Origin of the sequence: Paenibacillus tundrae, assembly GCF_036884255.1 — a bacterium.
Classification (GTDB): Bacteria; Bacillota; Bacilli; order Paenibacillales; family Paenibacillaceae; genus Paenibacillus.
On the sequence record NZ_CP145605.1, the window covers coordinates 310,001 to 367,671 of the forward strand.

General features: G+C 46.3%; 42 protein-coding genes, 33 tRNA genes and 3 rRNA genes (2 of these 78 running past the window's edge). 62 read left to right on the forward strand and 16 right to left on the reverse strand.

The window, feature by feature from the left end:
- The 23 genes from V6W81_RS01330 to V6W81_RS01440 all read left to right on the forward strand — a co-directional run.
- Positions 1–74, forward strand: a tRNA-Ile gene (locus tag V6W81_RS01330); it begins 3 nt to the left of the window's first position.
- Positions 75–100: 26 nt separating this feature from the next.
- Positions 101–176: transfer RNA gene (locus V6W81_RS01335), tRNA-Ala, on the forward strand.
- Positions 177–180: 4 nt separating this feature from the next.
- Positions 181–256, forward strand: a tRNA-Asn gene (locus V6W81_RS01340).
- Positions 257–260: 4 nt separating this feature from the next.
- Positions 261–332, forward strand: a tRNA-Glu gene (locus V6W81_RS01345).
- A 43-nt stretch (positions 333–375) separates the two neighbouring features.
- Positions 376–451 (forward strand) — tRNA-Val (locus tag V6W81_RS01350).
- 5 nt (positions 452–456) lie between these two features.
- A tRNA-Thr gene (locus V6W81_RS01355) sits at positions 457–532 on the forward strand.
- Positions 533–541: 9 nt separating this feature from the next.
- Positions 542–619, forward strand: a tRNA-Asp gene (locus tag V6W81_RS01360).
- Positions 620–639: 20 nt separating this feature from the next.
- A tRNA-Phe gene (locus tag V6W81_RS01365) sits at positions 640–715 on the forward strand.
- 9 nt (positions 716–724) lie between these two features.
- Positions 725–810 (forward strand) — tRNA-Tyr (locus V6W81_RS01370).
- 10 nt (positions 811–820) lie between these two features.
- A tRNA-Lys gene (locus tag V6W81_RS01375) sits at positions 821–896 on the forward strand.
- 6 nt (positions 897–902) lie between these two features.
- Positions 903–983 (forward strand) — tRNA-Leu (locus V6W81_RS01380).
- A gap of 10 nt (positions 984–993) precedes the next feature.
- Positions 994–1,065: transfer RNA gene (locus tag V6W81_RS01385), tRNA-Gly, on the forward strand.
- 9 nt (positions 1,066–1,074) lie between these two features.
- Positions 1,075–1,151, forward strand: a tRNA-Arg gene (locus V6W81_RS01390).
- A gap of 14 nt (positions 1,152–1,165) precedes the next feature.
- Positions 1,166–1,244: transfer RNA gene (locus tag V6W81_RS01395), tRNA-Leu, on the forward strand.
- Positions 1,245–1,250: 6 nt separating this feature from the next.
- Positions 1,251–1,324, forward strand: a tRNA-Pro gene (locus tag V6W81_RS01400).
- An 11-nt stretch (positions 1,325–1,335) separates the two neighbouring features.
- A tRNA-Gly gene (locus V6W81_RS01405) sits at positions 1,336–1,406 on the forward strand.
- Positions 1,407–1,690: 284 nt separating this feature from the next.
- Entirely contained in the window at positions 1,691–3,556 is a 1,866-nt protein-coding gene (gene iolD / locus V6W81_RS01410; RefSeq protein WP_338541323.1) for a 3D-(3,5/4)-trihydroxycyclohexane-1,2-dione acylhydrolase (decyclizing), read from the forward strand.
- 57 nt (positions 3,557–3,613) lie between these two features.
- Entirely contained in the window at positions 3,614–4,510 is an 897-nt protein-coding gene (gene iolE / locus V6W81_RS01415; protein WP_338541324.1) for a myo-inosose-2 dehydratase, read from the forward strand.
- 267 nt (positions 4,511–4,777) lie between these two features.
- Positions 4,778–5,785, forward strand: a complete 1,008-nt coding sequence (iolC, locus tag V6W81_RS01420; protein ID WP_338541325.1) for a 5-dehydro-2-deoxygluconokinase — start codon at positions 4,778–4,780, stop codon at positions 5,783–5,785.
- A 194-nt stretch (positions 5,786–5,979) separates the two neighbouring features.
- Positions 5,980–7,455 carry a CoA-acylating methylmalonate-semialdehyde dehydrogenase gene (locus tag V6W81_RS01425; RefSeq protein ID WP_338541326.1) on the forward strand — a complete coding sequence of 492 codons (1,476 nt, stop codon included), beginning with the start codon at positions 5,980–5,982 and terminating at the stop codon, positions 7,453–7,455.
- Positions 7,456–7,533: 78 nt separating this feature from the next.
- Positions 7,534–8,589 carry an inositol 2-dehydrogenase gene (iolG, locus tag V6W81_RS01430; protein WP_145053561.1) on the forward strand — a complete coding sequence of 352 codons (1,056 nt, stop codon included), beginning with the start codon at positions 7,534–7,536 and terminating at the stop codon, positions 8,587–8,589.
- Positions 8,590–8,655: 66 nt separating this feature from the next.
- A complete protein-coding gene (iolB, locus tag V6W81_RS01435; protein WP_145053563.1) occupies positions 8,656–9,465 on the forward strand; it encodes a 5-deoxy-glucuronate isomerase in 810 nt (269 codons plus the stop codon).
- 151 nt (positions 9,466–9,616) lie between these two features.
- Positions 9,617–10,627, forward strand: a complete 1,011-nt coding sequence (locus V6W81_RS01440; protein WP_056697097.1) for a LacI family DNA-binding transcriptional regulator — start codon at positions 9,617–9,619, stop codon at positions 10,625–10,627.
- A gap of 175 nt (positions 10,628–10,802) precedes the next feature.
- Here V6W81_RS01440 and V6W81_RS01445 read toward each other — a convergent pair whose 3' ends face one another.
- Both V6W81_RS01445 and V6W81_RS01450 read right to left on the reverse strand, forming a co-directional pair.
- Positions 10,803–12,782 (reverse strand): methyl-accepting chemotaxis protein, encoded by a 1,980-nt coding sequence (locus tag V6W81_RS01445; protein ID WP_338541327.1) that lies wholly within the window; start codon positions 12,780–12,782, stop codon positions 10,803–10,805.
- A 113-nt stretch (positions 12,783–12,895) separates the two neighbouring features.
- Entirely contained in the window at positions 12,896–14,872 is a 1,977-nt protein-coding gene (locus V6W81_RS01450) for a methyl-accepting chemotaxis protein (protein ID WP_338541328.1), read from the reverse strand.
- A gap of 218 nt (positions 14,873–15,090) precedes the next feature.
- Here V6W81_RS01450 and V6W81_RS01455 point away from each other — a divergent pair, with 218 nt between their 5' ends.
- Both V6W81_RS01455 and V6W81_RS01460 read left to right on the forward strand, forming a co-directional pair.
- On the forward strand, positions 15,091–15,588 hold the full coding sequence (locus V6W81_RS01455; protein ID WP_338541329.1) for a hypothetical protein: 498 nt from the start codon (positions 15,091–15,093) through the stop codon (positions 15,586–15,588).
- Positions 15,585–16,085: a GNAT family N-acetyltransferase gene (locus V6W81_RS01460; RefSeq protein WP_338541330.1), complete on the forward strand. Its 501-nt coding sequence runs from the start codon at positions 15,585–15,587 to the stop codon at positions 16,083–16,085. The genes V6W81_RS01455 and V6W81_RS01460 overlap by 4 nt, the downstream gene beginning before the upstream one ends.
- A 213-nt stretch (positions 16,086–16,298) precedes the next feature.
- On the opposite strand, the gene V6W81_RS01465 is transcribed toward V6W81_RS01460, so the two are convergent.
- From V6W81_RS01465 to V6W81_RS01480, 4 genes are all read right to left on the reverse strand, one after another.
- On the reverse strand, positions 16,299–16,658 hold the full coding sequence (locus V6W81_RS01465) for an STAS/SEC14 domain-containing protein (protein ID WP_145053576.1): 360 nt from the start codon (positions 16,656–16,658) through the stop codon (positions 16,299–16,301).
- Positions 16,659–16,925: 267 nt separating this feature from the next.
- Positions 16,926–17,726: a DUF4261 domain-containing protein gene (locus tag V6W81_RS01470; RefSeq protein WP_338541331.1), complete on the reverse strand. Its 801-nt coding sequence runs from the start codon at positions 17,724–17,726 to the stop codon at positions 16,926–16,928.
- A 111-nt stretch (positions 17,727–17,837) separates the two neighbouring features.
- Positions 17,838–18,194, reverse strand: coding sequence for a DUF1304 domain-containing protein (locus V6W81_RS01475; RefSeq protein ID WP_145053580.1), 357 nt, complete (start codon positions 18,192–18,194; stop codon positions 17,838–17,840).
- A 166-nt stretch (positions 18,195–18,360) separates the two neighbouring features.
- Positions 18,361–19,176, reverse strand: coding sequence for an AraC family transcriptional regulator (locus V6W81_RS01480; RefSeq protein WP_338541332.1), 816 nt, complete (start codon positions 19,174–19,176; stop codon positions 18,361–18,363).
- 562 nt (positions 19,177–19,738) lie between these two features.
- Between V6W81_RS01480 and V6W81_RS01485 the strand changes: the two genes are divergently transcribed.
- Both V6W81_RS01485 and V6W81_RS01490 read left to right on the forward strand, forming a co-directional pair.
- Positions 19,739–20,188, forward strand: a complete 450-nt coding sequence (locus V6W81_RS01485) for an SRPBCC family protein (protein WP_145053584.1) — start codon at positions 19,739–19,741, stop codon at positions 20,186–20,188.
- A gap of 172 nt (positions 20,189–20,360) precedes the next feature.
- Positions 20,361–21,884 (forward strand): methyl-accepting chemotaxis protein, encoded by a 1,524-nt coding sequence (locus V6W81_RS01490; protein ID WP_338541333.1) that lies wholly within the window; start codon positions 20,361–20,363, stop codon positions 21,882–21,884.
- Between the two features lie 139 nt (positions 21,885–22,023).
- Here V6W81_RS01490 and pyk read toward each other — a convergent pair whose 3' ends face one another.
- A complete protein-coding gene (pyk, locus tag V6W81_RS01495; protein WP_145053588.1) occupies positions 22,024–23,439 on the reverse strand; it encodes a pyruvate kinase in 1,416 nt (471 codons plus the stop codon).
- 110 nt (positions 23,440–23,549) lie between these two features.
- On the opposite strand from pyk, the gene V6W81_RS01500 reads away from it, so the two are divergent.
- Positions 23,550–24,329, forward strand: a complete 780-nt coding sequence (locus tag V6W81_RS01500) for a helix-turn-helix transcriptional regulator (RefSeq protein ID WP_145053590.1) — start codon at positions 23,550–23,552, stop codon at positions 24,327–24,329.
- A gap of 213 nt (positions 24,330–24,542) precedes the next feature.
- On the opposite strand, the gene V6W81_RS01505 is transcribed toward V6W81_RS01500, so the two are convergent.
- Positions 24,543–25,214 (reverse strand): phosphatase PAP2 family protein, encoded by a 672-nt coding sequence (locus V6W81_RS01505; protein ID WP_338541334.1) that lies wholly within the window; start codon positions 25,212–25,214, stop codon positions 24,543–24,545.
- Positions 25,215–25,526: 312 nt separating this feature from the next.
- Between V6W81_RS01505 and V6W81_RS01510 the strand changes: the two genes are divergently transcribed.
- The 4 genes from V6W81_RS01510 (at position 25,527) to V6W81_RS01525 (ending at position 27,673) form a co-directional block, all read left to right on the forward strand.
- Complete coding sequence (locus V6W81_RS01510) at positions 25,527–26,309, forward strand: CPBP family intramembrane glutamic endopeptidase (RefSeq protein ID WP_338541335.1); 783 nt, start codon at positions 25,527–25,529, stop codon at positions 26,307–26,309.
- 128 nt (positions 26,310–26,437) lie between these two features.
- On the forward strand, positions 26,438–26,674 hold the full coding sequence (locus V6W81_RS01515) for a DUF6953 family protein (protein ID WP_056697132.1): 237 nt from the start codon (positions 26,438–26,440) through the stop codon (positions 26,672–26,674).
- 385 nt (positions 26,675–27,059) lie between these two features.
- Positions 27,060–27,260 carry a cold-shock protein gene (locus V6W81_RS01520; RefSeq protein WP_024633772.1) on the forward strand — a complete coding sequence of 67 codons (201 nt, stop codon included), beginning with the start codon at positions 27,060–27,062 and terminating at the stop codon, positions 27,258–27,260.
- 185 nt (positions 27,261–27,445) lie between these two features.
- Positions 27,446–27,673, forward strand: a complete 228-nt coding sequence (locus tag V6W81_RS01525; protein ID WP_056697134.1) for a cold-shock protein — start codon at positions 27,446–27,448, stop codon at positions 27,671–27,673.
- 236 nt (positions 27,674–27,909) lie between these two features.
- Here the strand turns inward: V6W81_RS01525 and V6W81_RS01530 are convergent, their stop codons facing one another.
- Entirely contained in the window at positions 27,910–28,260 is a 351-nt protein-coding gene (locus V6W81_RS01530) for a hypothetical protein (protein WP_145053596.1), read from the reverse strand.
- A gap of 163 nt (positions 28,261–28,423) precedes the next feature.
- Between V6W81_RS01530 and V6W81_RS01535 the strand changes: the two genes are divergently transcribed.
- Complete coding sequence (locus V6W81_RS01535; protein ID WP_338541336.1) at positions 28,424–29,149, forward strand: class I SAM-dependent methyltransferase; 726 nt, start codon at positions 28,424–28,426, stop codon at positions 29,147–29,149.
- Between the two features lie 142 nt (positions 29,150–29,291).
- Here V6W81_RS01535 and V6W81_RS01540 read toward each other — a convergent pair whose 3' ends face one another.
- A complete protein-coding gene (locus V6W81_RS01540; RefSeq protein WP_145053600.1) occupies positions 29,292–29,936 on the reverse strand; it encodes a GntR family transcriptional regulator in 645 nt (214 codons plus the stop codon).
- Between the two features lie 450 nt (positions 29,937–30,386).
- On the opposite strand from V6W81_RS01540, the gene V6W81_RS01545 reads away from it, so the two are divergent.
- The 23 genes from V6W81_RS01545 (at position 30,387) to V6W81_RS01655 (ending at position 40,806) form a co-directional block, all read left to right on the forward strand.
- Positions 30,387–31,580 carry an ornithine--oxo-acid transaminase gene (locus tag V6W81_RS01545; RefSeq protein WP_338541337.1) on the forward strand — a complete coding sequence of 398 codons (1,194 nt, stop codon included), beginning with the start codon at positions 30,387–30,389 and terminating at the stop codon, positions 31,578–31,580.
- 56 nt (positions 31,581–31,636) lie between these two features.
- Positions 31,637–32,605, forward strand: a complete 969-nt coding sequence (gene rocF, locus V6W81_RS01550) for an arginase (protein WP_338541338.1) — start codon at positions 31,637–31,639, stop codon at positions 32,603–32,605.
- A 625-nt stretch (positions 32,606–33,230) separates the two neighbouring features.
- Positions 33,231–34,783, forward strand: a 16S ribosomal RNA gene (locus V6W81_RS01555).
- Positions 34,784–35,088: 305 nt separating this feature from the next.
- Positions 35,089–38,014 (forward strand): 23S ribosomal RNA (locus V6W81_RS01560).
- Positions 38,015–38,096: 82 nt separating this feature from the next.
- Positions 38,097–38,213, forward strand: a 5S ribosomal RNA gene (rrf, locus tag V6W81_RS01565).
- The 16S, 23S and 5S rRNA genes sit together here with 17 tRNA genes alongside, the layout of an rRNA operon.
- A gap of 59 nt (positions 38,214–38,272) precedes the next feature.
- A tRNA-Ile gene (locus V6W81_RS01570) sits at positions 38,273–38,349 on the forward strand.
- A gap of 26 nt (positions 38,350–38,375) precedes the next feature.
- A tRNA-Ala gene (locus V6W81_RS01575) sits at positions 38,376–38,451 on the forward strand.
- Between the two features lies 1 nt (position 38,452).
- Positions 38,453–38,528: transfer RNA gene (locus V6W81_RS01580), tRNA-Asn, on the forward strand.
- A gap of 3 nt (positions 38,529–38,531) precedes the next feature.
- Positions 38,532–38,623 (forward strand) — tRNA-Ser (locus V6W81_RS01585).
- A gap of 16 nt (positions 38,624–38,639) precedes the next feature.
- A tRNA-Glu gene (locus V6W81_RS01590) sits at positions 38,640–38,711 on the forward strand.
- Positions 38,712–38,752: 41 nt separating this feature from the next.
- A tRNA-Val gene (locus V6W81_RS01595) sits at positions 38,753–38,828 on the forward strand.
- A gap of 19 nt (positions 38,829–38,847) precedes the next feature.
- A tRNA-Met gene (locus tag V6W81_RS01600) sits at positions 38,848–38,921 on the forward strand.
- A 25-nt stretch (positions 38,922–38,946) separates the two neighbouring features.
- A tRNA-Asp gene (locus V6W81_RS01605) sits at positions 38,947–39,024 on the forward strand.
- Between the two features lie 25 nt (positions 39,025–39,049).
- Positions 39,050–39,125: transfer RNA gene (locus V6W81_RS01610), tRNA-Thr, on the forward strand.
- 96 nt (positions 39,126–39,221) lie between these two features.
- Positions 39,222–39,297, forward strand: a tRNA-His gene (locus tag V6W81_RS01615).
- Between the two features lie 9 nt (positions 39,298–39,306).
- A tRNA-Gln gene (locus tag V6W81_RS01620) sits at positions 39,307–39,381 on the forward strand.
- A gap of 7 nt (positions 39,382–39,388) precedes the next feature.
- Positions 39,389–39,461 (forward strand) — tRNA-Lys (locus tag V6W81_RS01625).
- Positions 39,462–39,473: 12 nt separating this feature from the next.
- Positions 39,474–39,561, forward strand: a tRNA-Leu gene (locus tag V6W81_RS01630).
- 8 nt (positions 39,562–39,569) lie between these two features.
- Positions 39,570–39,644, forward strand: a tRNA-Gly gene (locus V6W81_RS01635).
- A 5-nt stretch (positions 39,645–39,649) separates the two neighbouring features.
- Positions 39,650–39,726 (forward strand) — tRNA-Arg (locus V6W81_RS01640).
- Between the two features lie 16 nt (positions 39,727–39,742).
- Positions 39,743–39,816 (forward strand) — tRNA-Pro (locus V6W81_RS01645).
- 10 nt (positions 39,817–39,826) lie between these two features.
- Positions 39,827–39,897, forward strand: a tRNA-Gly gene (locus tag V6W81_RS01650).
- A 303-nt stretch (positions 39,898–40,200) separates the two neighbouring features.
- Entirely contained in the window at positions 40,201–40,806 is a 606-nt protein-coding gene (locus V6W81_RS01655; RefSeq protein ID WP_338541339.1) for a short chain dehydrogenase, read from the forward strand.
- Positions 40,807–41,181: 375 nt separating this feature from the next.
- Here the strand turns inward: V6W81_RS01655 and V6W81_RS01660 are convergent, their stop codons facing one another.
- Positions 41,182–42,045, reverse strand: a complete 864-nt coding sequence (locus V6W81_RS01660) for a CYTH domain-containing protein (protein ID WP_338541340.1) — start codon at positions 42,043–42,045, stop codon at positions 41,182–41,184.
- A 213-nt stretch (positions 42,046–42,258) separates the two neighbouring features.
- Positions 42,259–43,161 (reverse strand): LysR family transcriptional regulator, encoded by a 903-nt coding sequence (locus V6W81_RS01665; protein WP_338541341.1) that lies wholly within the window; start codon positions 43,159–43,161, stop codon positions 42,259–42,261.
- Between the two features lie 215 nt (positions 43,162–43,376).
- On the opposite strand from V6W81_RS01665, the gene V6W81_RS01670 reads away from it, so the two are divergent.
- From V6W81_RS01670 to V6W81_RS01685, 4 genes are all read left to right on the forward strand, one after another.
- Entirely contained in the window at positions 43,377–44,393 is a 1,017-nt protein-coding gene (locus V6W81_RS01670) for an ABC transporter ATP-binding protein (RefSeq protein ID WP_338541342.1), read from the forward strand.
- Between the two features lie 129 nt (positions 44,394–44,522).
- Positions 44,523–45,596, forward strand: a complete 1,074-nt coding sequence (locus V6W81_RS01675) for an ABC transporter substrate-binding protein (protein ID WP_338541343.1) — start codon at positions 44,523–44,525, stop codon at positions 45,594–45,596.
- Between the two features lies 1 nt (position 45,597).
- Positions 45,598–47,268 carry an ABC transporter permease gene (locus tag V6W81_RS01680; RefSeq protein WP_338543911.1) on the forward strand — a complete coding sequence of 557 codons (1,671 nt, stop codon included), beginning with the start codon at positions 45,598–45,600 and terminating at the stop codon, positions 47,266–47,268.
- Positions 47,265–48,926: an MBL fold metallo-hydrolase gene (locus V6W81_RS01685; protein WP_338541344.1), complete on the forward strand. Its 1,662-nt coding sequence runs from the start codon at positions 47,265–47,267 to the stop codon at positions 48,924–48,926. Before V6W81_RS01680 ends, V6W81_RS01685 begins: the two co-directional genes overlap by 4 nt.
- 182 nt (positions 48,927–49,108) lie before the next feature.
- Here V6W81_RS01685 and V6W81_RS01690 read toward each other — a convergent pair whose 3' ends face one another.
- The 3 genes from V6W81_RS01690 to V6W81_RS01700 are packed head-to-tail and all read right to left on the reverse strand — an operon-like array spanning position 49,109 to position 51,955.
- Positions 49,109–49,669, reverse strand: coding sequence for a GerMN domain-containing protein (locus tag V6W81_RS01690; RefSeq protein ID WP_338541345.1), 561 nt, complete (start codon positions 49,667–49,669; stop codon positions 49,109–49,111).
- Between the two features lie 36 nt (positions 49,670–49,705).
- Positions 49,706–51,118, reverse strand: coding sequence for an N-acetylmuramoyl-L-alanine amidase family protein (locus V6W81_RS01695; protein WP_338541346.1), 1,413 nt, complete (start codon positions 51,116–51,118; stop codon positions 49,706–49,708).
- A gap of 12 nt (positions 51,119–51,130) precedes the next feature.
- Positions 51,131–51,955 carry a hypothetical protein gene (locus tag V6W81_RS01700; RefSeq protein WP_338541347.1) on the reverse strand — a complete coding sequence of 275 codons (825 nt, stop codon included), beginning with the start codon at positions 51,953–51,955 and terminating at the stop codon, positions 51,131–51,133.
- Between the two features lie 279 nt (positions 51,956–52,234).
- Between V6W81_RS01700 and nagZ the strand changes: the two genes are divergently transcribed.
- Entirely contained in the window at positions 52,235–53,908 is a 1,674-nt protein-coding gene (nagZ, locus tag V6W81_RS01705) for a beta-N-acetylhexosaminidase (protein WP_338541348.1), read from the forward strand.
- 204 nt (positions 53,909–54,112) lie between these two features.
- Here nagZ and V6W81_RS01710 read toward each other — a convergent pair whose 3' ends face one another.
- On the reverse strand, positions 54,113–55,546 hold the full coding sequence (locus V6W81_RS01710) for a serine hydrolase (RefSeq protein ID WP_338541349.1): 1,434 nt from the start codon (positions 55,544–55,546) through the stop codon (positions 54,113–54,115).
- A gap of 238 nt (positions 55,547–55,784) precedes the next feature.
- On the opposite strand from V6W81_RS01710, the gene V6W81_RS01715 reads away from it, so the two are divergent.
- Positions 55,785–57,671: the 5' portion of a methyl-accepting chemotaxis protein gene (locus V6W81_RS01715; protein ID WP_338541350.1), read on the forward strand. 87 nt of this gene lie beyond the right edge of the window; the window shows 1,887 of its 1,974 coding nt (coding positions 1–1,887); it begins with the start codon at positions 55,785–55,787; its stop codon lies beyond the right edge, outside the window.

Sequence of the window (57,671 nt, forward strand, 5' to 3'; positions counted from 1 at the left end):
CCCTTAGCTCAGTTGGTTAGAGCGCACCTCTGATAAGGGTGAGGCCGGTGGTTCGAGTCCACCAGGGCCCACCATTAACAAAATAGTCATACCGAAGAATGGGGCCATAGCTCAGCTGGGAGAGCGCCTGCCTTGCAAGCAGGAGGTCAGCGGTTCGATCCCGCTTGGCTCCACCATTATTCCCTGATAGCTCAGTTGGTAGAGCACTCGACTGTTAATCGAGTTGTCACAGGTTCGAGCCCTGTTCGGGGAGCCAGTAAGGCCCGTTGGTCAAGGGGTTAAGACACCTCCCTTTCACGGAGGTAACAGGGGTTCGAATCCCCTACGGGTCATAGTAATACCTAATGTTTCAACAAGGGATGAGAATCCCGATATGGAGGCTTAGCTCAGCTGGGAGAGCATCTGCCTTACAAGCAGAGGGTCGGGGGTTCGATCCCCTCAGCCTCCACCATATACGCCGGTGTAGCTCAACTGGTAGAGCAACTGACTTGTAATCAGTAGGTTGGGGGTTCAAGTCCTCTCGCCGGCACCATTAATGCCTGGAACCGTGGTGTAGTTGGCCTAACATGCCTGCCTGTCACGCAGGAGATCGCGGGTTCGAATCCCGTCGGTTCCGCCATTAATCCCAAAACAAAATAAGGCTCGGTAGCTCAGTCGGTAGAGCAGAGGACTGAAAATCCTCGTGTCGGCGGTTCGATTCCGTCCCGAGCCACCATGTAATCCTGGAGGATTAGCGAAGTGGCCAAACGCATCAGACTGTAAATCTGCTCCCGTACGGGTTCGGTGGTTCGAATCCATCATCCTCCACCAGTTTTCTCATGAGTCATTAGCTCAGTTGGTAGAGCACCTGACTTTTAATCAGGGTGTCGAAGGTTCGAGCCCTTCATGACTCACCATTATATGCGCGTGTGGCGGAATTGGCAGACGCACTAGACTTAGGATCTAGCGTCTTTGACGTGGGGGTTCAAGTCCCTCCACGCGCATCCTTTATTTGCGGAAGTGGCTCAGCGGTAGAGCATCGCCTTGCCAAGGCGAGGGTCGCGGGTTCGATTCCCGTCTTCCGCTTTAATATTTGCGCCCTTAGCTCAGCTGGATAGAGCGTTTGACTACGAATCAAAAGGCCGGGAGTTCGAATCTCTCAGGGCGCGCCATTATAACTTCATATGCCGGCGTGGCGGAATGGCAGACGCGCTCGACTCAAAATCGAGTGGGAAACCGTGGAGGTTCGAGTCCTCTCGCCGGTATACTTACGGGATGTAGCTCAGCTTGGTAGAGCACCTGGTTTGGGACCAGGGGGTCGCATGTTCAAATCGTGTCATCCCGATCTTATCGTATGCGGGTGTAGTTCAATGGTAGAACTTTAGCCTTCCAAGCTAATAGCGTGGGTTCGATTCCCATCACCCGCTTCAATAATAAAGCAAAAGAGATATGGTGTATGCCATATCTCTTTTGCTTTTTTTACGCTTCAACGAATGTAATAACATTATCCAGTCCAATAGGAGAAATATTCAACTCACATCCATTACAGAATTTTTAGCACCATAAATATAAAACGCTTACAAAAATGTCTTGCCTAAATCAGCAAGCTGTATTACCATGTGAATTAAGCGCTTAACCTTTAGAGGTAAGGCGCTTAAACTTAACGTAGATTAAGCGCTTAACCTGTAAAGGGAAGGGAGATATTTAACGAATGGGAACAATTCGACTGACGATGGCACAGGCATTACTTCGATATTTAGATCAGCAGTACATTTCAGTAGATGGTGTAGAAACTAAGTTTGTAAAAGGTGTCATCGGTATTTTTGGGCACGGGAATGTGACTGGTATTGGAGAAGCACTGGAGCGTAGCCCGGGTACGCTGCGATATATGCAAGGAAAAAATGAGCAAGGCATGGTGCATACAGCCACTGCGTATGCCAAGCAGAAGAATCGTAAACAAATCTATGCCTGTACAACATCCATTGGGCCAGGTGCGCTGAACATGATCACAGCGGCGGCAACAGCAACAGTCAATCGGATTCCTGTCCTGCTGCTTCCCGGTGATAATTTTGCAACGCGGGAGCCTGATCCGGTTCTACAGCAGTTGGAGGTAAGCAGTGACTACACGATCTCAGCTACCGACCCCTTCAAAGCTGTCAGCAAATATTGGGATCGAATCGTTCGCCCTGAACAATTAATGATTGCAGCAACACAAGCCATGCGAGTATTAACTGACCCAGCAGAGACAGGCGCGGTAACATTGGCACTGCCGCAGGATGTTCAGGCAGAAGCATACGATTATCCAGAATCGTTCTTTGCTCGTAAAGTACATTACTTGGATCGCCGTCCACCCGTTCAAGCTGCACTGGAACGGGCAACGGAACAGATTGCCCGCAGCAAGAAGCCACTGCTCGTTGCAGGTGGCGGTGTATTGTACTCTGAGGCTTCCGCACAATTAGCGGAATTCGCCGAGAGGTTTGGCATTCCTGTTGCCGAGACACAAGCCGGTAAAAGTGCTATACCGTGGAACCACCCATTGAATGTCGGTGCCATTGGGGTTACTGGCTCCCTAGCAGCCAATAGGCTTGCAAGGGAAGCGGACGTTGTAATCGGCGTGGGAACTCGGTTCTCTGATTTTACGACGGCGTCTCGCTCTGCTTTTCAGCATCCGGAAGCTACTTTCATCAATATTAATCTTAATAGTATGGATGCCGCCAAATTAGGTGGAGAAGCCATTCTAGCAGATGCACGGGAAGGTCTACAGGCATTGCAAAAGACATTGCAAGAGCAGCAATACCAAACGGGATATGGCGCAACTGAAGTTGCTGACTTGAGAGATGAATGGATTACAGAGGTAGATCGGCTGTACAGTCTAGAACATGCAGATGGTCTGGCACAGACTACTGCGGTTGGCGTCATTAATCAAACGATTGATCCATCTTCAGTTATCGTGTGTGCGGCAGGTAGTCTACCAGGAGACTTGCATCGTCTGTGGCGAGCAGCAGAGCCGAAGACCTATCACATGGAATATGGATTCTCGTGTATGGGTTATGAGGTAAGTGGTGCATTCGGAGCTGCGCTTGCTGAGCCTGATCGTGAGGTATACGCCATGGTTGGCGACGGGAGTTATCTGATGCTTCATTCTGAACTGGTGACCAGCTTACAGGAACAGAAGAAGTTCACTATTTTATTATTTAACAACAATGGATTTCAGTGTATCCATAACCTACAGCGTGAGCATGGAAGCGACGGATTCGGTAATGAGTTCCGGTATCGGGATTCGGAGAGCGGAAGACTTTCAGGCGATTATATGCAAATGGATTTTGTTGCTCATGCCAAGAGTATGGGAGCCAAAGCCTACAAGGCTGAAACAGCAGAGCAGCTGGAGCAGGCACTCAAGGATGCTAGAAACGAGAACGTGACTACACTCATCGAGATCTCAGTTGTGCCGGGAACGAACGCAGGTGGGTACGAGTCATGGTGGAATGTGGGTGTACCGGAGGTTTCTACAGAAGAAAAGGTAATTCATGCTCATCAGGCAATGTTAACGAATCGATCCAAAGCAAGACTCATTTAATTCAGCACTGTTCACGATACGAAGCTAGAGGCTGAACGACAAAGGAGATGTAAAGCGATGAACAAGTTGCCCTTTCAGCTCGGGATTCATCCGATTAATTGGGTTGGCGAGGACGTGAAGGAACATGGTGATGCCACAACCTGTGAGCAGATTTTAGATGACATTCAGCGTCTCGGGTTAACAGGTACGGAGATGGGACGCAAATATCCAACCGATTCTGCAACGCTACGCGAGGAATTGAATAAGCGGAACATCCGTCTTGTCTCCCAATGGAAATCCGTGTTGCTGTCAGACCCAGCATACCGTGTGTCTGAGCTGGACAGTTACCGTAGACATGCGGAATTTTTACAGTCGATGGGTAGTAAGGTGATTAGTACAGCTGAGGTGGGGGGTTCGCTGCATTTTGACCCACGGCGCACACCGCATGAAAAAGAAGTATTAAGACTGAGCGAATCGGAATGGCATACATTTGCTGATGGCTTGAATGCAGCCGGAGCTATCGCTCAAGAGTATGGACTGAAGCTCACATATCACCACCATGGCGGTACTGTGGTAGAGCGGCCAGATGAAATTGACCGGCTTATGGAGCTCACCGATCCTTCACTGGTGTACCTCCTCTACGATACGGGGCATGCCTATTACGGTGGTGCAGATCCACTTACGGTGCTGCGTAAACATTATGACCGCATAGCTTATATCCACTTGAAGGATATTCGCCCACATGTGCTTGATGAGGCTAGGAGGGAACAATCTGATTTTGTGGGTTGTATTCGTAGAGGCGTGTTTACTGTACCGGGTGACGGATGTATTGATTTTGCACCAATTCTTCATGAATTGATCACGCGAGGATATGACGGCTGGGCGATGCTCGAAGGGGAACAAGATCCAGCAATTCACAATCCTTATGAGTATGCGAAACGCTCTCTGCAATACATGGAATCCCTAATCAAGTAGTCTACGAACTGGTTCGAAAAAATAGATGAAGATACTACTGAACGATATCGAGTCAGCAGAGGTATTTAGACTTCCACCAGAGTCAATAGCGCTAGCGGTACAGAGGCATATAATCAATTTCTAGTAACTCATAGAGAGCCATAAGAACTTATTCAGAGGATTCTCCAATGACTGTTCTTAAGATAGACGATCAGTACCGAGCTAACAAAGTGACCAAGACTCAATCTGATTCATTAAATATTTCCCTTAGAAAGGGGTTCAACGGTAATGACCTACGTATCCTTTCCGGTATCCAGAAAGCTAGACTTTACTGCGATTGGCCGATTATGCATCGACCTTAATGCCAACGAGATTAACCGCCCTATGGAAGAAACGATGACATTTACGAAATATGTAGGCGGCTCTCCCGCCAATATTACGATTGGTATGTCAAGGCTTGGCATGAAGACAGCGTTTATCGGCAAGATCGCAGACGATCAGATGGGACGATTCATCCAAAGTTATCTGGAGCAGAACACGATCGACACCTCCAATGTTGTATCGGATGATACGGGGGCAGTTACAGGACTTGCGTTTACAGAGATCAAAAGCCCGACCGATTGCAGTATTCTGATGTACCGGGATAACGTAGCTGATCTGAAGTTACAGCCGCGCGAGGTGCAGGAGCAACTCATTGCAGATTCTAGCGTGCTCCTGATTTCTGGTACTGCTCTTGCTCAGAGTCCTTCACGTGAAGCGGTATTGCAGGCGCTAACTTATGCCAAGAGACATGGAACTGTCATTGTGTTTGATCTAGATTACCGTCCATATACGTGGACCTCAGCAGAAGAAACCGCGGTATATTACAATCTGGCAGCAGAGAAGTGTGACATCATTCTAGGGACTCGCGAAGAGTTCGATATGATGGAAACATTTGATCATAACCCAGAGCATAACGATCAGGTAACCGCTCAGAAATGGTTCGACTTTGATGCCAAAATCGTAGTGATCAAACACGGCAAGGAAGGTTCCATTGCGTACACCAGAGAAGGGCTGTCTCATCGTGCGGATAGTTACCCAGCGCGTGTAGTCAAAACATTTGGAGCTGGAGATTCTTACGCAGCCGGATTCCTATATGGTCTGATGCAAGGATGGACAATTGAGCGCAGTATGGGGTATGGTGCGGCAGCAGCCAGCATCGTCATCTCCAGTCACAGTTGTTCGGATGCAATGCCTACGGTGGAGCAAGTGAATGAATATATCGAACGTTGTGATCGAGGCGAAATCACAGTGTGATCGTTGGATCGTATCATTTTTCAGAAACGCAGATCCGTTTACCGAGGATCATATACTAATTTATTAGTTAACTATATAAGTGCAACTGAACCTTCTTTAGTTGAACCTATATAATTTAACGGATTAACTTCAATGCTGCCATTTCAGGCATAGGTAAGTTCATAGGGCACGTATATACGAAGGGGGACTAGGTTATGACAAAAGGAACATCGGAGACATCGACAAATGTGACAATGGTACAAAACTGGATCGGGGGTACTTGGGTGACCCCAACATCTACCCGTACGGAGCCTGTTGTGAATCCAGCTACGGAAGAGATCATCGCTTATGTACCGCTCTCTGAGCAGGCAGATGTAGACCAGGCTGTTGAATCAGCGCATGAAGCATTCCGATCCTGGAGTGTAACCCCAGTGCCACGCCGTGCCCGGATTTTGTTCCGCTATCAGCAATTGCTCGTAGAACATTGGGAAGAGCTTGCAAGGCTGGTTACGCTTGAAAATGGTAAGAGTTACGCAGAGGCCTACGGCGAAGTTCTACGTGGTATCGAATGCGTGGAATTCGCAGCAGGTGCCCCGAATCTGATGATGGGCAAACAATTACCTGACATCGCCACTGGGCTGGAGTCAGGCATGTATCGGTACCCAGTAGGCGTAATTGGAGGCATTACTCCATTCAACTTCCCGATGATGGTGCCGTGCTGGATGTTCCCGCTGGCCATCGCCTGCGGCAATACATTTGTTCTGAAGCCATCGGAGCGTACACCTCTGCTGGCAGGACGCTTGGCAGAGCTATTCAAGGAAGCGGGACTACCGGATGGTGTGCTTAATATCGTTCACGGTGCACATGATGTCGTGAACGGATTGCTTGAACATAAGCAGATTCAAGCGATCTCTTTTGTCGGATCACAGCCTGTGGCTGAATATATCTATAAAACTGCTTCCGCTCATGGCAAACGGGTGCAGGCGCTAGCTGGTGCTAAAAATCACTCTATCGTTATGCCAGATGCTGATCTTGACCTCACGGTGAAAGAGATTACTAGTGCAGCGTTTGGCTCGGCGGGAGAGCGCTGTATGGCGTGTTCAGTGGTTGTGGCTGTAGGCGATGTTGCAGACGCACTTGTCGAGAAGCTGGTGGGAGCAGCAGATCGGATTACCATTGGTAATGGTCTGGATGAGGGAGTGTTCCTAGGCCCGGTCATTCGCGCTGGACACAAAGAACGTACGCTAGGTTATATCGAGGCTGGAGAGCAAGAAGGAGCGGCATTGATTCGGGACGGCCGTAAGGATCAGGCAAGCGGGGAAGCAGGCTACTTTGTAGGGCCAACCGTATTCGATAAAGTAGATAGCACGATGAAAATTTGGAAAGATGAAATTTTCGCTCCGGTTCTTGCGGTAGCGAGAGTGGAGACGTTGGAGGAAGCAGTGGAGCTGGCGAACCGTTCCGATTTTGCTAACGGCGCGTGCTTGTTCACACGTAGCGGAGCTCACATGCGGCAATTCCGTGAAACCATTGATGCGGGTATGCTGGGCATTAACCTAGGCGTGCCAGCGCCGATGGCGTTCTTCCCATTTTCCGGCTGGAAGAAGTCATTCTATGGGGATCTTCATGCCAACGGTTCAGATGGCGTCGAGTTTTACACGCGCAAAAAGATGGTCACGGCTCGTTGGTAAACAACGGATGATCGGCTGATCACAATGAAGCCGAAGTAAGTCATGGGAGACAGGATACGCATACAGGGAGGTAGCGGGATGGGCAAGGACAAGGTGAGAGTGGGTATTATTGGCGCAGGAAGAATTGGTAAAATTCATGCCGACAATTTGTTGCGCAATCCTCATGTTCAGATCGTGGGTATAAGTGATCTATTTGCAGGGCCAGAGCTGGAAGCTTGGGCATCGATGCGTGGTATCTCAGTGGTAACAACGAACAGTACGGAGCTTATTGAACACCCTGACGTGGATGCTGTATTGATCTGTTCCTCAACAGACACTCATGTGCCACTTATTGAATTAGCGGCGCAAGCAGGTAAGCATATTTTTTGTGAGAAACCAGTGAGTATGGATCTTCATCAGACAGAGGCAGCAGTAGCGGCTGTACAGCAGGCAGGAGTAAAGCTACAGATCGGATTCAATCGCCGCTTTGATCATAATTTCAGACAGGTGCGCGCACATGTGCAGGATGGCTCCATCGGAGAACCTCATATTATCAAGATTACCTCTCGTGACCCTAGCCCGCCGCCTGCGGAGTATATCCGGGTATCAGGTGGAATTTTCATGGATATGATGATTCATGATTTTGATATGGCTCGTTATCTCTCAGGCAGTGAAGTAGAGGAAGTGTACGCACAAGGCAATGTGCTGGTGGATCCCGTATTTGCTGAATATGGAGATGTGGATACCGCGATTGTGACGATGAATTTTGCTAATGGAGCCATTGGTGTTATTGATAACAGCCGCCGTGCGGTATACGGATATGATCAGCGTGTGGAAGTGTTTGGATCGATGGGTAGCACTGCGGCTGCTAACGATCATCCGAATACAGTAGAGCTTAGCACAGCTACGGGATTGCTGCGGGACAAACCACTCCACTTTTTCCTTGAACGTTACAATGAAGCGTATGTACAAGAAACAGCGCTGTTTATAGAGGCTATTCTGAAGGATACACCTGTGATCGTGGATGGTCATGATGCGGTTCAGGCAGAGCGGATTGCATATGCGGCTCGGATGTCACTCCAACAGGGAAGACCCGTCAAGCTTCGTGAGGTAACCAGTGTATCAGTGAATTCGCAGACGGCTGTTCAATCTTAAGCAAGCAAGGTTAACTGCTATCGTATGTTGTTCTAAAATTGCAATTCGAGAGGAGTCGGTAACCACATGTCAGAGCGCATAGTGAAGCCCGAATTCAAACCAGCAGAGGATGGAACACTCTTAACCGTTACGCCAGAGTCGGCCGGCTGGGAATACGTAGGATTTCAGGTGGTACAACTGGAGGAGAATCAGACATGGGTGCGTGAGAGCGAGGATCAGGAGTTGTGTATCGTTCTTCTTAGCGGACTTGCGAATGTGAGTACACAGAAGAACACGTGGGAGAATATTGGGCGCAGAATGAGCGTTTTTGAGAAAATCCCTCCATACGCTGTGTATATTCCGAGTTCAGATCAAGTACAGGTTACTGCGCTTACCAAACTTGAAATTGCTATTTGTGCAGCGCCTGGTAAAGGAAGTTACCCAGCACGTCTGATTGCACCTGAGGATGTTGGCGTTGAATCACGAGGGTACGGTAATCTGGAGCGGCAGATCCATAACATTTTGCCAGAGCAAAAGGATGCCGACAGTTTGCTTGTAGTAGAAGTATTTACACCGGATGGACACTGGTCGAGTTATCCTCCGCACAAACATGATCGGGATGCACTACCAGATGAGTCATTGCTGGAGGAGACCTATTATTTCCGTGTAGAGCCTCAGCAAGGCTTCGCTATTCAACGGATCTATACTGATGATCGTTCTGTGGATGAGACGCTCGCCGTCAACAATGGCGAAGTGGTGCTTGTACCATGCGGATACCATCCGGTAGGTGCTCCTCCAGGGTACGAGGTGTATTATCTGAACGTGATGGCTGGACCAACGCGGACATGGAAATTCCATAACGATCCTAACCATGATTGGCTGATGAACAAAAGATAGACTCATTCAGAGTCCTTAACATGCTGGACTTGTCTTATGCACGGGAAGAACCTACAGTTGGTTGCTTATGCGGACATCCCCCTGCATAATAAGAAGAAACGATTACCTATGTATAATGAACTTTATATGTAGTACAAATGGGGAAATAACATTGAAAGCAACCATTTATGATATAGCACGTGAAGCGGGTGTATCGATAGCAACGGTGTCACAGGTCATTAACGGCAAAGGGAAAATTAGTGAAAAGCGCCGCGCCGAGATCATGGAGATTATGGAACGTCTGCACTATCAACCAAGTGCCATTGCTGCTGCACTTACTGGCAAACAGACGTATACCTTGGGTCTGCTCGTTCCCGATATCTCGAATCCGTATTTTGCCGAGCTGGCTCGTGCGGTGGAGGATCGGAGTCGCAAGCTCGGATACAGCGTCGTGATCTGCAGTACAGATAACAAGGACGAGCGGGTAGAGCGCTATCTGAATCTGTTACAGCAAAAAAGAGTCGATGGCATGATGATCGGAACGGGGATCGATAATGCAGATATATTGGCACCACTGCTGCAACAGTCGATTCCTGTTGCCTTGATCGCAAGGCAGATGCCAACGCTGTCTGTGCACACAGTCGCTATTGATGACCGTTTAGGCGGTGCGTTGGCTGCGCAGCACCTACTTGAACTGGGGCATACCCATCTTGCTGTATTATCTGAACCGTTCAAGGTGAGCAGTAGTCAAGAACGAATCCGAGGTTTCCGCGAGCAGCTGCAGCAAGCAGGTCACACGCTTGCATCGGAACGGATCAGAGCTTCTTCTGCTGACTTGCACGCGGCCAAACAGGAAGTGCTGCAACTCCTTAGCGATATCGAGCGTCCAACAGGTCTATTCTGTTGTAATGACATACAGGCAATAGGTGCGCTACAGGCAGCGAAGGAACTAGGTCTACGTGTGCCTGAAGATGTGTCGATCATTGGTTTTGATGATACGATTCTGGCGTCAGTTACGAGCCCGCCGCTCACAACGATTGCTCAGCCTATTGAAGAGCTTGGTCGTCATGCGGTGGATATTCTTATTGAAGAGTTGAAGGATCACAACAAGCAGCCACAGCAGAAGGTGTTGAAGCCTGAATTGGTGGTACGGGAGTCGACAGGACCTAGGGTTGAACGCTAACAATAGTGTGCTCTCATTGCGTTATACCGTCACTCTCGCTCACACTCATATTAAATACAATACTGAAGTATACAATAAATAAGCCGCGTGATCCCTGAGGGGAGACGCGGCTTATTTATTGTGTTGATCATTCCGTGAGCGAAGCAGATTCTTGTCCTAATTTGAACGTTTCCGTTTAAATTTTGAACTTTTTCACTTCCTGGAATAATGTGTTGGCATGCTGTGAGAGTTCATTGGCACGCTTCGATATATTGGTCGTGTAATTCACCTGTTCTTGTGTTGAGGAGGCAACTTCCTCAGTGGAAGCTGCACTTTCCTCCGACATGGCTGCTACGCTGGAGATAATCTCAGCAATCTTGCCTGCATTGCCATCCAGTTCTGTCGTGGCAGAGGATACGAGCCCTAACTGGCTGTCGATACCGTCAATGGATTGCTTAATCCGTGTAAATGACTCCCGCATCTCATGCACGGCAGCTACCTGCTGATCAATGCCACCTTCAGCAGAGACCACCTCATGCACACTTTGGCGACTAGCTGCTTGAATCTCATCTAACAATACAATGATATCCTGGGCAGAACTTGAAGATTGTTCGGCGAGCTTCCGCACTTCCTCCGCAACGACGGCGAACCCGCGTCCATGTTCACCCGCTCTTGCTGCTTCAATTGATGCGTTCAAGGCAAGCAGATTGGTCTGTGAGGCAATGCCACGAATCATATCGACAATGCCTTCGATCTTCTGAGACTTGTCTGCCAGCAGTGTGATGGACTCTCCAACACGGTCAATAGACTTGCGATTATCGCCTGCAAGCTCGACCTGATGGTCAACGGCCTGAATCCCTACTTGCATAGCTTCACTCGCTTCACGCATCATGTTGACGGATTGCTCTACACTGCGGTGAATACCGCTAACGTTATCACTCATCTCCGACAGACGAGTGGAGCCATCGTAGACAGATTCGGCTTGCTTGCTCGACCCTTGAGCCAGTTCATCTGTGGCAATGGAGATTTGCTCTGCTATGCGCTTCGTATTGTTCGTATGGTCTTCCATCTCACCAGAAATACGCTGTACCTGATCCGCGGAAGAGGTCACCTGTTGAAGCAGCGTGCTCAGCTGATCGGACATCTGATTAAATGCCGTACCCAGCTCGGCAAATTCATCTCTGCCCTTTATGTTCACACGGCTGGTAAAATCACCACTCGACATTTGCTGGGATGTGCCGTGAAGGCTTCTCAGAGGCTTAATGAAGAGAGAGGCAATCCAATACGATGCAGCCATCACAACGAGCAGTGTAATTCCGATAATCAGAATATAATTGTTACGTAAGGTGTAATACTCGGCATAAGCTAGCTTTTCGGAAATGACTGCACCAATCACCCAGCCTGTACTCGGAATCTGCTGATAGAATAATGAATAATTCTCATCGTTGTAACGGAAAAGCTTCTGCCCTGATGGGTTAGCTTGCATATCAGCCAGTAACGGCTGGAGTTCCGGATTGTCCGCAGCAGATGTATTCACAAGCTTGTCATCAGGGTGAGCCAGGAGCTGTCCTTTTTTATCTATTAAAAAGGTGTATCCTAGCCCATCTAGGTTGATCTTACTCACCGTGTCGGTAAGGGTGGAGAGAAGCAGATCGGCTGCCGCAATCCCTTGTAATTGCCCTTCCTTATTCTGTACAGGCATGGCGATGGACACGGCATATTGATTAGTCACCATATCTAGGTAAGGATCGGAGAATGTTAATTGGTTAGCCTGCTTAGCTTCCATGTACCATGGCCGTTTTCGGGGATCGTAATCAGGGTCAGGCACCCAGCCGGAGCCATTAAGAAACTCGCCAGTTTGTTCTGCACCAAAATAGAGATCCGAGAGGCTTTCTTTATTGCTACCAAGCTTCATAATATTAAAATAATCTGCATTGAGCTGCCCCTCGGGTACACCCTCCTGAATGATGAACGACAGTGTTTCAACCACTTTAGCGTTACTGCTAATCCATCCATTCAAATCGTTGGCTGATGAGGTCATTAGTCCATTTAATTTAGTATCCACATGTAACGTTGCTTGCTTCTCGGTTTGAATCAAGCCCAGTGCTGCAAGCGGAACTGCCGTGATTAGTACGGCGGCGAGAAACATAATCATTAATTTTGGTTTGAGCTTCATTCCCATTCCCCCCAAGCATCCAGTTCTATTTCTTATGTTTGAATGAAACTTTAAGACTTACAACTTAGATAATATATCGTCAAAATAAAGCAGATATTTAGTATGGAGGAAGATTAAATTTTAAATTTTTTCACTTCGTTAAATAACGTGTTGGCGTGATTTGTCAATTCTCTAGAACGTTCTGAAATAGTTGTAATGTAATTGAACTGCTCTTGAGTCGAAGAAGCAACTTCTTCTGTGGAAGCAGCACTCTGTTCGGACATCGCAGCAACACTGGAGATTACCTCGGCAATTTTCCCTGCATTGTTGTCGAGTTCAGAGGTCGCTGTGGAAACCTGTCTCACCTGATGGTCAATGCCATCGACCGATTGTTTAATTCGTGCAAATACATCCCGCATCTCATGAACGGAGGCAACTTGCTGCTGGGTGGCTTGCTCTGCAGACGTTACTTCATCCACGCTTTGACTGCTCGCAGCCTGAATTTCGTTTAGCAACACAATAATCGAATCCACAGAGTGGGAAGATTGCTCAGCTAGTTTGCGTACCTCACCCGCAACTACAGCAAACCCACGTCCTTGCTCTCCCGCTCGAGCAGCTTCAATGGAGGCGTTCAGAGCGAGCAAATTCGTCTGAGCCGAAATATCACGGATCATGCTGGCGATATCTTCAATTTTGCGAGATTTATCCGCCAATAAGTGAATGGATTCCCCGACCTGTTGAATAGATTTGCGGTTATCTTCTGCAAGATGTACTTGATGGTCTACGGCTTGTAATCCTGCGTGCATGGCGTCTGTTGCCTCCTGCATCATAACTACCGACTGCTCGATACTCCCATTGATGCCGTTAACGGTATGGCTCATTTCGGTTAGTCGGTTAGAGCCTTCATAGACAGACTCCGCTTGGCTGCTTGATCCTTGAGCAAGCTCGTCTGTAGCGATGGAGATCTGTTCAGCAATGCGCTGGGTATTCCCGGTATGATTCTCCATATCATGTGAAATGTCCTGAACCCGATCTGCAGACTGCTGTACCTGTTGTAACAACTGGCTGAGCTGATCAGACATTGAATTAAAAGCTCCTCCGAGCTCGGCGAATTCATCTTTTCCTTTGGAGGGAACACGACCTGTGAAATCACCTTCAGACATTTGAGCAGACATGAGCTGTAGCCGTTTCAAAGGTTTGATTAAACGAGCGGCAACACCATATGCTGCTGCCAAAACAACGACCAGCGTAACCGTGATAATGAGAATATATTGATTGCGTAATTGATAATATTCAGCATAAGCGAGTTTTTCAGAAATGACTGAACCGACAATCCAACCTGTACTTGGAATCTGTTTGAAGTATAAGAGTAGGTTCTCTCCGTTATATTGGAAAGACTTCTGACCTGCTGGGTTCGCTAACATCTCTGATAGTAATGGCCCCAATTCAGCATTGTCCGCGGCAGAGGTACTTGCGAGCTCAGCTTGGGGATGAGCTAAGATAGCGCCATTTTTATCAAGCATGAAGGTGTAGCCTAACCCACCCAGATCAATCTGATTGACCGTATCGGTTAATTTGGAGAGCAAAATATCAGAAGCTACAACGCCCTGTAGCGCACCATTCTCTGTTTTTACAGGCATGGCGATGGATACCGTGAATTGTTTAGATTTGTTATCGATGTATGGATCGGTAAAGATTAGCTTGTCGGCTGCTACAGCTTCTTTGTACCAGGAACGTTCTCTGGGATCATAATCTGCTGCTTGGACGAAATCAGAACCGTTTATAAACTGACCATCCTCGTTACCGTAATATAAATCCTCTATATTGTTCTGGTTGCTGCCCTGGTACATGATGGACAGATAATCCTCATTCACATCAGAAGCTGGTACAGCTTCTTGGAATACGAGCCCCAGTGTTTCAACTAATTTCTCATTGCCATGTAACCAACCGTCCAACTGAAATGTTGCGGCAGATACCAATCCGTCTAGTTTGTTGTTCACACTTTGAGTGGCTTGTTTGCCTGACTGATACAGACCCAGTGGTGCGAGCGCACCTGCAGTAACAAGGACGGTGATCAAGAAAGCCAACATCAATTTAAGTTTTAATTTCATACGTTACTTCTCCCCCTAGATGTCATAAATGTGTTAGCATGGTTAAAAGCTTATGAAGTATATCGTCATATAAATTTTAAATTTTAGAGATAACATTCCTGAATGCGATTTCAATTGAAATTAATGAATAACTTTCATGTAGATCCAACGTTATTTACATAGATAAGGAAAAAGTATACTTTTATTGAATTTTAATGGGAGGGGTGCATCACTATCAAATGAAAAATAGAACGATGTATATTCTAGCTATAGTTACGGTTATTGTAGTTGCCGCTATTGCGATTCCGTTATATGTGAAGAGTCAGCATACTACGTTTCGTGCTGAGGTAACGGATCATATGACCATGCTTGACAAGATTAGGCTATTGGAAATAAGTAAGGTTGGACGCGAGCTCTATGATGCAGAAGAAGTTCAGCTTGAAGATCCGAAGCAGATCCAGGACATGCTAAAACTATTCAAGGATGTTGAACTACAAAATGTAAAACAAGTAGGTTCTGATCAGGGTTTACCTTACTACTACCAAGTACGGATCTTGGTTATCAAAGAGGATCGTTTTTCTGAACAAATTGGCATTTCACTCTATAGCGACAATACAATAGCGATTTATAATAGTGCTGCAACGAGAGATGCCCATAAGGCTTACAAAATCACCAATGAATTCAACTTTAATGAACTTGAACGTATTTTTAATAAGTTAAAGGAGGATGCTGCATGACTGATATTGTTGTTCGACCCATTGATGAGCGAGATGTTCCATTTTTATGGGAAATGTTATATGCATCCTTGTATACCAGAGAGGGAGACGAGCCATTTGAACGGGATGTTATCCATAGCCCTGGGTTATCTAAATACGTAGATGGATGGGGAAGAGAAGGTGACTTTGGATTTGTGGCTGTAACTACCCACGGGGGACAGGACAAAAGATTAGGCTCAATCACATTACGGTTCTTCAATGAACAAACTGCAGGATTCGGCTATATCAATGCGGAGACACCGGAGATGGGAATGGCGATCATTGAAGAAGCACGCGGACAAGGTGTGGGTACACGGTTAATTCAAGCTGCATTAGAGGAAGCGAAGCAAAGGGGGATTGCTGCCGTGTCACTTAGTGTTGATCCAGATAACGAAGCAATTCGACTGTATCGTCGATTCGGATTTGTTGAAGTAGGCATGGTTGACACATCGGTCACGATGATGTGCACTATACAGTAAGAGAGAGTAAGTCCAAATTTAGAATTCCAAATGCAATAAATATGGGATCTTCACTGGAAGTTTAGGGTGTACCTATGGGTGAGAAAGAACACGGGGAATTCTGAACAGAGCAGAGCAGAACAGAGTAAGAAAGGCACTTCCTTCAAGGAGTGCCTTTTTATGTACAACTCAGATCGGAATACTTATGCAACATAAGTCAAAAATATCGATTGATTATTTTAGCAAAAAGGCCAATGCTTCATCATACGTTTCCCATTGAAACTCGGTTTGATGATTGGAATCTTTGGAGATTCGATTCAACTGCATTTTGGCAATAGCTCCACCAACGGCCACACTGGCGCGTTTCATGCCCAGTTGCGTAAGCATTTTCTGGTGCTCTACAATTTTTTCTTTGGTATCTTGGGGGAATGCTTTCATATTACGCATATCGACCAACACATCGAATGAATCCCCTAGTGACTTACTCAGTTGTTGAATTTGTATATTCACCTGTTCCACTTGTTCTGGGGTTACAATTCCGTCCCAAATAATTTCCAAAATAGGTGTGTCTGAATCTAAAAGTCTAACGGACATTTAGGCAACTCCTCAGTCATAAAATGTATGTAAATGTGAGTCTATTTACCTATTAATTATACCTATTTTCAGCATGGATGAAAACTACAATTAGCTTTTTGTGATACTTATGGACTATAAATTTGTAATGATTGGGTTAGTTTGGAACATGCAGCTACATGAGAAAAGGTTAATTAGATACAAAAAAAGCCGCCATATCTATAAACGATATAGGCAGCTTATGGTGATGTAACATCTGGCATTTCGTAATCTATCGCCAGTAATAGACTAATAACCTATTTTGAGACTATGACCTTCTGTAGCTATTCCTTCCGAACGAGTGATGGGCAGCTTCTGTTCTGCTGTGAAACCAAGTGTCTCCCCGTCGTGCAACGTGACATCATTCTCGATGACATAAGTTGTAGTCATAAACATCATCTCATACACATCGCTTAATGTTTCAGCAGATTGGGTAATTTCCATCTCGTCTTTCCCAAATCTACGTAAACCGTATGTATAAGCTGAAGCACCTTGAGCATCTTGGAATAAACCAATGTAGACCCACAGCGATACAGGGAGCTCGTCCTCCTTCAGCCACCGACTGACCTCTATGTATTGACTTGCTTCCACAACAAGTGGCGCAAGATATAGGGCGAGTGTATGATCCAATTGTAGCAGTGCGCTGGCTGTCTTGGTGAACAGAATATGTCCTTGAATCGCATCGGTGGCATTCAGAACAGACACAATAATTTGCGATTGATGTCGAGAAGTCACCTGCTCCGCTTCCCGCCAAAGTATATTTAGTTTGGCATTTTCCTCGACTTCGCGATCAGGCACAGGAGCGGCTATATGAGCACATACCACTTGCATACCATTCACTTCAAAAAATAAATTGCCTTCTTCCGGTTGTTCCTCAATGTCTATGTCCCATTCCTGTTTCATCTTATGAATGAAGACATTCAAATCACATTCCTCACGTTCTAACAGAACGAATCCAACGATGGTTTCATATTGCGGAGTGGACGTTGAAACCTCATCTACCTGCACAGTTTCCTTTTTACGACGTCGAAGTTTATCAAACAATCCCATGAGACGTTCTCCTTTCAACCAATCACAGTAATTGACATAAGCTCTATGTCATTACCTTACCATAACATACGAGGAATGTAATAATCCGCGATGTCATGATAACGCATGTGATTAGATGAACAGGACGAGAAGCAAAGCAATAATGGCAGGCAAGCCTTGTTTGATGATGATAGAGCGGGAGGAGGTAGCTCCTCCATAAATAGCCGCAATAACCACGCAGGCTAAGAAGAAAATTTGAATGTGCTGTCCAACAGTTGAGTCCGGATACAATAGTCCCCAGATCAGACCCGCAGCGAGGAATCCGTTATACAGACCTTGATTAGCCGCAAGAGACTTGGTTGACTTAGCAAATTCAGGCGTGGTACCAAATGTTTTCATCGTACGCGGGCTGGTCCACATAAACATCTCCATCACGAGGATATACAAATGTTCAATAGCCACAAGAGCTACAAAAATCGTACTGATCACGAAAAAACACCTTGCTTTCTCATATGTATTTGATTACTTGTATACCAGTATAAAGCTTTCTTTTAGAAACGGGAAGTACAAATATAATTTTGTGCAATTAAATTGTGTGTATACATACTATCCATCATAATAAGTGAGATATGCGGTTCACTAGTAGAGGGTAGAATCAATTCTTTGAATGGTTATTTACGTAATCTTCGGGCGTACTACCTATGATCGACTTGAAGTCTTTGATAAAATGCGATTGGTCATGATACCCCAGATCCTGAGAAAGTTGAATTAGATCATAGTGAGAACCTTGTTCGATAGATTCAGCCGCATTTTGCAGACGATACAGTTTAATTACTGCTTTGGGACTTAATCCTACATACTGATTAAACAGTCGCTGGAGCTGTCTGGTGTGGATATTCCAATAAGCAGCTAAGTCATCTACCCTCAGCATATCTCGGTTTAGTTCAATCTGCGAAACAATCTCGCCAACGAATTGGGCTTTAGCATCCCCGGCCGGTATATGTTCGCAGAGAAGCTGATCCATATAGCTGACTTTTTCCGCATCGGTCTTCATTCCAAGCAGATAATCTTCCAGTTCGTCTGAAGTAACATTGAGGATTCGCCCAACATGCAAGGGGTTGCCATGCAGCGCAGATATAGGTGTACGGAGATAAGGATAACAACCGCCAGGTTTGAACTTTACACCAAACACACTGCCTTTATCCTTGATCATGTAAGTGAATTTATGCTTAGAAGGGCCATAGAAAAAAGTATTTCCGCGTTCGACTATGAGATTCACACAAGGATTAGGAACGATATGCTGCGAATAAGGCTGCTTACCAGTAAGGTCCCAGGACACAACCCAGAAGTGCTTCACCCAGGCACGCAATGCTTCAGAAGGAGCATAACGATTCAACTGATATGTAGCTTCAATCTCATTAAACTTCAGTATACCCATGCTGGCTCTCTTCATATCATTCACGGATTGCATCTTATGTTCCCCCATCATCATCATATAGATCATTCCTGTTATTCTGGTAAGTGTAGTGTAGCGGATCTTTATACCAAGTACGAAAGTTTGCTGTTGTATCCAAAAAACGACTACAGATTAAATCTGTAGTCGTTAAATATTATAGTTTTAATGATATGTCGTATATCTGGAACAGGGAATGGATCAGTCTAATCAAACCTGTCTCAACAACTTATGAATGATCTCAGTTGCTTTTACATTAGTTGGATCTAGCTCAATAGACTTCCAATAGGTTATATGAAATTTTCAAAAAGCAAACCTGATTGAGTTAGCATGAGTTATACCAACGGGTTCACGTCCTTTATATTCATCTGCATCCCAATATACCATAGAAGAATATGGATAACGATACTTTTTTAGCAAAAGATAAACGTATGATTAAATTGACTTGGTGAACCACTTCTTAAAGGTAAACTAACCTATAGTCTTGTCGTGTTTTTACAATACACCTCTAGGGTATAACGATAGGATAGTCATGTAAATAACTCGCTTGTACATCAATTACATAAGGGGAGTGGATTGTGTGGAGCTGAAGTATGAGTTTTATATCAATGCTGGACTAGAAGAGGTATGGAGCGCCCTGATCTCTCCAGATGGTACACGTAGCAGCTTCTTTGGCAGTGAACTTCGTTCAAACTTTCAGCCAGGTCAGCCCTTTGCCTATGTTGGGCCGGGGAACGATGGGCAAGAGACTGTTCATGTGTATGGGCAGATTTTGGAGTTCGAACCCTTGTCTACTTTGAGTTATCTCGAACATCCCGGACCATCCTATCATGCGAATCATGAGGAGCTACAATCCAGGGTGTCCTTCCAACTAGAGACCGTCGGGGAATGCACGAAGCTGACATTAATCAATGATCAGTTCACAGAGAATCATCCGTCATTTGCGAATGCACAGCAGAGCTGGTGGATGGTCTTGAGCAGCATTAAGAGCTGGGTAGAGACAGGAAAGACTCTTCAGTTTGGTTGGTAATTGGTAGGACATTGGGGATGGATGCCAGTCAAACGTATAGTCAAAAAAATAAAACCCATTAAGCGCCGATGTGGCGCTTATTTTTATTGTATTTACGAAAAAGGAGGTGTAATCTGAACTCATGTCAAATCATGTCGAATTATAGGTTTAAAACTGTAGAGGAGAAATGAACATGCTGTTTAATCGTACACAATCGAACAAGCCAAATGCTTCGCTGCAACAGTTGCTGGAATATAGTCGTAAACTTGTGGTAGATGCAGAGAGAAATGAGGTTAATGAGCTCTCCACTGTGGAGACAGATTTACAAGAATATGCTGAGATAATAAGCAATGTGAATAAAGCTATACATATGAGGAGCCAAAAAAATGAAGCACTGACGCTACGACTGACCATGTTAAATCAAGTAATGAACATTGGGGTCTGGGAGTCTAACATCGTTGCTGGCGATCCACTTGATCGCAATAATAAAGTGTCATTCTCCGATGAATTCAGGCGCATGCTTGGTTATGTGAATGCAGAGGATTACCCTAATGAATTTGCAAGCTGGGCGAAATCTGTTAATCCAGAGGACAGACCACAACTGGTGCAAGCGATAACGGAAAATGTGAATAACCCTAAGGAAACGGCTCCTTATAACGTGATGAGTCGAATGATACTAAAAGGCGGCGAGGTTCGCTGGTTCCGTTGTCTGGGCCAGGTTGTTCGAAATAGTGAGGGAGTTCCCATCAAGCTCTTAGGCATCATGTTTGATATCCATGATCAGAAGACGGAGTCAGATGAACTTGAAGCACTCGTGACACGTTATGACCTTGTCAATCGAGCCCTAGTCGAAGCACCTTGGGATATGACCGTTGTTGCTGGAGATGTGGTTAATCCGAACAATGAATTTTGGTGGTCCCCACAGTTCCGCAGAGAACTCGGATTCAAAGATGAGAGTGATTTTCCCAATGTATTCAGCAGTTGGAGCTCCCGTCTTCATCCGGAAGATCATGATCGCACCATTAACGCGTTTGCTGAACATATGAATGATTATAGTGGACGTACACCGTATGATCTGGATTATCGTTTACAACGTAAGAATGGTGAATATCGTTGGTATCATGCGGGTGGTGAGACGATACGAGACAATGATGGGGTGCCACTGCGCGTAGCTGGTACAATACGTGATGTGACTCACGAGAAGAATAAAGCACAGGTAGTCGAAGCGATGAATCGGAAAACAGAGCAATTGTCCGAATCCATCAGTGAGATGGTTCGTGGCATTAACTCAATTACAGATCAGGCACAGGAGCTGGTGACAGCACAGGAATTATCTGCTGAGGCTGCCACGCAGGTGAAAGTTAGTGCGGATGAGACGAAGAACATTACGACGTTTATTCGAGAGATTGCCAGTCAGACGAATCTACTTGGGTTGAACGCAGCGATTGAAGCTGCACGTGCAGGCGAGCTGGGACTTGGATTCGGCGTCGTTGCAGGGGAAGTACGTAAGCTGGCAGATCATAGCTCTGATGCAACCGTTAATATTGAAGACAGCATGCATGCAATGAAGACACTTGTTGATCAGATTCTGGAGCATATCGGTAACATGTCTACCCTGACACAGAACCAGGCTGCCCTTACACAACAAGTGAATGCCTCCATGGATGAGATCAACACGATGTCCCAGGACTTAGTGAATTTCTCACGCAACTTGTAAGACGACGAACGAACAGGTAATACTCCTGCGCTCCCGCGGGGAGGAAATCTTCACAAAAACAGCCGTTTCTCCATTACAGAGAAACGGCTGTTTAGCATCCATATTGATGCATGTTTTTATATAAAGGGACTTATAGATTTTATACTTGTTGAACTTTGATCAGGTTAGTGTTACCGGACTGACCGATCGGAACACCAGCGGACAATACAATGATGTCGCCTTTTTCGATGTAACCTGTTTTGATCGCATTACGTGTAGCGGATTCGAACATTTCGTCCGTTGTAGTAACCTTATCTCCCATAACTGGTACAACACCGGAGAGCAAGCAAATTTTTGCAAGCACTTCTTCATGTTGAGTAACCGCAATGATTGGAGCTTTCGGACGATATTTGGAGATCATACGCGCTGTGAAGCCACTTTCAGTTGAAGTGATGATCGCTTTGGCATTGAGTACGAGAGAAGAACTTACAGCTCCTTGACTAATAACCTCAGTAATATCAGCGATTTGCTGTGCGGATTTTTGAGCAAATTGTTCTTTGTAATCAATCATCGTTTCTGCACGACGTGCAACTGCTGCCATCGTACGCACGGATTGCACTGGATATTTACCTGCAGCGGATTCACCAGACAACATGACAACGTCAGCACCTTGAAGTACAGCATTAGCTACGTCACTTACTTCTGAACGGGTTGGACGTGGGTTCACTTGCATGGACTCCAGCATGTGTGTTGCAACGATAACCGGTTTACCTGCACGGTTACATTTATCGATCATTTCTTTTTGCATCATTGGTACGTCTTCAATCGGTACTTCTACCCCAAGGTCACCACGAGCAACCATGATACCGTCAGAAGCTTCAATGATATCGTCCAAGTTAGTCATACCTTCTTGGTTCTCGATTTTGGAGATGATCTGTACGTGATCTGCACCACGCTCTTTCAAGATGCTGCGAATCTCACGGATGTCATCACCTTTACGTACAAATGAAGCTGCAATGATCTCGATGTTGTTCTCGATACCGAAACCAATGTGCATAACGTCGCGTTCAGTAACACCTGGAAGTGTCGTTTTGATTCCTGGCAAGTTAACACCTTTACGTGGTTTCAGGATGCCACCGCTGATGATTTTACAATGAATATCCGAACCTTCTACAGACAATACAGTCAGATCAACCAGACCATCATCAATCAGGATGCGATCGCCAGGCTTCACAACCAGATTCAATTCTGGGTAGTTTACGGAGATACGCTCTGCGTCACCGAGAATTTCTTCTGTCGTAAGGATGAGCTCTTTGCCTGCTTGAAGGTGGCAAGATGCTTCTTTCAGTTTACCAATCCGTACTTCTGGTCCTTTGATATCCATCATAACTGGTACGTATGTGTTCAACTCAGAAGCTGCTTGACGAATATTGTTGATCCGTCCAACGTGATCTTCCAGCTCGCCGTGAGCCATATTCAAACGTGCAACCGTCATACCTTCCTGGATCATTACCTTTAATAATTCGATTGAGTCACAAGCAGGTCCCATAGTACAAATAATTTTTGTTTTCAACATGCTATTTCCTCCTCATATTTTGCTTATATGTGTATTGTAGCGTTTTCTGTCGAATCAGGGTATGAACTATAGTACAATGATTGGAGTATAGTCCAATAATGAGGTGTATTATGGTCACTCCGTTAGAAGTACGACACATTAACGGTGTCGGATGGTTCGAAGAAGCTGTGCAAATACAGGAAACTTGGCGTCTTAGCTTGGTTACTTATGGAAAATGTGTATATTGGGTGAACGGTGAAAAACAGATCATGGAGAAAGGCGAGCTACTGATTATTCCCGGTGGTGTCGCTTATTATGGTAAAAGCATCCCTACCGTTACACATACCCAAATTGTTGTTCAATTAACAGGAGAAGCACCGGAGTCATTGTCAGCTTTAGACCGAGCAGAGGTCTTGCGGCATAAGCCCGGATGTTACGAACTGATCCATGAACGTATGAAGGCCATTCATCAGCAGTGGCAGGAGCGCCCTTCTTATTATGTCATGATGAGCCAAGCCTTATTGATGGAAGTGCTGATTTATGTGAACCGTGAGCTGGACCGAGGAGTTATTCCACCGGAGCGTCATATGCAGGCGGAGCGTATGAAACGATATATTGAGCGTCATTATAGGGAGAAGGTAACGAAAGAGGAGCTGGGTGATGAGATTGGTAAGACCCCGAACTATGCAGCAGCGTTGTTCAAAAGTATGACAAACCAGACCATCAGCCAATATGTCCATGATCAACGGATGAAAAGAGCGGTATATCTGCTTACCGAGTCACAGCTCTCAATTCAAGAAGTTGCCGAATTCCTCGGATATCGCGACTTGTCTTATTTTTATCGAATCTTCAAACGAATCATAGGAAGCCCACCGTCTGATTTCCTACATGAGCGGCCACCTGTAATATGAAAACTGTAGTACTGAGTTATGAAATCCTTAGTCTGAAGGGTTAACCATGCTTACTTTCTTCTATTGAAAAGACATGAAGGCTAAAGTCTGGGATTATAAGTTCATAAGATCCACGGAGTGAATGAGCGAATAAAAAAAAAGAGAGCCGGTGGCTCTCTTTTTAAGTTACTAGGTAGTGAATTGCACCAACCTGTGTTTTATTCATTCCTTAATCTAGGCATTGCTGCTGGTGTTGGCTGTACCCAGCGTTTGTTTTTCTTTTTGGTGAGCCGAGCTACGACGAAGAAGTACCGCATGAACTGCCCAGTAGGCTGCTTCAGCAAACAAGATTCCACCGGCAACATCAAGCAGGGAATGTTGTTTTACAAATACAGTGGAAGCGATGATTAACCATAACCAAACAGATAACGAGATTCGTAGTACCGGTTTGAAGTTCAAATGACGGTTGATGATAATAAACAACATATAGCTCGTGAGACAATGAATACTTGGAAAACAGTTGAATGGTGCATCATTTGTATAAATGAATTGAACCAGCCAGCTACTCAAATCGGTTCCACCTACAACGGGGCGTGGCACATGCGTCGGAAATACCGCAAAACAGATGTTGGCGGCGATCACCCCTACATTATACGTAAGTAACGTACGCCAAAATAATGATTTATTGGTCAGCCCCAGATAGATAAATCCAAGATACAGAATGGGCATCCAACTGATATATGGGTAAATAAATTCTTTAATAAAAGGAATCTGGGTATCAATCCAAGCATAGTTGTAGAAGACGTCACTACCCGTGTTGCTACCTAGAAAAACATAAATGGAGCCTTGCAAAGGTATACAAAGTATAGCCAGTAGATGTCCCCAGCGTAGAAATAGTGCTTTCATAAGTTCCCCCTGATCTTTGATGTGCATCCTGCACGGTTCTTTGGATTCTCTCTATATAAGACGATATTCCAAGATTGTTACCCTGCAGAAATGAAGGAATGAAATTTTCCATAGTACTATAATGTACAGAACCAGACATAAGCCATACCTGATTTTAGGGGAAAACCCCGTGAAGAAAGTCTCTTTTTTGTTACTTTTATAGTTTTATCCAAAAAAGGATACTGTAATATATTGCATATTGTAGTACAACTGTAGTGTCATCTTAATTTGGTGAGGCGACAAAAGAAAATGAAAAGAGGCTGGTACTACCTTATGGCAAACGCTCAAATTAGAAAAGAATCGTTCTCGAAGAGGAGGCCTATTCTAGCTGTAGTCATCATTGAACTGTTACTCTTGTTCGCCGTGTTTGCAGCAGGTGCAGTGGCAACGATCAAGCAACTTGACTACACGTCTCCTGTACTTCTATCGTTCACACCGATTGCGATTGTACTAATCATCTATTTAACTTTGCGGCGTAAGTGGGGTGAGATCGGATTCCGGTCTTTGCGAACCATTCCAGCAGAGCAGACGAAGTATTATATTCCGCTAATACTTGTATTGGGTACAATCGCTTTGAAGGGATTTGGAGAACTCACGCTGTCCAAGGTGATCTTTTTTATCTTTTTCACCCTACTCGTCGCTTTTGTTGAAGAAACGATTTATCGAGGGCTGATATTTAACATCCTTCTAAGAAAGAGTGCAGCTACTGCTGTCCTAACCTCCAGTATCCTTTTTTCGATCACGCATATTATGAATGCTTTATCCGGCCAGAATATGGCTGATATTGCTTTGCAGCTTATTTATGCTCTTCTAATTGGGGCTGTGCTGGCACTCTTAATGTTGAAGAATGGGAATATCATACCCTTAGTTCTTTTTCACTTTGTACATAATTTGATTCAATTTCTGGGAGACGATCTACAGGATACGGGTACACTTCCTTATGATATCTTTGTAATAGTTGTTCTTGTGGGCTACTGCATTTGGTTAACATACAGTGTGCGAACACAACGACATAGCATAGACTCAAGTAATACTTCACAACCGATGAATCGATAAAGAAATTTCTGACATGGTAGCTCTGTTTGCCGTCAATCCTATGGAACGTGTTATACTTAACCAGACGGTAAACAGGCTGTGTGTTGAAACACAAGTTAAGCCGTACAATGTGCGATTGTAGGTGTATTATGGAGAAAACTGCACAGGATGTAGCAGAATGGATGGTACAAGAGATTAAATTCACGGGCACGCTTCGTCAAGAAGCTGCTATAGCATATGTGAAGTCCAATTTTGGAGAAGAATTTGTGTTTGTGAATGAAAGCGGGAATGCATCCTTAGAAAAAGAAGTAAAAAAGGCGTTCCGTAAGCTACACGGTGGACGGATTGCTTGGGATCGAGATAGCTTTACGTGGGCATGGACATAACATTTATCTTGCAGTACAGCGTCATACAGAAATATTGAAACTGCAGCTACTCTTTTTTTTTATAAAAAAGGGTATAATTTGGATGTCTTTTGCATATCCTTTGGTAAGACCGTGCAGGAGCAGGGGGCTGAAAAACCCTGTTGTACTGCGCGGAATAACATGTATTTCCAAAGCTGTTTGAAAAGAAAATACAAAGATTTGCTTTTTGGCAGAATCAGAGTTATAATAAGAACATGTTGTAGAGAAGTGGAAAACCTAATTCACATATTGTAAAGGGCGATCACTTATAGGTTATGACTGGTACCTTTTTCAATGTGTGAATTTTTATTTGCTTGCTGCAAAGAACAAAGGAACATGTTAATCTTTATTTGGAGGTGTAATTCACATGCAAAACGGAACAGTAAAATGGTTCAACGCTGATAAAGGCTTCGGTTTCATCGAAGTTGAAGGCGGAGAAGATGTATTCGTACACTTCAGCGCTATTACAGGCGAAGGCTTCAAAACGCTGGACGAAGGTCAACGCGTGCAATTTAAAATTGTACAAGGAAACCGTGGTCCTCAAGCAGAAGAAGTTGTAAAACTGTAATTAAAGCATAGCTGCCTTTAACATGTTATAATGGTAAAGGCAGCTTCTTTTTTTTGAGTATATAATGAAAGTCGGCCCATTAGTTGTCGAGGCAGGAGTCTGGTGGAGTACAAACTTCCGCTAAGATAGGCTTCTGTGAAATAACGTCGGTTAGATGTTTTTCCATAACAAAGGGGGTAGAAGTCATGTATAATCGCAAAAAACCGTTGGAAGAGATTCCACAAGCGGATGCGGCAATCTGGGAATGTACGAGCGATACGTGCAAAGGATGGATGCGGGACAATTTTGCGTTTGATAGCGTGCCTACTTGTCCGATATGTGCTTCTGAGATGGTTAGCACGACTAGGATGCTGCCATTGCTTGAGAATTCGAATAGTAACCTGAAAACGATGTCTAAAGGAAATCGGATTTAATATAGCTTACCCGCCTCTTACGAGGTGTTTTTTTTTAAAGTTAAATACACCCGTTGTTAAAAGGCATGGGTACTAAATATGAAGTTCCTGGCATTCGTTTTGGCGAATGCCTTTTTTGTTGCTGTTATAAATAGCGTATTACAAACCCCAAAAATAAGCTTCTCGCAGTATGCGAGAAGCTTATTGCTGTTTCACGGATACTTAATAAGAATGGGCTACTTGTTCTCGTTCATAGATTAGATGAAGAGAAAAGGCAGTAACAGGAGTGTGGAGACGAGTGCGATGTCAAATCCTGTACCGAACCCGCGGCCGTATCCACGTCCATATCCGCGACCATAACCATACGGTCCATAAGCTGAGGATTGAACTGTTTTGGCTGCATTCTTATTGCCTTTTTTATGCTGCTGTTGCTTGGCCTGAACAGAAGAGAGTCGAGGTCCCTCGTAACAGCCATCCAAAAATATTTTGCCGTCACGGCATCTTCCAAGTGTGCCATACATATGCTTTCCGTCTTTCATAATAAGACAAACCGGGCGTCCAACGTGCGGAGACACCGTATCTTCACATACCGGATGAATTCTATACATGCATATCCCCCTCGTAGTTGCGGTTGCCGCCTGAAATCAACGGTTTCTATATCATAGTAAAAGGTAGGAGATTTGGTATGGACGAGTACCCGGAAAAAGCATAGGGAGGTGCCGTTTTTGGAATTGTTCCATACACTAAAGAGTGTAGGAAGGAGCTGGAGTCATGGACTATCATGATTTACTGGCGGGATTGGGAGAAGGGAGTGCACATCCGGGCGGTTTCGAAGCAACAGTACAATTGCTGGATTCCTTATCTCTGCCATCTCGTAGTCAGATACTTGAAGTGGGTTGCGGAACGGGAAGAACGGCATGCCACTTAGCGCGTCATGGTTATCGCGTGACTGCAGTAGATCTTCACCGTGGAATGTTGGAGAAAGCTGTGCGACGCGCTAGGCGTGAGCGGTTGGATATTCGTTTCATTCAGGCGGATGCAACGGCTTTACCTTTTCCAGATGATCGGTTTGATGTGGTGTTTGTAGAATCTGTCACAATCTTTACCCGCTGGCGTGCTGCTCTGTCTGAATATAAGCGTGTTTTGAAGCCAGGTGGTCTGTTGATTGATCGAGAGATGATCTTATCCGGGCGGAAGACGGAGATCATGAGCCGCAAGCTGAAACAGTTCTATGGGATCAGGACACTAGCAAGCATAAATAGGTGGAAAAGACGTCTGAGACAAAGTGGATTTACAGCAATTACAGTACACGAACATTCACGCTCAATGGGAAGATGGGGTGTGGATCATGATCCTTATCGGGAGATGGATATGACATTGCTTGAGGATGAGCAAGTGCAGCGTATGAGTGGAATGAATGATCGTTTACTCGCTAAGTATGGCAAAAGATTGGGATATGCTGTGATTGAGGCGAAGGTACCATTAAGGAATGAGTAAAATTATAGTCATGGTTAAGTATTTACTTGAGCTAGGTTGTGAGGTGTGTCTGCTGTATTAAGAGGGTAGTCCGTATGTTACGGGCTACCCTCTAGTTGTAATAACGGTATTACTTTATTATTGCATCTCTAAGATCGCAGGTTTATAACATGTCGTTATCGATAATTCGCCAGTGATGCTTAAGCAAAGACTCCAAATGAAGCTTATCCTTGGCTCGGAAAGCGCTGAGTATTTGCCGGTGTTCCTCGTTAACTTCGTGGAGGACACTAGACAGCTTCGATTTATTATCGCTCACATACGATTGACGAATAAAGCTATTCTTCAGTGTGTTTAACATCTCGATCACCGTAGCATTACCACATCGCTGAATGTATAAATTGTGGAACTGATATTGATCCTTGTTATAGGCTGCTAGATCCAATTGGTTAATCGCTTCGTCCATTCGAGCAATAAGGGTTTCCATCTCCAGCAACTCCGAAGTTTTGAGGAGATCTACAGCCAGTGTTGCAGCAAGTGCTTCGAGAGCTCCGATGGCTTGAGAGAACTCTAACTTTTTGCCTGCATCAAAAGGCGTGACGATAAAACCTCTGCGAGGGATATATTGCAGCAGGTTGTCTGAAGCGAGTTGAAACAGAGCCTCCCGCGTAGGCGTGCGACTGATATCGAGTTTTTTGCAGATTTCTGCCTCGTTGATTTTTTGATTCGGGAGCAGTGTGCCGTCTTGAATTTTCTGTGCTATATAATCGTAAACGTGATCTTTCAAGGACCGGTATTTAGGTACTTCCATACCGAATCCTCCCTTCTATATAGTGATGATTAGATGTGTGTGGGGAGTGACCCCGGAATCGTGCACCGCTCAAGTGTTTCAAGTTTTTATCATCTTAACACCGAGGTGGGAGTTGGGCAAGCAAACGTAAGCGCTAACTTGCATAATGATGATACTGCGTTGTCTACATATTAAAATATAGAGAAGGGACGTATAAATTCGTTTCATGTATTGAATTCAAGTGTATTGTTTGATACTATTACTTACAATAAAGACCATATATTGTATGTTGTATATTGTATACAAAATTACGTTGTAAATTTTTCTCTAAGAAAATCATATATTAAAGTAGGATCTGTCGAGTATAGACTGTGGTGGAATAAGTAATAACCAGCCTTGCGTAGTTAGGGCGAAGCATACGCTAATGTTGTATTTTGTATACAATATAATGTTAAAGGAGTGCTGAGATCTATGCCGGATTCTAAACAGCTAATGGAATGGTCAGAACGTTATGCGGCTCCCAATTATCACCCTCTTCCAATTGTGATTGAACGTGCGGAGGGGGTTTGGGTTGAGGATCCGGAAGGCCGACGATACATGGATATGTTGAGTGCATACTCGGCTATGAATCATGGGCACAGGCATCCTACCATTATACAGGCACTGAAGAATCAAGCAGATCAAGTCACACTAACATCGCGTGCTTTTCATAGCACGGCTGCCTCTCTTTTTTATCAAAAACTCTCACAGTTCACAGGCAAGTCGAAGATTTTGGCGATGAATACCGGTGCCGAAGCTGTAGAGACTGCCGTTAAAGCAGCCCGCAGGTGGGCTTATCGTAGCAAGGGAGTGCCGGAAAACCAGGCAGAGATCATTGTGTGTGCTGGTAACTTCCATGGTAGAACGTTAACCGTGACTTCATTTTCATCCTCCGAAGAATATAAAAAAGATTTTGGCCCCTTCACACCGGGATTTCGCATTATTCCGTATGGAGATCTTGAGGCATTGAAACAGGCCATTACTCCGAATACGGCAGCATTTCTAGTAGAGCCCATTCAAGGGGAGGCGGGTATTGTTATCCCGCCAAAAGGTTATCTTGCAGACGCATTCTCTTGGTGCAAGCAGCAACATGTGCTAACTATAGCCGATGAGATCCAGACTGGATTCGGTCGAACAGGCCGTCGGTTTGCCTCTGACTGGGAGGGAGCAGAACCTGATCTATGGATTATGGGCAAAGCCTTAGGTGGAGGAGTGATGCCTATTTCTGCTGTTGCAGCTGATGCAAGCATATTGGATCTATTCGAGCCGGGATCGCATGGTTCTACGTTTGGAGGTAATCCATTAGCATGCGCGGTTGCGATTGCGGCCTTGGAGGTGTTAGAGGATGAGAAGCTTGCTGAGCAATCAGAGCGTTCAGGTCTTTATTTTATGAAGGGGCTTCAGAGCATTCGTAGTTCGGTCATTAAAGAAATTCGAGGTCGGGGATTGTTTATTGGTGTTGAACTACATGTACCGGCACGTTCTTTCTGTGAGCGATTAATGGCGGAAGGTCTACTGTGCAAAGAGACTCATGATACCACCATACGCTTTGCGCCACCTTTAACAATTACGAAGGATGAAATGGACTGGGCGTTAGAGAAGATTCATAGGGTGCTAAGCGAATAGTTCTATACCGTATTGGATGACTTACTTCATATAAAATACTGAGGGAGATGACTTGCATGGGAAAAGACGAGCACGCATCTGTAGGTAAACCGTATGCTAATAGTGAGTTACCTCTTGAATCTGAGGAAGGCCGCCAGGTTGCCATTATTAAAGTGCCTTTTGGATTAGCTGGAGCACGAGGTGGGGCAGAGCTGGGTCCGGATGAACTGATTACTGCAGGACTGAGAAGAGAAATTGCACGACTAGGTCTAACTGTTCAACGAGAGGTGAAGGTTGATTGCACGAATATACCGACCTCTTCTACTGAACAATCCCGAGGAAAATATTTATCGGAAGTACGCCAGGTAAGCGCAAGCGTGTGTCGTGAAGTTTCTAATGCGGTTACTGAAGGTGCATTCCCTCTGGTACTTGGTGGTGATCATAGTATTGCTATTGGTACTTTGGCTGGCTTAAGTGCGAACTACTCTAAGTTGGGAGTGATCTGGTTCGACGCACATGCTGATCTCAATACTGAAGAGCATAGCTTATCCGGTAATGTGCATGGCATGGGTTTAGCAGTAGCGATGGGGCATTCATCGTTTAACTTTTCTCAGATTCCTGGTGCTGGCTCATTCATTGATCCTTCGAAGGTGGTTTACATTGGTTTGCGTGACTTGGATGACTATGAGAAGCTTCAGATTAGAACGCTTGGCATCAAAAGCTATACAATGCATGATATCGACCGATTAGGTATAGAGCAGGTTATTAAACAGACGCTCTCTATAGTAGGTGAAGGTACAGACGGGATCCACGTTAGCTTTGATATGGATTGCCTTGATCCTCGTGAAGCGCCAGGGGTAGGGACGCCAGTTCCGGGAGGGTTGAACTATCGTGAAGCGCATTTTGCATTGGAGCTGCTTGCGTCGACGAATCGAATCACATCTATGGAGTTGGTAGAGGTCAATCCTTTGTTTGATCAGAATAGACATACCGCAAGACTTGGGGTAGAGCTGATCGCTTCTCTGCTTGGCAAACGAATTCTATAGTGGATATGTTGTGAATATAGTTAGTGTCTTTAGTCATTAGTGTATATGAATGATCTGTATGTAATGATGTTCTTACTATAGAAGAAAGTGTTCTGAAGATAGCCAGGGCGGTTACCCTTTCATTAAGGAGAGGGAGAGCGTTCTGGCATTTATTCTGGTTGTGCGTATGAACGGGTGTAACGGATAGAAGATGGATGCGGATGGTGTGAACGGCTATTAGAAAAGGTAGATGATTCATTGTTGCTATAAGGGTAGTGCGGAGTATAAAACTTTTGAAAAAAAGCTTGCGTTCTAAATCTGTACATGGTATATTCTAATTCCGGCCAAGAAAACACGAGAAACACGGTGCCGCAAGCAAACAAAATAATCTTCGAAAGAAACTTAAAAAAAAGAGCTTGCAAAGTTGGTTCGGATGTGATAAGATATAAAAGTTGCTGACGAGAACGAATGTCGGCACTGAAATAAGTTTGATCTTTGAAAACTGAACAACGAGTGAGTAACGATCTTGCTTGCAAGATCGACGCTGAGAAATCGGTACACGTCTTCGGACTGGATGATTTCGAAGCACAATTGAGATTTTTAATCTCGTCAGATTCAAAATGAGCTAATCGCTCTTTTCAATACTTTATTGGAGAGTTTGATCCTGGCTCAGGACGAACGCTGGCGGCATGCCTAATACATGCAAGTCGAGCGGACTTGAAGAGAAGCTTGCTTCTCTGATGGTTAGCGGCGGACGGGTGAGTAACACGTAGGCAACCTGCCCTCAAGCTTGGGACAACTACCGGAAACGGTAGCTAATACCGAATACTTGTTTTCTTCGCCTGAAGGAAACTGGAAAGATGGAGCAATCTATCACTTGAGGATGGGCCTGCGGCGCATTAGCTAGTTGGTGAGGTAACGGCTCACCAAGGCGACGATGCGTAGCCGACCTGAGAGGGTGATCGGCCACACTGGGACTGAGACACGGCCCAGACTCCTACGGGAGGCAGCAGTAGGGAATCTTCCGCAATGGGCGAAAGCCTGACGGAGCAATGCCGCGTGAGTGATGAAGGTTTTCGGATCGTAAAGCTCTGTTGCCAGGGAAGAACGCTTAGGAGAGTAACTGCTCCTGAGGTGACGGTACCTGAGAAGAAAGCCCCGGCTAACTACGTGCCAGCAGCCGCGGTAATACGTAGGGGGCAAGCGTTGTCCGGAATTATTGGGCGTAAAGCGCGCGCAGGCGGTCATTTAAGTCTGGTGTTTAATCCCGGGGCTCAACCCCGGATCGCACTGGAAACTGGGTGACTTGAGTGCAGAAGAGGAGAGTGGAATTCCACGTGTAGCGGTGAAATGCGTAGATATGTGGAGGAACACCAGTGGCGAAGGCGACTCTCTGGGCTGTAACTGACGCTGAGGCGCGAAAGCGTGGGGAGCAAACAGGATTAGATACCCTGGTAGTCCACGCCGTAAACGATGAGTGCTAGGTGTTAGGGGTTTCGATACCCTTGGTGCCGAAGTTAACACATTAAGCACTCCGCCTGGGGAGTACGGTCGCAAGACTGAAACTCAAAGGAATTGACGGGGACCCGCACAAGCAGTGGAGTATGTGGTTTAATTCGAAGCAACGCGAAGAACCTTACCAGGTCTTGACATCCCTCTGACCGGTACAGAGATGTACCTTTCCTTCGGGACAGAGGAGACAGGTGGTGCATGGTTGTCGTCAGCTCGTGTCGTGAGATGTTGGGTTAAGTCCCGCAACGAGCGCAACCCTTATATTTAGTTGCCAGCATTTCGGATGGGCACTCTAGATAGACTGCCGGTGACAAACCGGAGGAAGGTGGGGATGACGTCAAATCATCATGCCCCTTATGACCTGGGCTACACACGTACTACAATGGCCGGTACAACGGGCTGCGAAACCGCGAGGTGGAGCCAATCCCAACAAAGCCGGTCTCAGTTCGGATTGCAGGCTGCAACTCGCCTGCATGAAGTCGGAATTGCTAGTAATCGCGGATCAGCATGCCGCGGTGAATACGTTCCCGGGTCTTGTACACACCGCCCGTCACACCACGAGAGTTTATAACACCCGAAGTCGGTGGGGTAACCGCAAGGAGCCAGCCGCCGAAGGTGGGATAGATGATTGGGGTGAAGTCGTAACAAGGTAGCCGTATCGGAAGGTGCGGCTGGATCACCTCCTTTCTATGGAGAATCGTTTCCCGTAGCGGAAACATTCAAATATGCAGCTCAGCTGCAAACTACTCACTCGTTGCTCAGTTTTGAGAGCTCAAACTCTCAAACAGCTTGCTTTTGCATGGAGCTTGTTCTTTGAAAACTAGATATCGAAACGAACGAAAATGCGAATTAGAACATTCCTTTTAGCTGATCTTGTGTAAACAAGTGAAGTGTTTTATAAGGTAGACTGCTGGAGTGAGTGATCGAAATGGAACGACTTTTGGCTTTGCGCAAGCAAAACAAGGGAAGTGACAGCTCGAACACGAGCGAATGGTTAAGCTACTAAGAGCACACGGAGGATGCCTAGGCGCTAGGAGCCGATGAAGGACGTGGCGAACAACGAAACTGCCTCGGGGAGCTGTAAGCAAGCTTTGATCCGGGGGTGTCCGAATGGGGAAACCCAGCTGGGGTAATTTCCAGTTACTCATAACTGAATACATAGGTTATGTAGAGGCATACCAGGGGAACTGAAACATCTAAGTACCTTGAGGAAGAGAAAACAATAGTGATTCCGTCAGTAGCGGCGAGCGAACGCGGAGAAGCCCAAACCAGAGAGCTTGCTCTTTGGGGTTGTGGGACGTCTCACATGGAGTTACAAAGGAACCGGTTAAACGAAGAGGTCTGGAAAGGCCCGCCAAAGAAGGTAAAAGCCCTGTAATTGAAAGTCTGTTCCCTCCGAGACGGATCCCGAGTAGTGCGGGGCACGTGAAACCCCGTATGAATCCGGCAGGACCATCTGCCAAGGCTAAATACTTCCTAGCGACCGATAGTGAAGCAGTACCGTGAGGGAAAGGTGAAAAGCACCCCGGAAGGGGAGTGAAATAGAACCTGAAACCGTGTGCTTACAAAAAGTCAGAGCCCGTTTTAGGGGTGATGGCGTGCCTTTTGTAGAATGAACCGGCGAGTTACGTTCCCGTGCAAGGTTAAGGTGAAGAGCCGGAGCCGCAGCGAAAGCGAGTCTGAATAGGGCGATGTAGTACGTGGACGTAGACCCGAAACCGGGTGATCTACCCCTGTCCAGGGTGAAGGTGCGGTAACACGCACTGGAGGCCCGAACCCACGCACGTTGAAAAGTGCGGGGATGAGGTGGGGGTAGCGGAGAAATTCCAATCGAACTCGGAGATAGCTGGTTCTCCCCGAAATAGCTTTAGGGCTAGCCTCGGAAAACAGAGTCGTGGAGGTAGAGCACTGATTGGGTGCGGGGCCCGCAAGGGTTACCAAGCTCAGTCAAACTCCGAATGCCATAGACTTACTTCCGGGAGTCAGACAGTGAGTGCTAAGATCCATTGTCAAAAGGGAAACAGCCCAGACCATCAGCTAAGGTCCCCAAGTGTGTGTTAAGTGGGAAAGGATGTGGAGTTGCACAGACAACCAGGATGTTGGCTTAGAAGCAGCCACCATTTAAAGAGTGCGTAATAGCTCACTGGTCGAGTGACTCTGCGCCGAAAATGTAACGGGGCTAAACACACCACCGAAGCTATGGCTTGATGCTTTGCATCAGGGGTAGGGGAGCGTTGTATAAGGGTTGAAGGTGTACCGTAAGGAGCGCTGGACATTATACAAGTGAGAATGCCGGTATGAGTAACGAAAAGATCAGTGAGAATCTGATCCGCCGAAAGCCTAAGGGTTCCTGAGGAAGGCTCGTCCACTCAGGGTAAGTCGGGACCTAAGGCGAGGCCGAAAGGCGTAGTCGAAGGACAACAGGTCGAAATTCCTGTACCACCGTAAGCCGTTATGAGCAATGGGAGGACGCAGTAGGGTAGTGACGCAGGCTGATGGATGCCTGTCCAAGCAGTGAGGCTGATGTGTAGGCAAATCCGCACATCGTAAGGCTGGGCTGTGATGGGGAGTGAAAATTACAGTAGCGAAGGTCATGATCTCACACTGCCAAGAAAAGTCTCTAGCCAGGTGATGGTGCCCGTACCGCAAACCGACACAGGTAGGCGAGAAGAGAATTCTAAGGCGCGCGGAAGAACTCTCGTTAAGGAACTCGGCAAAATGACCCCGTAACTTCGGGAGAAGGGGTGCCCCGGTAGTGTGAATAGCACGAGGGGGCCGCAGTGAAAAGGCCCAAGCGACTGTTTAGCAAAAACACAGGTCTGTGCGAAGCCGTAAGGCGAAGTATACGGGCTGACGCCTGCCCGGTGCTGGAAGGTTAAGGGGAGCGGTTAGGAGCAATCCGAAGCTGTGAACCGAAGCCCCAGTAAACGGCGGCCGTAACTATAACGGTCCTAAGGTAGCGAAATTCCTTGTCAGGTAAATTCTGACCCGCACGAATGGCGTAACGACTTGGGCGCTGTCTCAACGAGAGATCCGGTGAAATTTTAATACCTGTGAAGATGCAGGTTACCCGCGACAAGACGGAAAGACCCCATGGAGCTTTACTGCAGCTTGATATTGAATTTGGGTACGATCTGTACAGGATAGGTGGGAGCCTTTGAAACCGGAGCGCCAGCTTCGGTGGAGGCACCGTTGGGATACCACCCTGATCGTATCTAGGTTCTAACCTGGTACCGTAATCCGGTGCGGGGACAGTGTCAGGTGGGCAGTTTGACTGGGGCGGTCGCCTCCTAAAGAGTAACGGAGGCGCCCAAAGGTTCCCTCAGAATGGTTGGAAATCATTCGAAGAGTGCAAAGGCATAAGGGAGCTTGACTGCGAGACCTACAAGTCGAGCAGGGACGAAAGTCGGGCTTAGTGATCCGGTGGTACCGCATGGAAGGGCCATCGCTCAACGGATAAAAGCTACCCTGGGGATAACAGGCTTATCTCCCCCAAGAGTCCACATCGACGGGGAGGTTTGGCACCTCGATGTCGGCTCATCGCATCCTGGGGCTGAAGTAGGTCCCAAGGGTTGGGCTGTTCGCCCATTAAAGCGGTACGCGAGCTGGGTTCAGAACGTCGTGAGACAGTTCGGTCCCTATCTGTCGTGGGCGTAGGAAATTTGAGAGGAGCTGTCCTTAGTACGAGAGGACCGGGATGGACGTACCGCTGGTGTACCAGTTGTTCCGCCAGGAGCACCGCTGGGTAGCTATGTACGGACGGGATAAGCGCTGAAAGCATCTAAGCGTGAAGCCCCCCTCAAGATGAGATTTCCCAGTATGTAAGACCCCTTGAAGACGACGAGGTAGATAGGCTGGGGGTGGAAGTGCAGCAATGCATGGAGCTGACCAGTACTAATCGGTCGAGGGCTTATCCAATTAGCACGTTTTAAATCGCAGACGTTCGTTTCGAATCTAGTTTTCAGAGAACAACACTCTGAAATGTAAGCTAAGCTATGCGTTTGGTGGCGATGGCGGAGGGGTTCCACACGTACCCATCCCGAACACGACCGTTAAGCCCTCTAGCGCCGATGGTACTTGGACCGCAGGGTCCTGGGAGAGTAGGACGCCGCCAAGCGAATTCCCTTTGGGGTATTTTTTTTGCCCCCCTCGTAGAGAAATAAGGGATACATATGTGGGCCCTTAGCTCAGTTGGTTAGAGCGCACCTCTGATAAGGGTGAGGCCGGTGGTTCGAGTCCACCAGGGCCCACCATTAACAAAATAGTCATACCGAAGAATGGGGCCATAGCTCAGCTGGGAGAGCGCCTGCCTTGCAAGCAGGAGGTCAGCGGTTCGATCCCGCTTGGCTCCACCATTCCCTGATAGCTCAGTTGGTAGAGCACTCGACTGTTAATCGAGTTGTCACAGGTTCGAGCCCTGTTCGGGGAGCCATATGGAGAGGTGTCCGAGCTGGCCGAAGGAGCACGATTGGAAATCGTGTAGGCGTCACAAGCGTCTCGAGGGTTCGAATCCCTCTCTCTCCGCCAGATAGTTTTTAAGCAAGGCCCGTTGGTCAAGGGGTTAAGACACCTCCCTTTCACGGAGGTAACAGGGGTTCGAATCCCCTACGGGTCATAACAATTTTTATTGTTCAATGAGGGTGAGAATCCTGATATGGAGGCTTAGCTCAGCTGGGAGAGCATCTGCCTTACAAGCAGAGGGTCGGGGGTTCGATCCCCTCAGCCTCCACCATATATACTTTTTCTAACGACGCGGGGTGGAGCAGCCCGGTAGCTCGTCGGGCTCATAACCCGAAGGCCGCAGGTTCAAATCCTGCCCCCGCAATTATACTTTCTCACGAAAGTGATCTGGAACCGTGGTGTAGTTGGCCTAACATGCCTGCCTGTCACGCAGGAGATCGCGGGTTCGAATCCCGTCGGTTCCGCCATTTTTTTTAAATTACCTTACACCGTGCCGGTGTAGCTCAACTGGTAGAGCAACTGACTTGTAATCAGTAGGTTGGGGGTTCAAGTCCTCTCGCCGGCACCATTTATACCTTAACATCTGAGTCTGGAATAGCGTGTATATTTAAGATAAAGATGGGTATACTGAATTACTCTAGGCAAGTTATGAGATGTAACTATGGCGATCGTGGCGAAGTGGTTAACGCACCGGTTTGTGGATCCGGCATTCGGGGGTTCAATTCCCCTCGATCGCCCCATTATCTCATTGGGGATTAGCCAAGCGGTAAGGCAACGGACTTTGACTCCGTCATGCATAGGTTCAAATCCTATATCCCCAGCCATTTACTTGAGTCATTAGCTCAGTTGGTAGAGCACCTGACTTTTAATCAGGGTGTCGAAGGTTCGAGCCCTTCATGACTCACTTTTATATTTTGCGGTCGTGGCGGAATTGGCAGACGCGCACGGTTCAGGTCCGTGTGGGCTAACCCCCCGTGGAGGTTCGAGTCCTCTCGACCGCACCAATTATTATGCGGAAGTGGCTCAGCGGTAGAGCATCGCCTTGCCAAGGCGAGGGTCGCGGGTTCGATTCCCGTCTTCCGCTCCATATTTGCGCCCTTAGCTCAGCTGGATAGAGCGTTTGACTACGAATCAAAAGGCCGGGAGTTCGAATCTCTCAGGGCGCGCCATTATTTTTTTTTGTATCGGGATGTAGCTCAGCTTGGTAGAGCACCTGGTTTGGGACCAGGGGGTCGCATGTTCAAATCGTGTCATCCCGATTTTACTTGTGCGGGTGTAGTTCAATGGTAGAACTTTAGCCTTCCAAGCTAATAGCGTGGGTTCGATTCCCATCACCCGCTTATTGTAATAAATGAAAGAGCTCTTGCGCTTAGCAAGGGCTTTTTATTTGTATAAAATGATATTTTCTAATAATAATGCTGGACGATATCATGCCGTATTTTCCCGCTAACTAAGGATTACATCTTAACGCTGGATGTAGGATGTAATGATCGACGTATCACTATTGTTGAGCCAATAAACCGAATAGTTTGATTATTTCTGTGATGTTTGTTTAAATGAAATAACTTCAACTATAGAGATACATCTCTACATGTTTTTTTCTATATGCTTATACACCTTTTACACTATGGAGGAGGAATCGTATGAAAAAGGCGCTGGTGATCGGCGGAAGTGGCACGTTAGGGAAGGCTATTGTTACCAAGTTAAAGGATTTTCCTATAGAAGTGATTACAGCAGGTAGACAGTCTGGTGATTATCAGGTAGATATGACTTCAACGGATAGTATTACTGCGCTGTTTGAGTCTGTTGGCTCTATTGATTATGTCATTGTGGCGGCGGGTCAGACGCATTATGCCAAGCTGGAAGAGCTAACGCCTGAAGACAATATGATCAGTGTACATGGAAAATTGTTAGGGCAGGTTAACATTGTGTTGATTGGTCAACACTACGTTAACGACAAGGGTAGCTTTACCTTGGTTAGTGGAATCATCAAAGATCATCCGATTGAGAAGGGTGCTTCCAGTGCCATGGTTAATGGTGCGATCGATTCGTTTGCAAAAGCAGCAGCTTACGAGTTGCCTAGAGGTATACGGTTGAACTCAGTAAGCCCTAACTTGTTCGAGGAATCCGCAGAGAAGTATAAAGGTGTCTTTATCGGATTCAATCCCGTACCTGTGGAGCGTGTAGCCAATACGTTTATTCAAAGTGCACTTGGCATTGAAACGGCACAGAATTTCAAAGTATATTAATGACTTCATCTCAATCCCATGTCTATATTGGACACGTTGAGTTAGCCGAACGGTAGGTCAGCGTGATGTGCGCGAACACATTACAGCCGGCTTTGATGATTTAACCATCTTTAAATCCCAAGCCAATAAAATTAAATACACCACACGATCAAAAATAGAAGGACATGAACTGGAGTGAACTCCAATGCATGTCCTTCTGCGTTTATCTCTACATAGGTTGTCTTTAATTGATACACGAATTGATATGCTTACCTGAACCTCAATTTGTACCTCAACTTGAATCTCAACTCGTACCGTAACTCATACTTATATACCATACGCTTACTTGTCCCTAATACTTGACTAAACTTGTCTGTACCTTGCTATATCAGCAACTCAGTATCTCTCCAGAATAAGCTGTGTTTTCAGGCCATCTACTGGAAGGAGCCACTGTTTGTCTTCAAGTACTTGCATGAATTGATTACGGAGATCCGATACAGTTGAAGCATTGTCTGTTTTGAAGGAGACCTCAACAATATTCTCTACTCCAGTACCAGCTGCATCACGGATAGGCCATACTTCTAAGCTCATCTCTTGTCCATTCCAAGTTCCTTTGTACCGTTGGAAAGTAACTGGACCATACACACGGGAGTCAGTTAGCTTTTGTTTGCCCCAGTTGGAGGAAGACCACTTGTTCAGTTTACCCGGCAGCTTGTCCAACAACAGCTTCAATGCTTCTTGATCTGAAGGCAGGTTAATGCCACTATTTTTTGGGGAATCTACTTTTTTGGTATTAGAGAAGCTAAGTGTTTGTTTGCTATATCCCCAGTCGATCTCAGCTTCGTAGTTATCATCTGAAGAATCGAATCCTTCTTGGTTAGCCAGTGTAAGAGCCGCATTTACATCGCCATTGATGATAGGATAGCGCTTCTTGTACGTCAGTTCATAATTATTTTTATCTTCCTTCTTGCGAAAACGCACATTCCAACCTTCTTCGTTCAGCTCCAGCGCATTGGTGTCAAAGTATTCTGTCTGTATAGCCGTTGGAGTGGAATCAAGACCAAGCGTCTGAACAACTTCAGTACGTGGAGTACCATCTGCATTCAATACCAGTTCGGGTTTAGCCAAAAATTTAACCTCATATGCAGGAACCGCATTTGCTGCAGCAGAGGCCTGCGGTGCTTCCAGTACCGTAAGTCCACTTCCTAATGTCACGATGCTCAGCATCAACGACGCCGTTACCTTTTTCCACTTTTTCAAAACCAATCACTCCCTAGGCTGATTTATTGTACAGACCCCACTTTATCGTTCGAGTATGTCGAAGTGATTAACGGGAGAAGCACTTTGCGTTAACCCTGCATAGATTTGATGAATGGCGAACGATAGTTTCTCTAGGTGATCTGTTGACAGCGTCATAGGGAATCTGTGATCAGAGTGTACAACGTTAAATGTCTATATCTGGCTTAACTTTAATTAGGTTAACTCTGCCTGTAGACTCCATTCTCGCAAAACTTCCTCGAAACGATTGATCTGAGCAGAAGGGTGCCGATCCTTATTATGAACCGTATAAATATGCCGAGGTGCCTGTTCCCCCGGAATCGGAAGAACCCGAATGAGCCCCTGTTGTTCCTCCCACTGTACAGCCATTCGTGACATGAACGAGATATGCCCTCCAAGGAGAACGAGTTGTTTGATTGCTTCCAACGAATCCATCTCCACCGTTCCACGTAATCGCACCTCATGCTGCACCAGCCATTGATTCGTTAAACGGCGTGTGCTGGATTCGTGACCATGCAGGGCAAACGGCACTTGGGCAATATGTTCGGGTTGTACATCTTTCCGTTGAACCAAGGCATGCTGAGGCGCACAGATCAGCACGAGATCATCTTCACACAATGTCTCTGTCTGTAGCTGCGAGCCGACAAACGGCTCAGATGAAATGATCCCTAGATCGATCTGATGTCGAACTAACATATCTCGGATGACAGGAGAGGGTTTAACCGACAAATGAATTCGAATGCCAGGAAACTCATGAGAGAAAGCATTAAGTATGGGCGGTAATAGATACGTTGCAGGTACATAACTTGCTCCAATGTGCAGGGTTCCCCGGTAGAGGCTGTCATATTCCCGAACGACTCGGCGAGCCTCTTGGGTGAGGGCATTGATTTTGACTGAATAATGGAGCAACGCTTGTCCAGCCTCGGTCAGAAATGTTTTACCACTCCGTGATTCAAATAACCGCACTCCCATTTCTTCTTCTAATGATTTCATATGAAATGTAACCGTAGGCTGCTTAATGCCTAAAATCTCAGCAACACTGGTCATGTGATGATGTTTATCAATCAACTCAACGATGTGTAATTTGATCAGATTCAATAGATACTCACTCCTCTCAGTTCTTCAAGCTTCTAGTTCGCTAATTAGAAAACAAATTATAGAAAATATCATTTAAGTAGCCTTATATAGATTTAATCTATGAACATCAACAGAATTCATCTAAAAAGTTAATTATCATTTTACATTCCTAACATACAACTCTCGAAGGCGAACGTTAGACTGATAACAGTACTAGAAGACAGGCAGGGATGCTTATGAAATTAGAAATACGACAGGTTCAAAAATCATTCAATCGTACTCCGGCGTTACTACCTACCGATCTCACACTAGAGCATGGTCAGTTTACAACACTGCTCGGTCCGTCAGGCTGCGGTAAGACAACATTGCTGCGTATGCTGGCTGGGCTTGAACAACCGGATGCAGGAGCCATATATGCAGACGGACAGTGTATCTACTCAGCAGAGAAGCGGATTGATGTGCCAACGCATAAGCGGAATCTGGGCATGGTGTTTCAGGACTTCGCCTTGTGGCCGCATATGACGGTATATGAAAATGTAGCGTTTGGTCTAAGGGCTGGTAAACAGAAGTCCGATCTGCGACAAAAAGTAAAAGAAGCACTCGACATGGTACGCCTGCAAGGGATGGAGGATCGTTATCCTCACCAGTTGTCCGGTGGACAGCAACAGCGGGTTGCTTTTGCCAGAGCTGTGGCCGTTCGACCTGGTGTGATCTTGTTCGATGAACCATTAAGCGCACTGGATGCTGTACTGCGGGAAGAGATGCGGATTGAGATGATGTCACTGGTACGAGATATGGGGTTGACTGCTCTATATGTCACACATGATCAGGTCGAAGCGATGTCTATGTCGGACGAGATTGTGGTGATGGAGAAAGGGCGAATATTGCAAAAAGGCAGTCCAGAAACCATTTATGCTACGCCAAGCGAGCCGTTTGTTGCTTCATTTATCGGTAAATCGAATTGGCTGACGCCGAATCAATCTATGGTTCGACCGGAGTATGTCTCCTGGAACAAGATCAATCATGACGATCTCCGGTATCACGGGGTCGTGCTCAGTGTTAGTTATGTAGGTGAGCGTTATGAGGTTCGGGTGCAAATGGATGGGCTGGGCGTTTGGACGGCATATCGGAACAATAGAGTAGGTATAGGCGAGCAGGTAGATCTCTATGTGTCTCCTGAGCGCATACATCGAATGAATATAGAGGGCGAGACAAGCAGCTTTACGAGAAACAAGATCGCAGCAGTAAATTAAGTTTAAGTGCGAGTTCAATAAGGACGGTTCAGTACCGAGAAGATGGGTTGAAGCTAGATGTACTTTTTTGAGCAACTTCTTTAAGTGATGGACCACGATTATAAAACCAACCAAGGGAGATGTCATGACATGTTTGGAATGAATACACGTAAGAAAAGCGCAATGCTGATTTTATCCGCGGTAATGAGTATCAGTTTGTTTGGATGTAGCACAGGTAACACGACTACAGGCTCAGCGGCTCAACCGGCAGGCGAGGGTAACACGGCAGCTGCCGCAGAAACAACGGATAAAACAGGCGGTAAGCTGGTATTGTATAGCGCAGGGCCGCAGAAGCTGGCTGATAATATTGTTAGTGGATTTACAGAGAAAACGGGCATTGAGGTGGAAATGTTCCAAGGAACTACGGGCAAAATCCTAGCCCGGATGGAAGCTGAAAAATCAAATCCAGTAGCTGATGTAGTCATTCTCGCTTCTTTACCATCAGCACAGGCATTGAAAGCAGATGGATTAACCCTGCCTTACCCAGAAGCGGCGAACGCTGATAAATTGAACAAGGATTGGTCGGATGCCTATGGTAACTATTTCAGCAGCAGTGCATCTGCTCTAGGAATCGTATACAATACCAAGCTCGTATCTACACCGCCTAATTCATGGGCTGAGCTCGCTACACCTGCATGGAAAGATGCAGTGAACATTCCCGATCCAACACTCTCAGGATCAGCACTGGACTTTATCACAGGCTACTTGAGTGCAAATGGAGACAAGGGCTGGGATCTGCTGAGCAGTTACAAAGCTAATGGCGTAGCAATGGCAGGCGCGAACCAAGAAGCACTTGATCCGGTTATTACTGGTGCGAAGAGCATCGTAGCAGCAGGAGTAGATTACATGGCGTATTCCTCCAAGGCAAAAGGTGAGCCACTGGACATTGTGTACCCTGAAGAGGGAACAGTGATTAGCCCAAGACCGGCAGCTATTTTGAAATCAAGCCCGAATGTGGATAATGCCAAAGCATTCATTGACTATCTCTTGTCCGATGAAGCACAAAAGCTAGTTACCGATGCTTACCTGATTCCAGGACGTGAAGATATTGAAGCAACCAATCGCGCAAACGTAAAAGACATTCCACAGCTCAAGGTGGATTGGGCTTGGATGAGTGAGCACGGAGATGAGACGGCAGCACGCTTCTCTGAAATCTTCAAATAAGATGAATAATCAAACTATTCTACGGAGGGTCGGCTTGATTCTGGCCCTCTTTCTGTTGACGGTAAGCATTGGCGTACCCCTGCTTTTTATTTTTTGGCAAAGTGTATATCCCGATGGCCAGTGGGACTGGACGGCTCCTATTCGTACGATTACAGGACATCATTTGTCTGGGGTGTTGCTTAACTCGGTTTGGCTCGGTATCTGTGTAGTAATGGTAACAACACTGCTTGCCTTGCCGCTCGCCTGGATGATGTCTAAGACTCGAATGGGTCAGCATCGATGGGTAGACGTAATCTTAATGATTCCGTTTATGACTCCACCATACATCGGTTCGATGGGCTGGATACTATTCATGCAAAAAGGGGGCTATCTCCAGCAATGGATTCCCTCAGCTTCGAAATGGAGTGAGCTGTTCTTCAGTTTCTGGGGAATGGTGCTCATTATGAGCCTGCATCTATTTCCGTTCCTATACTTGCTGCTTCGGGATGCATTAATTCGCATTGGCGGCAATCTAGAAGAAGCGGGAGCAGTACACGGTGCGCCTGCGGGATATCGATTCCGCCGTATTATTCTTCCATTGTTACTGTCTTCCTACGGAATGGGCATCATGTTGGTATTCGTCAAAACCATTGCGGAATTCGGAACGCCTGCCACCTTCGGCAGAAAGATTGGCTATTACGTGATGACTTCAGAGATTCACAAGTATATCTCCAGTTGGCCGATTGATTTTGGTAAGGCAACTTCACTCGCTTCCATCTTGTTGTCGGTCTGTCTCGTCATGTGGTACATGCAGTCTACGATGTCCCGCAAGTTCACTTACCGCTTAATAGGAGGGAAGGGACAACGTTCCAAACGTTATTCTCTCCGAGGCTGGACTGGAGTGCTCTGTGGTTCGTACCTTGCCCTGCTCTTGATTCTTTCTGTGGGCATTCCGTATTTCTCCATTATTGCGGCTTCAACGATGAAGTTACGCGGTGCCGGATTGGCTTGGGATAACCTAACGCTGGAGCATTATCGTGATCTCTTGTCGTGGGGCTCTGTTAGTTTGAAGGCAATCGGAAATAGCTTAGGATTGTCACTCGCAGCTTCAACGGTGGCGGTGTTCATTGGTACGGGGCTTGCGCTAACCATCGGCAAATCATCTTCATGGATGCAGCGTATCATCGATTTGTTCAGCCTACTGCCGAACACCGTGCCGGGGATCGTCATGGTTGTGGGGCTGATTTTGTTCTGGAATTCACCTTGGATGCCATTCACGCTCTATAACACCTATGGCATGGTTGTTCTGACCTATGTTGTGCTGTTCCTTCCTTACACCGTGCAATATGTAAAATCAAGCTTTACCCAAATTGATGGATCATTATTTCAGGCAGGTCAAGTATTTGGCGGCAAGCCGCTGTACATCCTACGGCGTATTCTTGTGCCCTTAATTATCCCTGGCATGCTTGCTGGGTGGATGATGACCTTTACGATTGCGACAAGAGAACTAGTCGCCTCGTTATTAATTCTTCCGCCGTCGATGCAGACGTCGGCGACGTATATTTTTGCCCAGTTTGAACAGGGTCAGGTTTCATTGGGTATGGCGATGGCAGTTGTTACTGTAGGTATGACGGTACTTATGCTGCTTGGGATCGAAATTCTGAATTCGAAGAGAAAGTGGAATGCATCATGATCAAACTGAACGTATGGGGCGGTGCAGGGGAACATGGCCGCTCTGCGTATCTCCTTAGCGGGAGTACACAACGTCTTTTACTGGATTGTGGCGTCAAAAAAGGAGGAGCAGGGGAGTACCCTCTCCTAGATCAAGAAATTGTACCGCAGTTGAATGCCGTGTTATTGTCTCATGCACATGAGGATCATTCCGTAGCCATTCCCCTGCTCTATAACCTGGGCTATCAAGGTGAAGTGTGGACGACGCGTGAGACCCGAGAACAGTTGGACACGTACTTCAAGGCATGGCGAAGTAATACGGAGCGTGCAGGGTATGCTGTACCCTATGAAGAGAGTGACGTGCAGTCTATTCGTTATCGCTATTTGGAACAAGAGGCAGCGTGCGGAGTTTGGTTTGAGCTTATCCCTGGCGTGTGGGCGATCTGGGGGCGTACGGGTCATCTCGCGGGCTCGGTGTGGTTTGCCATTGAGATGGAGGATCAGCGCATATTTTACTCCGGCGACTATACCTCTGAATCCATGCTGCTGCAGGAAGATGATCCTTTAGAGACTTTACGTGGGGCAGGCCGATTGCATGGCTCGCAGAGGAGCAAACCGATGCGCAGTCGGGTAGATCATACGGCGTTAAGGAGCAACATCGCTGTGGGTCAGGAAGCCGAGTTTGCAGGTAGTCAAGGGGTCAAGGTGTCCGCAGCTGCGCCGTCTGGTGAAATGGAGCAACCTGTGGTCTCGTCTCTTGCTTATGGCTCGGTAGCAATGGACGATAAGCAGTCCATGAAATGGCGATCAGCTCCAGCACCTAAGGCAGCGGAGGCAGTAGCTCCTAATAAGAGCAGAACACTGCCGGTACAGTCTATGCAACCGTGGGGGGAGATGCTGGATCTCGCTATCATGGATGCTGCATACGGTACAGACCGGGACACGCAGGCGGATAAGTTACAACAGTTAGACCATGCGATTCGCGAGACGATTGCGCGTGGCGGGAAAGTGTTGTTGCCTATGCCTGTGGTAGGACGTGGGCAGGAGATCATGTTATGGGCAGAGCAGCAGTACCCTGGCATTCCTCTATTCGTCGAACAGGGGTTAATGAAGGGAATGGAGCAGCTTCTACATTCACCGTATTGGCTGAGAGAGAATGAAGTATCGAACAAGAGATCTCTGACTGAAGCGATTACCGAATGCTTGAATGGGTCCAGATGGCAGACACCTGTGACGCAAGAGGAGCGGGAGCAATGGTTGAAGCAGCATACGGCCTCACTATGGTTTATTCCAGATGGGATGATGCAGTCTGCTCTTGCCCGCTGGTATTATAGCCAGTTAGCCGAAGATCAGAACAATATGGTGCTGCTTACTGGCCATGTATCGGAGGGCACCTATGCAGATCAACTATCGCAGGCTCCTGAAGAGCATGGGAAATGTGAAGTGCGGAAGGTTCGTTACAAGGTTCATCAAGGGTGGCTGGATGTGGAAAGAATGATCCGTAAACTTCCTGCACGACACACGATCCTTGTGCATACCAATCGCGAAGAGACGGATAAACTTCGGGATCATCTTCTAAGCGAAGATACGCTTAGTGAAGCTAGGTTAAATGAAGGTGAAGGAACTATGCCTGATCAGATGATTCATTCTTTATCACCTGGAGATGAGCTTGTGGTGTGATTGGCGAGTGTGATTTAGATAGGCAGTGAGAGATTATTGTGAATGAGTGAGAATAACGAGAACGCCCTTACCTGGGCGTTCTTTCTTTTTACATCATGAAAATAAGAAAAAACACGATGACAAGTGTTGCTTATCATCGTGTCTGCAAATAATTCAACCATGAATTATCAATTCTTTTTCAACTATGGTGTACGTTGAATAGGGTGCTCTAGCTCAGAATGACCCATCAAGCTCTCGGATGCTTCACCATCCACTAACACATCAATCGTGTTCACTTCATCAAATTGAAACATCGTTTGGGTCAGTGCATCAAGTGCAAGCAGTTCTCCACTGGATCCCAGGTTGGCTTCCTCTGGGATATGAACATCTAACGTAAGTGCCCCTTCCTCAAACGTTGTGGAGAGTAACTCTACCTGATCCCATAATGAAATGAGATTATCATCGGAGCTGTTTTGTAATGCTTCGAACGTCTTCTGATACTTCTCTGTGTCTTCCTTGAAATCAATTGTCTGCTCTTGTTGCTCTAGCTCCAGTAATTCTGCATCTGCGTAATAGACTTCCACAGCTTGTGAGGTTCTTGTCTCTGGTTCTACCTTGGTTTCCGCTGGGCTCGGGGATTGTCCCTGTCCTTGAACACTGCTCGGTTCATTCGATCCGGATTCAGCGACAGGCTTCTGAGCACAACCGATTCCAACAATCATTAAGATGGACAAGATGAGTGCGCATCCTAGCTTAGCTTTCAATAGAGCACATCCCTTCGAAGTGATATTCAATATAATTTAGAGCCCGAGGTATTCCTTGATTCCATCCACAATCGCTTGAGCAGCCTTCATCTGCATATCCTCGGATAACAGAGCAATTTCTTCCTCGGCATTACTGAGGAAGCCGAGTTCTAACAGCACCGCAGGCATCTTAGTGTTTCGAATGACTTCTAGATTCCCATTCTTCACACCGCGGTCTTTAAGTCCCATGGCTTGAATCAAATGTTTATGGATAACGTTCGCCAAATCCTTGCTACTGCTGCGTTGATAATAAAATGTCTCTGTTCCTGATACTTTGGGAGCGGACTCTACACTATTGCCATGGATGGATACAAACACATCTGCATTCAGATCATTGGCCAGTTTGACACGTTCAGGGCGTGTGGGATACACATCCGTATCACGTGTCATGACCAGTTGAATGTTCTCCTCTTGTAGAAGGAGTGCTTGTACTTTCAACCCTACAGCGAGGGTGAAATCCTTCTCAGGTTTGTTCGTGATGCTTATTGTTCCTGGATCACTTCCGCCATGCCCTGGATCAATGACGACCACTTTGCGACCTGGTTCACCTACTGGCGTGACAATTACCGGAATGACGTTCTCACCGGAAACGTTCAGATTCACTATGAGTTTACCAGCAACTTGCTCCTGGCTGAACTGAACACTTTTCACTTGATTCAATTCAACGACAATTCGGACTTGACCTGGATCTTTTTTGAACAGTGAATATCTTACATCGGTCACATTCGGGAATCCACTTACATCTAACTTTCCATTCATCCCCTGATCCAGAGGTTGAGCCATATCGCCAAATACGGTTCCAGGCAAGTCAACCACCAGCCGGTCGGGGTTCTTCAATGTGGTAATAATCGGTTGCACATCTTGATCCATAGATACCACGAGTTGGTTGTTTGTAAACAGGATATCTGTCACTTGGGCTAGGGTAGAGCTATCATTTTGCCCTGGATTTGTGTTTGTTTCTTGGGCAGGGGTCTTGATGGTATTGACTAAGTATACGATTTTGTCTTGGTTGTTCCACTTCACCGTTAATCCCATCTGTTCACTGACAAATCGAATCGGTACTACGACTGTATTGTTAATAATCTGCGGGGCGGTATTTAAACTTACTTCCTTGTCACCCACCATAGCTTGCTTCTGATTAACGGTTAAAGCGAGTATTTGGTTATCTTGTTGAATCTTCACTTGGCTTGCTTTCTGATTCCAGTCGACCTGGAATTTTAGATTTTCGGCAACGACCCGGATGGGGATCATCACGTTTTTATTGACGATTGTGACTTGAACATCATTAGGTAGATTTAACTGCTCACCATCCAAAAAAATCTTTGACGTGTTCGCTGCAGCATGCCCTGGACTTGGGAGTAAGAACAGCACGAACAGACTCATCCATAAGAGTAGCAAGGTCTTCTTCATTACACACCTCTATTATTTAGATCTAAGAGCTTGATTAAGCTTGATCCATTCTTGGAATTCTTGTCGTTTCATTTTCTTCACGGGTTTTACCTTGTTACTAGCTAACGTGTATCTGTACAAAATAAATTGGTCTGATGGATATTCACTGATGTAATCTAGCCATGTGCCTTCCTTTTGCCACAAGATCAGTGAGGTCGTGATGTAGTTCGTTGTCCTTGGCAGCTTCATCAGGCGGTCTTGTTGTGCATCGTAGATGGATATGGTGCTTTTGGAGGTATCCCCGTAAGGGAAGGCGATCTGATCCTCAGAAGGTGCCCAGGCATAAGCCGTGATGGTTTCTACGTTTTTCTGACCAGCTTGGTGTAATCGATCTTGAAGATTCCTCCACTCGCCCGTTTCAAGGTTCAGGAGAATCAATGAACTTCCTGCGCTACGTTCTGCTTGTATGGCAATCCATGTCTTCGAGTCTGATGCAGCGACACTTGTAATCTGAAGTAGCTTGTCCTCCCAATCAGCAGTTTGCATCGTATACTGCTGTTTCCCTTGAGTAACGACAATGGATTGAATGACATGTTGCTCAAAAGCTGGAACATCTTCCCGCTGAGTAGAAGTTGTGGTTAAGGTAACGTTACCGCCCTTCCATTGGAGGGGGTTGCTGTTGCTTTTTTGGAACGTATGGTTACTGGCATACACAGATGGAGCGGTCGTAGCGCTTAGAACGGAGTTGGAGTTCACAGACTTGGATAGGTTCTGTTTAGCCACTACCATAGAAGGTACTGTAGTCGTCAATCCTGCTAAGAGCACGCCGATCAATAGCCAGCCAGTTACATTTTGCATCGCATCATCTCCTTCATTGCCTATGGATTGCACACACGCAACTCTTATTCCATAATCTCCCTACATTATATAAACGGTAAAAATGTAAAAATGTTTCTATGTGGAATTGATTCATGTGGTCAATATTTAAAAGGTTGTTTATCATCAATGCATCCTTCAGTCAGTAAGATATATATTTAATGGATCAAATAGACAAACAGATGTAGGATACGGACATACGGTCTAATTAATTTCATATTTTCATACGATGAATACTGGTTTATCGGGAGGGGAATGGAGATGAGTGAGCAAGGGGAAAGGGTTCGGAGCATTCTGCAGACTATGAGTTTACGGGAAAAGGTTGGGCAAATGTTATTGATTGGATTCCATGGAACCGAAGCTGCCGGAGACATTGAATCGTTGATTCAGCAGTACCCGGTGGGTGGCGTGATATATTTCGCGCGTAACGTAGAATCGCCTGAACAGGTACAGCAACTGTCAGAGGGATTACAGAGCATTGCTTCCGCAAGTAACCATACTCCACTCTGGATTTCCATTGATCAGGAGGGTGGCATGGTATCCAGGATTACAGAGGGGATTGCGTTAATGCCCGGACAGATGGCTATTGCTGCTGCTGGTTCCCAGGATGACGCTTATCAAGCGGCATATATTAGCGGAATAGAGTTGAGATCCATGGGGATTAACATGAATTTTGCTCCCGTCCTGGACGTTAATAATAATGCGGCTAACCCTGTCATTGGTGTGCGCTCATTTGGTGAGAATGCTGATATCGTAGCAGATTACGGAGTTAGAGCTGTAGCGGGTTACCAAAATGCTGGAGTTGTAGCGACAGCTAAGCATTTCCCAGGTCACGGGGATACCGATACGGATTCCCATCTTGATCTACCCATCATTCCTCATGACCGAGAGCGGATGAACCGAGTTGAGCTGGTTCCCTTTCGATCCGCTATAGCAGCAGGTGTGGATGCAGTTATGTCAGCACATATTTATTTTCCTGCACTCGAATCAGAGCGTCTACCTGTCACCTTATCACGATCCGTACTTCACGGGTTACTCCGCGGGGAATTTGGTTATGAGGGTATGATTGTAACAGACTGTATGGAGATGGATGCCATTGCTGTACACTATGGAACGGTTGAAGCAGCAGTCATGGCTGTAGAAGCTGGAGCAGATCTGGTACTCATTAGTCACACGCCGAGGTTACAGATAGAGGCATATGAGGCATTGATCACTGCAGTACAACAGGGGCGAATTAGCGAAGCACGAATAAACGAGTCGGTGATGCGGCTATTGATGTATAAGAGCAAGCATGGTTTGTTAGACAGCAGAATGAATGCAGATAATCGAAGTGAGGATGTTAATTTGTCTCCCGCACAGCCCGATATGCCTGCCTTGGATACTGAAACAGAGCGTAACAGCCCGCTACATCAGGCTGTAGCTCAGCGCATCAGTGAGAGGAGCATCACACTTGTACGTGACCAGATGGGGATGTTACCCCTGAAAATGCAGCGTACATTGGTCATCACGATTGCATCATCGGTGACCAGTGCTGTTGATGAACAATTAAGTGAAACATCCACGCTGGGTGCTGTATTATCGCGTTATGGGCTGGAGGTTATTGATCTGTATGCCAATGTGGAGAATGTCTCCAATTCCTCCGCGAGTATGTTACAGGCTGCTAGAGAGCAAGAAGTGGAGCAAATTATCGTAGGCACCTACAATGCTAGAAGTCCTTCTGGCGAATCACAATGCAGATTAATTGAAGCGTTGCAGCAAATTGGAAAACCACTAGCAGTCGTAGCGCTGCGCAGCCCATATGATCTGCTTGCTCTACCTAACGTGAAGGTTTATGTAGCAGCTTACGAGAGTCGGCCGCTCGCAATGAATAGTGTTGCTCAAGCGCTCCTAGGTCAGATTCCTTTTCAGGGGAAATCACCTGTGTCGATCGAGTGAAGTGAGATAAAAACGATGATGTAGCGTACTAATGTAGAGTGTAGAGTGTGCTATAGAGTGCGTGGTTATGGCTAGTGCACACAGCAAAAAGGACGAATCCATGAGATTCATTTCCCTGCAATATAGATCGGGAGATGGGTAATCAAGGAAACGTCCTTTTTTTGATGACATATTAACTCGGGCTAATTAAAAGAAAGAACATCATTATTGCAAATGCAGTGCTTTGGCTGTCTCTGCTTCAACCTCGCTCATCAGAGTAGTCATGTCCATGCCCGCATGATTACCGAGCAAGATGATTGTGATGTCATCGGATAGATTACGAGAGAACGCAGTGGCAAAGCCACCACCACTACCGTTATGGAACACGGTACGGTTCTGATCATTTTCTTTCAAAATCCAAGCGTAACCATAGTTTTTGCTGGAGTAGGGCTTGTACATTTGTTCAATCGTATCTTGGCTCAAGATCTGATCGGTGTAGAGCGCACGATCCCACTTCAACATATCATCCACTGTGGAGTAAATCGTTCCTGACCCCGATTGTGAAACGTAATAAGGTGCAGGCACCCAAGCGTTATTTTCGGAAACAAATCCACTGATGGTATGAACTTGACGGGAGGCTTCTCCCGAGTTTTTCATTCCGAGCGGTTTCAGAATCGTCTGTTGTACATAATCAGCGTAGCTGCTGCCGGATACTTGCTCAATGACATAGGCGAGTAACACGTAGCCGCTGTTGCTGTATAGATAAGCACTGCCTGGTTCAAACTTCAGCGTTTTGTGCCGGATCTCCTCTACCGTTTCCTCCAAAGAAGTCCCTTCTCCTCGGCCAAATGCGGAAGGAATACCTGAGGTTTGGGATAACAACATATGTAGCGTAATTTTATCCCCTTCTGGAATGCCTGAGATGTACTTGGAGATCGGGTCTTGCACATCGAGCAACCCTTCTTCTGCTAAGTGCAGGATGGATGCAGCGGTGAATGACTTGCTCAGTGAAGCGATACGAGTCTTCTGATCCGGACGATTCATGGTGTGTTCATCAGCAAGGCCGTAACCTTGGCGGAGTAACACCTCGCCGTTCTTAGCAATCAATGCCATGCCAGGAAACTCAGCTTCGCGCAGATACGTATCTACACTGGCAAGTTCAGCATTTAATACGCTAACTTGGTCTGTCTTCACATTTACACTCATCTGTTCGGAGGCGGTGCGTTGTACCTTAATATCTGCCTTGAGCGCATTGGCAAGCGGACGAACCGGAACCATCATTGTACCATTCACCGTCCGAGATTTAACGCCTGTAGACAGTTGAACGTGATTGACTTGAATAGAGCTGGTGCTAGCCTGATGAATGAGGGTGTCTCTTCCCACCTTAATGGTAGCTGTCTTCGTAGGGGCATCCCATTTGAGCGTACCATTTAAGGATTGCACAACATCTCGAAGCGGTACGAAGGTTGATCCTTGAAAAATAAGAGGCTGATTCTTCCAGGTCTGTTCTTGACCATTCACTTCAATATGGACAGTGTTAGCCGCCTGAGCGGCCGTAGCGACATTCCCGGCCTGTCCCAGCACCGGGCTAGCACACAACATAAGTACGAGCATGATGCGAGATAACGATATAAAGAGCTTAGAAACAGGTTGTTGCACTTGCGACTTGCGTATAATTTGAATCCTCTCCTTCCAAACGTTTCATGAATAACCAGCTTTATGAGCAATTGTAAACGATCTCGAACAAGCGGTCAAAAATTAAGAATGTTCATGGAGCTATCTTGAAGATATGACACCCAATCTCCAAAATCCGAACTATTTAATATATATACGTAATATTTTTCTTATGTCTATCCGATAAAAAGAAGGGTGAAGAATTTAATGGAGGATAGAAATAATGAAGAAATCGATGAAAAATTGGTTTACCTTGACCGTCAAAAAACGACTAATTGCTTCATTGCTCTTGTTCCTGATTATACCGAGCATTAGCGTGGGCTGGTTATCCTACACGAAGGCAGCGGAGCGGGTTAACGAAGAGCTTATTCGTTCTGCAGAAGCCAAAACAGAAATGCTTAGTCTACAGATCAATGAAATGCTCGATATGGAGAAGGATAATGCCGCACAGCTAGCTGCAGGAGTAACTTCTAGCGATGTGATTAACAAATCGCCTGCTGTGCAAAAACAGATGGATCGCATGTCTGAAAACCATGATGAACTCGCTGTACTGACTATAGGTGCTGAGGACGGTAGCTGGATGAAGTCCCCAGATCCAGGCGAGCAGATCTATGATCCACGTGAGCGGAGCTGGTACACGCAGGCTATGGCTGAATCGGAGCCTATTATCTCAGACACGTTCCAATCTGCGACAACAGGGGAGTGGGTTGTGACGGCGGCGGCCAAGCTAGCCGATGGTAAAGGGGTATTTGGTGCCAATGTAAGTCTCAATCATCTGAAGGAATCGGTAGATAATATACATATCGGTAAAGAAGGTAAGCTGTACATGCTGGATAATGGAGGGAAGTTTCTCTTCCATTACAATATTGAATCTGGGGTACAGTCTGATGCAAGTTATATTAATGAGATGTACACGCAAGACCGGGGTACTGTGAAATACACCTATGAAGGTCAAGAATTACAAGCCGTATATTTCACGAATCCAGCGACAGGTTGGAAAATTGTTGGCGAGCTGGTTCCTTCTGAAGCTGCTGAGGCAGTAAGACCCATTTTGATTCGGACGTACATGGTGGTAGGCGCTTCGCTATTGGTCGGCATTATTTTGCTTATCTTTATCATCCGTAGCATCCATCGTCCATTGACCCAGCTTACACAGGCGGCTTCGCAGGTGAGTGCAGGCGATCTTACCGTTCATATCGGCATGAAGCGAAATGATGAATTCGGTCAGTTAGCCAATAGCTTTGACACGATGACCTCGTCTCTGCGTGAAGTTCTTGGCGAAGTTCATGGTACATCAAGTCAACTGGCGGCTTCATCGGAAGAGCTGATGGCGAGTTCAGAGCAGACATCCAAAGCGACGGAGCAAGTGGCTGAGCTGATGCAAGGCGCGGCGGAAGGAACGACGAAGCAAAACCACAGTCTTTCGGCTACAGGACAATTAGTTGGAGAGATGTCCTTAGGTGTTAAGGAAATTTCAACGAGCGCCGAAAGTACTGCACGAATCGCTCTGGAAGCTTCTACGAAATCCGAGGCAGGGATGGTTACGGTAGATGGAGCGGTAGCATATATGCACCAAGTCAATGATGAGAGTAAGGCAGTTGAAGCTGTGATTGAGGATCTACGTGCCAAAAATGATGAAATTATTCAGATTGTTACCGAGATCACGGCAATTGCTAAACAGACGAACATTCTGGCACTGAACGCAACCATTGAAGCGGCACGTGCAGGTGAGCAAGGTCGCGGCTTCGCCGTTGTTGCTAATGAAGTGAAGATACTTGCCCAGAGCTCGGGTAGTTCGGCTGAGCGTATTAATGAGCTGATGCAGGAGATGCAAGAGAAGACCAATGAGGTACAGTCGACCTTTGCCCAAACAGGCGAAAGTATGATCAAGAGCTCGCAAATGATTACAGAAGCCGGAGAGGCCTTCCAAGATATTCGGGATGCTGTTCAGCAGGTCGCGGCGCAAGCAGAGGAAGTATCGGCTGCGTCCCGTCAGATTGATGGTGGGATGGGGCATGTAACCAAAGCGGTGAATGATACGATCATTCTGTCGGATCAGATTGCCTCAGGAACCGAGGATGGTTCTGCCGCTGCGCAGGAGCAACTGGCG

Coding starts and splice junctions, on each gene's coding strand:
- iolD (WP_338541323.1), top strand. CDS start 1,691: ATGGGAACAATTCGACTGACGATGGCACAGGCATTACTTCGATATTTA.
- iolE (WP_338541324.1), top strand. CDS start 3,614: ATGAACAAGTTGCCCTTTCAGCTCGGGATTCATCCGATTAATTGGGTT.
- iolC (WP_338541325.1), top strand. CDS start 4,778: ATGACCTACGTATCCTTTCCGGTATCCAGAAAGCTAGACTTTACTGCG.
- V6W81_RS01425 (WP_338541326.1), top strand. CDS start 5,980: ATGACAAAAGGAACATCGGAGACATCGACAAATGTGACAATGGTACAA.
- iolG (WP_145053561.1), top strand. CDS start 7,534: ATGGGCAAGGACAAGGTGAGAGTGGGTATTATTGGCGCAGGAAGAATT.
- iolB (WP_145053563.1), top strand. CDS start 8,656: ATGTCAGAGCGCATAGTGAAGCCCGAATTCAAACCAGCAGAGGATGGA.
- V6W81_RS01445 (WP_338541327.1), bottom strand. CDS start 12,782: ATGAAGCTCAAACCAAAATTAATGATTATGTTTCTCGCCGCCGTACTA.
- V6W81_RS01450 (WP_338541328.1), bottom strand. CDS start 14,872: ATGAAATTAAAACTTAAATTGATGTTGGCTTTCTTGATCACCGTCCTT.
- V6W81_RS01455 (WP_338541329.1), top strand. CDS start 15,091: ATGAAAAATAGAACGATGTATATTCTAGCTATAGTTACGGTTATTGTA.
- V6W81_RS01460 (WP_338541330.1), top strand. CDS start 15,585: ATGACTGATATTGTTGTTCGACCCATTGATGAGCGAGATGTTCCATTT.
- V6W81_RS01465 (WP_145053576.1), bottom strand. CDS start 16,658: ATGTCCGTTAGACTTTTAGATTCAGACACACCTATTTTGGAAATTATT.
- V6W81_RS01470 (WP_338541331.1), bottom strand. CDS start 17,726: ATGGGATTGTTTGATAAACTTCGACGTCGTAAAAAGGAAACTGTGCAG.
- V6W81_RS01480 (WP_338541332.1), bottom strand. CDS start 19,176: ATGCAATCCGTGAATGATATGAAGAGAGCCAGCATGGGTATACTGAAG.
- V6W81_RS01490 (WP_338541333.1), top strand. CDS start 20,361: ATGCTGTTTAATCGTACACAATCGAACAAGCCAAATGCTTCGCTGCAA.
- pyk (WP_145053588.1), bottom strand. CDS start 23,439: ATGTTGAAAACAAAAATTATTTGTACTATGGGACCTGCTTGTGACTCA.
- V6W81_RS01500 (WP_145053590.1), top strand. CDS start 23,550: ATGGTCACTCCGTTAGAAGTACGACACATTAACGGTGTCGGATGGTTC.
- V6W81_RS01505 (WP_338541334.1), bottom strand. CDS start 25,214: ATGAAAGCACTATTTCTACGCTGGGGACATCTACTGGCTATACTTTGT.
- V6W81_RS01510 (WP_338541335.1), top strand. CDS start 25,527: ATGGCAAACGCTCAAATTAGAAAAGAATCGTTCTCGAAGAGGAGGCCT.
- V6W81_RS01515 (WP_056697132.1), top strand. CDS start 26,438: ATGGAGAAAACTGCACAGGATGTAGCAGAATGGATGGTACAAGAGATT.
- V6W81_RS01520 (WP_024633772.1), top strand. CDS start 27,060: ATGCAAAACGGAACAGTAAAATGGTTCAACGCTGATAAAGGCTTCGGT.
- V6W81_RS01525 (WP_056697134.1), top strand. CDS start 27,446: ATGTATAATCGCAAAAAACCGTTGGAAGAGATTCCACAAGCGGATGCG.
- V6W81_RS01530 (WP_145053596.1), bottom strand. CDS start 28,260: ATGTATAGAATTCATCCGGTATGTGAAGATACGGTGTCTCCGCACGTT.
- V6W81_RS01535 (WP_338541336.1), top strand. CDS start 28,424: ATGGACTATCATGATTTACTGGCGGGATTGGGAGAAGGGAGTGCACAT.
- V6W81_RS01540 (WP_145053600.1), bottom strand. CDS start 29,936: ATGGAAGTACCTAAATACCGGTCCTTGAAAGATCACGTTTACGATTAT.
- V6W81_RS01545 (WP_338541337.1), top strand. CDS start 30,387: ATGCCGGATTCTAAACAGCTAATGGAATGGTCAGAACGTTATGCGGCT.
- rocF (WP_338541338.1), top strand. CDS start 31,637: ATGGGAAAAGACGAGCACGCATCTGTAGGTAAACCGTATGCTAATAGT.
- V6W81_RS01655 (WP_338541339.1), top strand. CDS start 40,201: ATGAAAAAGGCGCTGGTGATCGGCGGAAGTGGCACGTTAGGGAAGGCT.
- V6W81_RS01670 (WP_338541342.1), top strand. CDS start 43,377: ATGAAATTAGAAATACGACAGGTTCAAAAATCATTCAATCGTACTCCG.
- V6W81_RS01675 (WP_338541343.1), top strand. CDS start 44,523: ATGTTTGGAATGAATACACGTAAGAAAAGCGCAATGCTGATTTTATCC.
- V6W81_RS01680 (WP_338543911.1), top strand. CDS start 45,598: ATGAATAATCAAACTATTCTACGGAGGGTCGGCTTGATTCTGGCCCTC.
- V6W81_RS01685 (WP_338541344.1), top strand. CDS start 47,265: ATGATCAAACTGAACGTATGGGGCGGTGCAGGGGAACATGGCCGCTCT.
- V6W81_RS01695 (WP_338541346.1), bottom strand. CDS start 51,118: ATGAAGAAGACCTTGCTACTCTTATGGATGAGTCTGTTCGTGCTGTTC.
- V6W81_RS01700 (WP_338541347.1), bottom strand. CDS start 51,955: ATGCAAAATGTAACTGGCTGGCTATTGATCGGCGTGCTCTTAGCAGGA.
- nagZ (WP_338541348.1), top strand. CDS start 52,235: ATGAGTGAGCAAGGGGAAAGGGTTCGGAGCATTCTGCAGACTATGAGT.